Raw genomic sequence first — 54,897 nt, 5'->3', positions numbered from 1 at the left:
GTTCTGAGGGATTCGGGCGCGCGGCTGCCGTGTCACCGGTCATCCGTCGATATCTTCGGCCCACCGTCAAGAATTTCCGGGCAGTTGACAGGTGGGACCCGCCTTGAATCTCCGCATGATCGGGCTCGCGGCCGTCGTCGTGTTCACCGTCCTGCTGCCGCTGGCCGGCGCCTCCGCGGAGCCCGAGCCGCTGTCCGTACCCGACGACGCCAAGGCGGCTGCGGTGAACGTTCCGGGGAACGCTCAAAAGGACGTTCCCCCGAACGCTCAAAAGGACGTTCCCCCGAACGCTCAAAAGGACGTTCCCGGGAACGGTCAGGACGACGTTCCCGGGAACGCTCCGCAGTGCGGTCCCGAGCTCAGCTCTCCAGAAGGCATCGAGGGCCAGACCTGTGTGCTGACCGAGGACGGCAGTACCTGGGCGCGTACGTACTACCGCAACGCGACGGGGACGGAACTTCGATCCGTTCTCACCCTGATGGGCCCGGCCGGCCGGACCGTTCAGATGCATTGTCCGGTGAGTGCGCAGGACGAACCCGGGGTGTGTGAAACACCGCGTGAGCCGTCGCGCGGAAAAGCCGATGAATATTCGGCCGTCTCGGAGTTCGCCGCGGCGGGAGACGAGCCGTTGCTGCTGCGCTCCGGAAGCAACTCGGCGGTGCCCGCGCCCCGTTGACGGTCGGTGCGACGCGCGACGGAACCGGGATACAGAAAGACCCGGCCGCTGGCGACGGGGGATGCACCAGCGACCGGGCACTTAGAACGGTAACAAGAGATCTGCGGTTGGCAAATTCGATCTCCCTTATTCAGACAGGGATTTATCTGCTGAAACGAGGGTGTGACCGGAGTCACCGATCGGCCGACAGAAATTGTCACTGTCAGCTGAGCGTCACCTGGCGGTTGGTGAGACCGCCCCGCGCGCGGCGCTCCTCCGGCGTCAGCGGAGCGTCCGAGGCGAGGGCCACGGCCAGCCGCTCGGCGAGCTCCGCGGCGGCCTTCTCGATGTCCTCGGCCCTGGTCTCGCTCGGCAGGTCCCAGACCGGAACCATCAGCCCGTGCGCGCGGAAGGAGCCGACGAGCCGGGTGCCTTCGCCGAGCGAGGACGTACCGGCGGCGTGCAGCCGGGCGAGCGCGTCGAGGAGCTGGTCCTCGGCGTACGGCATGACCCAGCGCAGGTGGTTCTTGTCGGGTGTCTCGCACCAGTACGCGGCGTCGACACCGGTCAGCCTGACCGTGGGAATCGCGGCGGCGTTGGCGCGCTCCAGGGAGGCGCTCACCTCGGGTGTCGCGTTCTCCGCGTCGGGGACCCAGAACTCGAAGCCGGAGTGCACTTCGGGCTCGAAGGGCGCGCCGGCGTCGAGCAGGTCCTGCAGGCGCGGACCGTCCGCCGGGGCGCGCTCGGCCGCGACCGGCGTGCCGGGCTTCGCGGTCAGCGCGCGCCGCAAGGTGTCCGCGAGGTCGCGGCTCAGGTCGCCGGAGGGGGTGTCGTTCTGCAGGCCAAGCAGGACCGAGCCGTCGTCGCGGCGCAGGGCCGGCCAGGCCATCGGAAGTACGGTCGCCAGCGTGACGGAGGGGACGTCGTCCGGCAGCCCGTCCTTCAGTGTCAGCGGTACGGTCGCGGCGGGCACCAGCTCGCGCAGGGCGACCCAGTCGCATTCGCCGGGCAGGCCCTCGAAGGGGCGCTGGACCAGTTCGGTGACGGCGTGCGAGGCGGCGCGGCCGTGGCAGGCCTTGTAGCGACGGCCGGAACCGCACGGGCAGGGCTCGCGGGCCCCGACGACCGGCACCTCCCCGCCTGCGACCTGAGCCTGCGGCTTGGTTCCCCTTGCGGGCTGGGGGCGCTTCTTGGCCATGGCTTGGCTTCTCCCGTTCACGGCAGTGCTGTGTCGGGCGCGAGCCTAGCCGCTGAGCCGCCCGCGACCGGGACCGCCGGGCCCCGGAACCGGCCTGTCGGGGTCTGGGAGAGGCCGGTGAGCGGTTGGCCCGGGGTCGGCCCGGGGTCGGGGCCCCGGGGCAGTGAGAGGTCGATCCGGGATCGGTCAGGTCGTCGAAAGGTCGTCGAACGGGTCAGCGAAGTCGAGTCCGGGGACAGCGACGCGCGTAGCGAAGTCCTCGCGACGGTGCCCCTCCGTCACGTTGACCCACACTGTGACCTCGCCGGCCGCGCTGTCCCGTACGCCCCAGTCCTGTGCCAGGGCCGTAATGATGTTGAGCCCGCGGCCGCCGCGTGCGGTGACCGAGGGCGTGGCCGGAACAGGCCGGGTCGGACCGCCTCCGTCCGTCACTTCGACGGTCAGCCTGCCTGTCGGGTCGACGCGCCACGCGGCGCGGATGTCACCGTCACCGACCTCCGCCTGCCCCAGTGGCCTGCCATGACGGCAGGAGTTGCTGAGCAGTTCGGACAGGATCAGTACGGCATCGTCGATGACCGAATCGGACACGCCGTTGACGCGCAGTTCGTCGCGCATACGGCGTCTTGCTTCACCCACGCCCGCAGGGCCATGGGGTACGGCCATGCTCGACGACGTGGGCACTTCCCGTGCCACCACCAACGCCACCCCCGAGACCTCCTTCGCCCCACGCCACGGAGTGAATGCCCCAATGGCCTGGACCGGAAACCGGCCAAGCGCCGGTCAGTGACGCACTCGTAACGATCGAATACGGAACGAACGCGCCGGTGCACTCCCTGTAACCAGGGTTATGGGCGTCCCAATTGAGACAGGACCTGCTTAGGGCGGTTCGTGATGATTGCTTCCACGCCGAGGCGTTCGCAGAGCTCGACGTCCTCCGGCTCGTTCACCGTCCATACGTGGACACGGTGCCCCGCGCGGTGCAGCCGCGCGATGTAGCCGGGGTGGTTGCGGACGATCCGGATGCCGGGGCCCGCGATGTGTGAGCCCGCCGGGAGCCGCCCGTCGCGCAGGCGCGGGGAGACGAACTGCATCAGGTAGACGGTCGGGAGGGTGGGCGCCGCGGCCGCCACCCGGTGCAGTGAGCGCGCCGAGAAGCTCATGATGCGTACGGGCGAGGGCTCGTCGCTTGCGGGGGCGTCCAGGCCGAACCGCTTCAGCAGGTGGAGCAGTCGCTCCTCGACCTGGCCGGCCCAACGGGTGGGGTGCTTGGTCTCGATGGCCAGCTCGACGCGGCGCCCGGCGTCCGAGACCAGCTCCAGGAGGCGCTCCAGGGTCAGTACGGAGGTGAACTCGCCGGGGGCCTGGCCCCGGGCCGGGTCCCAGTCCGGGGATTCCGCGCTGTCGCGCCAGGAGCCGAAGTCGAGGGCGGCGAGGTCGGCCAGTTCGAGGGCGGAGACGGCGCCGCGGCCGTTCGAGGTGCGGTTCACCCGGCGGTCGTGGACGCACACGAGGTGCCCGTCCGCGGTGAGCCGTACATCGCACTCGAGGGCGTCCGCGCCGTCCTCGATCGCCTTCATGTACGCCGCCAGGGTGTGCTCGGGGGCGTCCTCGGAGGCGCCGCGGTGAGCGACGACTTGGATGGTGTGCTGCCGTGCGTGGGTCACGGCGTCATGGTGTCACCGCGGATGGGTAGGCGGGAAAACACGTCACAGGAGGCGGCCGATCGGCCCTTCTCGGCATGCGGCCGTTTTGACCGATGTAAAGGATGTTCCGTGGACGCACAGGAACCGCTTACGGTCCTCTGATGTGCGGTGAGAAAAGCTGACAGCGGACACTTGCACAGTGGTGACGTTGACCGAAACCGACGTGGGACCGAGGAGAAGAGAGCTGTGAGCACCGAGAACGAGGGCACTGCGGTTCCGGCCGCCCCTTCAGCACCTCCCGTGCCGGTGGCCGCTCCCGGGCCCGCCTCCGACTCCACGGGTACGAACGCTGCGGACCCGGGGCGCGAGCAGACGCCCCCGGCCCCCGAGCAGCCCGTACACAATCCCACCGCGCAGGGGCACACGCCCGAGCCGCAGCCGGGGTACATGCCCGTCGCGCAGCCGCACGCGGCCGTGCCCGGGCCCGGACCCGCCGCCGGGCCCGGTCCCGCCGGTCCCGGCGCCGGAGCCACGGCCGGGGCCGGATGGCCGCCGCCCCCGTCCGCGCACCCCACGTACGGCGGCGGTGGCAGCGGCGACAGCGGCGGCCCCGCGTGGGGCGCGCCCATACCGCCCGCTCCCCGCGGGAAGCGCACCGGCGGGCTGGTCGCCGGGGTGCTTGCCGCCGCGCTGGTCGCGGGGGGTGTCGGCGGCGGCATCGGGTACTGGGCCGCCGAGCGCAACGACAGCCCCACCGAATCGACCACCGTCTCCGCCTCCGGCAACGCGGAGGGCTTCAAGCGCGACCCGCGCACCGTCGCGGCGGTCGCGGGCAAGGCGCTGCCGAGCGTCGTCACCATCGAGGCGCAGGGCGGCGGCGGCGAGGGCGGCACGGGAACCGGCTTCGTGTACGACGAGGAAGGCCACATCGTCACCAACAACCACGTGGTGGCGTCCGCGGCGGACGGCGGCGACCTGTCCGTCACCTTCTCCAACGGCAAGAAGTACGACGCCGAGGTGGTCGGCCGCGCGGAGGGCTACGACATAGCCGTACTGAAGCTGAAGAGCGCCCCGGCCGGCCTGGCCCCGCTGCCCCTGGGCGACTCCGACAAGGTGGCCGTCGGGGACTCGACGATCGCCATCGGCGCGCCCTTCGGCCTGTCGAACACGGTGACCACCGGCATCATCAGCGCGAAGAACCGTCCGGTGGCCTCGGGCGACGGCCAGAACAGCAAGGCGTCGTACATGAGCGCCCTGCAGACCGACGCGTCGATCAACCCGGGCAACTCCGGCGGCCCGCTGCTCGACGCGCGCGGCGCCGTCATCGGCATCAACTCCGCCATCCAGTCGGCCGGCACGGGCGGCTTCGGCCAGTCCCAGGCGGGCTCCATCGGCCTGGGCTTCGCGATCCCGGTCAACCAGGCGAAGACGGTCGCCCAGCAGCTGATCAAGACCGGCGAGCCGGTCTACCCGGTGATCGGCGCCACGGTCTCCATGGACCCGAAGAGCGACGGCGGCGCCGTCATCGCGGACCGCGGCACGGGCGGCACGGCGGCGGTCCCGGCGGACAGCCCGGCGGGCAGGGCCGGTCTGAAGGCGGGCGATGTGATCACCAAGCTCGACGACCGGGTGATCGACAGCGGTCCGACGCTGATCAGCGAGATCTGGACCCACAAGCCCGGCGACAAGGTCACGCTCACGTACGAGCGCGACGGCAAGACCTCGACGGCCGAAGTCACCCTGGGCCAGCGCAAGGGCGACGACAGCTGACCGGTTAGGCTGTCCTCGCGCGACCGCGGGGCGGTGGCGCGAGGGTGGGTTGCCCGAGCGGCCTAAGGGAACGGTCTTGAAAACCGTCGTGGCAGCAATGTCACCGTGGGTTCAAATCCCACACCCACCGCCAGGTCACAGAACGTGCTGATCAGAAGGGGTGTCCCGATCGAGGGGCACCCCTTCGGCATGGGGCCTGTCTCACCCTGAACCGCCTGTGTGCCGCTTTGGATCATCGTGTGTGGACCAGACGTGGACCACGATCTACCAACAGATCAGCGGGCGACCGGGATGCAAACAGCACCGGCGTGGCGGAGTCCCTGGCACACTCTCCGCGTGATCCCACTCAACCTGGCAGCCTCGCAGGACAACATAGCCGCGCTCCCGGCTGCGGCCTTCGTCGCTGCTTGCGCTTTGGTCTTCACCGTGGCTTCGTTCTGGTGGCTCAATGCCCGGCGGGGGCATCTGAGGACCTGGGAGCCGCACTCGTTCGCCATCGTGGCGGACACGACCAAGGCGCGTATCCGGTTTCCGCTGGTGCTTCACAACACAGGGGCGAGGCCGATTGTGGTACTCAACCTACGTCTGTCATTTCCAGATGAGCCCTCCTCTGTACTGCCGTTGCCGTGGACGAGTACGAGGGATCGCTTGCGGCCGGAATCAGACGATGCCCTACGCCTCCCCGCCTGCTTCGCGGTCGCCGGACGGGGAGCCGACCAGCTGTTCATCGAGTTTGGGGCGCCCTTTCCCGGCTTCGTGCCGGAGGCCCGGAATTACAAGGTGAGGATCGAAGCGAAGCTGGGACATCGCCTACTCAGGCATCGACTGCTGAGGCGGGGAAAAGGGGGGTGGCAACACCTGGTCACCTTCCCCTTGCGTGCTGCTCACATCACGGAGCCCGGTAGGTATCTGGCCTACAGCAACGCTCCCCATGACCTCACGAAGCACGATGTACGTAAGGCTGATGAGGCTCTGGCAGGGCTGCTGAAGGAGCTTGAGGAGTATCAGCAGGGCCAAGGGAAGGGCGGGGAACCAGGCGCCTGACCCTGACAACATACAAGGGGCGCCCCGTGGCGGGGAGCCCCTTGCATGCATTGCGATCTACTGACTTGCCTCGTCGGAGGCTTCCAGCGCCCGCTCGATCTGCTGGTTCGCGTGATGCTGATTGCGGCGGATGGCCTTCGCGTAGAAGCGGAACAGCACGGCGATGCTGTGGCCGGCGCGGCGGGCGACCTCGGCCGGGGAGACGCCGGACTCCAGCCAGAGGGAGACACAGGCGGCACGGAGTCCGTAAGTGACCTCGGCCAGAGGCGTCTTGGCTTCCTGCTCTGTGAGGGCGGAGAGGCGAGCAGCCTTCCAGACGTCGCTGTACTCCTTGCTGAGCAGGCCGCCGCTCCGGACAGCCCGGAAGAGCCGTCCGTCCTCGGCCGTGCCGAACTCCTTGATGTGGTCACGGATCAGGCGGACGAGAACCGGGGGAATGGGCACCTCGCGGGTGGCCCGCCGGGCGCGCTTCTTGAGGCCGCGAGAGTCGTACGACTCGCCCGAGTCGGTCCAGCCGGAGCCGACACGCGCCGAGCTGGACGACAGGACGACTTGGCCCCAGCCCTCCTCGGGAAGGGTGAAGTCCGACGCCCGGAGGGTCACGGCCTCGCCCGGGCGGGTTGCTGCGTAGTAGATGCACCCGAAGAACGCCTTGAGGTGCCGTCCACGATCTCCCTGTGCTCCTACGGCATCGATCAGCTTCCTGGCGAGAGCCGGGCCGGGCACGTATCGGAAGTCGATCTCGTCGTCCGTCTCGGGCGGCGTCCAGTCCACCTTGGCCAGGGGCAACGACGGCAGACGTTCCAACTCGACGGCGTAGCGGAGGCAGTTGCTGAACACAGGCACCTTGCGGTTCACCGTGTTGTCCGCCGCGGCGGTGCCGTCCATCTTGCGGGCCAGTGTGTCCAGTGCGGACCGCACGACGGCTGGTGTGTTCAGGGCCGAGATGTCCACGGACTTGCGGTCGATCCAGTCGAGGGCAGCCACGATGTGAGCCGGTGGGTCTTCGGCGTTGGTCCGGGCGACGAGTTCGCCGTCCTGGTCGCGGACCAGGCGGAAGGCCCAGGAGTACAGGGCGGTGCGCAGGACCCGAGGAGCAGGGGCGCCGCGGTTGTCCTTGACCAGGCGCGGGGTGACCGTTGCGAGGGCATCCGCGATGCTCGCGCGGTGCTTGGCCGAGGCGTTCGGCCACTTCATCACCACGTACTCCCGGGCATGGGCATACCAAGTCGGGGACTGGGCCGCCAGCACCTCCGAGGCCGGCAGGCCGGTCTCGGTGTCGAACTGCTCGCGGTTGCGCAACGCGGTGAGCAGTTCGGAACGACGGCCGTCGGCTTGTGCCTTGAGTTTGTAGCTCTTGGAGAACGGCTGGGCACCGACCCGCCAGCGGAGCTGGTAGGCCGCAGCGCGGTTGGGCCGCTTGCGGATGCTCCAGATCTTCACATCGTACGTCAGCACGTCGGCACCTCGCAGCCGTCGAACCACGCGTCGAGGTCTGCGCGGCGGATGCGGATCTGTCCATTGGGGAGCTTCAGGTGGCGCGGGGCCTTGCCCCGGGCCCGGAGCCGGTAGAAGGCGGCCCGCGACATGCGGATCTCGGCAAGCGCTTCGGCCAGGGTCAGTGTCCGGCTGGCAGAGGTGGCTATCACTGCCACACCTCCCCTTCGGCGTGGACCCGTTCCTTGTCGGCGCGGGTTCGGTTGATGTCGTGGCGTGTCTGGTTGGCGAGGAGTTCTTCGCCGGGGCGGTAGCCGGAGGAGAGATAGGCCCAGGAGGACTCGGTGATGAGCACGGTGTCCGGGGCGGGCGTGGGGTGGCCGGCGCGGGTGCGGGCGGCTTCGGCCTGGGCGAGACGCCAGGCGCGGCGTACGTCGCGCAGAGCGCCGAGGGTGGTGGAGTAGGCGCGGGATTTGGTGGAGAAGTGGCCGCGGAAGCCGAGCATGTGGGCCCACTTGCAGAGCTTGAGGTCCGCGAACTCGGGCAGGCCGCCGAGGTCCCAGGCGGTGCGGATCATCTGCCGGACGTGCTGGTGGACGGGCAGGTCCCGCAGGGGTTCGGCCTGACGGGTGCCTTCGCAGTCGGGGCACAGGTCCCGGATACGGCCGCCGACCGTGCCACGGCCGGAGCAGGTCCGGCAGACCAACGAACGGTCAACCGTCCCGGAGTCCTCGGCGCTCTTGGTGGCGTACTTGGCGATGTAGCCCGCTACGGCCTTGTCGGTGAGTTCGCCGTCGCCGAGCGCGGCGATCTCATCCCCCTTGAACTTCTTGCCCCAGCGGATTTCGTGGTCCCCCACGGTGTCGGAGACCACGGTCAGGTTGGTGCGCTTCAGCGCGGGCTTGATGGCGAGGAGGAGGTGGTCTGCGGTGGCCCAGGTCGGCGGGGGGCTGGTGTGACCGTCTGGGCCGTCGAAGCGGATGACGGCGTGGAAGTGGACCAGGCCGCGCTGCTGGTACTCGGCGACCTTCGCGAAGGAGATCCGCAGGGCCGCGTTCATGTCCTTCTGCGTGATGCCGAAGTCGGCGGCGAGGGTGCGGCGGAGGTTGAGGGTGAAGCGTGCCCAAAGAGCGCTCGCGTGGGCGTTCCACAGCACGGCGCCGGTGTAGTCGTAGGTCTTGGGGCTGCCCGGGGCATGGCTGGTCAGGCCCATGGGGCCGGGAGTGGGGAGGTGCCGGGAGGCCGGCGGGAGGGTCAGGCCGTCAGGGCCGCGTGTGCGGCGGTGGCCAGGGGGAGGCTGACGCCGAGGCGGGCTTTGAGTTCCGGCGCGGTGATCGGCTGGCCGTGTGCGGCACGGTGTGTGTCGGCGATCTCGCGGGCGGCATCCAGCAGGGCCGGGGCCACCTTGACTGCCGGTTGCGGCACAGCGACAGGAGCCGGAGCGGGGGCCGGGGGCGCCGCAGGTTCGGGCACGACAACCGGTTCAGGAGCAGTTTCCGGGGTGGGAGCGGCTTCGGTTTCTGCCGGGGCGCCCTCCGGCACGAGTTCCGGGTTCGGCTCGGGGGTGGCCACGGGAGCCGGGGCCAGGGGCGGGGCCGGTACAACGACGGGGGCCGGGGTGGTGACCGCGTGGAAGTGGCGCAGGAGCGCGGGGCCGACGGCGCCCCAGCCGAGGAGGAGCAGCGGGGCCACGGCGTCGACGCACGCGCGGCCGTAGTGCCCGGCGATGACGGGTTCGGCGATGTTGAGGGCGAGGGTGAAGAAGCCGGAGGTGTGCATCAGCCGGTTCGCGCCCTTGAGGTCGTCGGCGGCCACGCCACGCAGGGACAGGTACCGCAGGGCGACCAGGAGACCGAGGACGGACAGGTCCACCATCGGGGCGATCAGGGGTGCGATCGGGTCGGGGATGCCCAGGCGCAGGGCCAGATTCCAGACGTTGCCGAAGGAGAACACGAAGGCCAGCAGGGCGATGACCGCCATGACCACGGTCACGGTGCGCTGAGTGATCCGGTCTTCTGACATGAGGGATTTCACCTCCTTCCGTGGGTGAAGTCGGGGCCGGGGACGGTGGCTCAGTTCCAGGGAGCGAGGCCGGCTATGCGGGCGGCGTTCGGGCCAAGGTAGGTCTGAAGAACCCGGCGCTCGTTGGTGTTGGCGATGCGGTACGCGGCGATACCGATCCGCCCCGCCCGGTCGAGGTCTCCGACGGTGATCGCCTTGCGCATGTGTCGGATGTAGATCCGCATGGCGGGGCGCATGTCAGGCCGCCATGGACGGGGGCTCGGGGTCGTCCTTGGTGAGGTCCACGACCGTCCGTCCGGTGAGCTTCTCCAGGAGCCGGGCGGGGTGGCGCACCAGGCGGGCGGTGGCTTCGGCGACGCGGGCGGCGTCCTCGTCGGCGACGTAGGGGGTGCGGATGCGGACGAACCCGGGGCGGCCGTGCTGGGACATGACCGCGACACCGACGTAGGCGGGGTCCTGGAGGTTGACCGGGCTGGCGTCGGGCCACTCGCGGATGTCGTCGCCGAGCGCGGCCACGGCGGCGTCAGCGGTCTTCTGTGCGAAGGACAGCCCGACCGGGCACACGTCCCGGATGAACGTGGGAATCGCGTCTCCGGTGGTCTTCTGCGTGGTCAGCAGGGTCAGGAAGCCGACCGAGCGTCCCTTCTTTACCAGGTCCTCCACCAGGCGGGCGTTCTCCGCCGCGAACGCGGCCAGCCGCTTCGTGGCCTGGTCGGAGCCCTTGTGGTCACGGAAGTAGGTGTGGGCCTCGTCGATGACGACGACGATCAGCGGCCAGTCCGCCGAGGGGCCGACGTGCCACATGTTCTTCACGCCCAGCACGCTGCGGATGGACGCGGATCGGCCACGGCGCAGCTCGACCAGTTCCTTCAGCTTCTTGTTCGCCTCCTCCAGGTCGTCCCCGCAGAACTCGAACGCCCGCTGTACGAGGTCGGCGTAGTCGCCCTCGTAGGCGTGGGAGACCTTCCCGTCGAAGAAGACGAACTGAACGGCTGGCGAAGGCGCCCAGTCACACACCAGCCGGTTCACGCACGAGGTCTTCCCGAAGCCCGGCAGGCCGCCCATGGCCACTCCGGGAACCTCTTTGAGGGGCACGAAGACGGGCATGCCGAACTCGTCCACGCCCAGGTCCCACTTCGCGTACTCCTCCGGCGGACGGCCGGTGGGCACGTGAGCGGTCGGCGTGATCAGCGGGTCCACCCGCACCCCGCGCAGCATGACCTGTCCGGGCTTGTCACCTGGCAGCACGGACACACGGGTCATGCGCCAGGCATCCGCCAGGTAGGGGGCGGCCTTCTGAAACTCGGCCAGACCCACCTTCGGCAGGCAGTTCGCCCACGCCCTCACTCCGAAGGCGTCAGGGGTGACCTTCAGGGCCGGGACCAGGACCCGGGGCTTGGGCTGCTTGCCGTCCGTGTTGGCGGCAACCCTGGTGCCCGCCGGACGGGAGCGGGCAGGAAAAACCGTCCTGACTTCCCGTCGCACGGGCGGAAGAGTCGCAGGGCCGCACCGCCACCCGGGAAGCCGCCGGCCACTGTGACCAGCGCGGACCACCATCGATCCCCACCCGCCTCACCTCCGCTTCCCAGGCCGCAGCCCTCCGGTAATCCTCCGGGGAATCCGTGAATTCCGAATCCCCGCCAGCCGCCCGAGGGGCATCCGGACTCTCACTTGCTACAGGTACCGAAAAGCCTGAGCGTGTGACAGCCGTCCATGTGACCCCCATCACAGCCCCTTCTCTTGATGCGCGGACTTTCCGACTGCGGCAATGATCCGGAGAATCCCCGGTTTCCCTAACCGGCGATCGTCGGCTATGTTTCGCCGCCCGCGATCCCGGAACGCCTATAGAGGTGTCGCGATCGGCTCGCGTGTGACCCCACGCGCATGTGACTTGGATCGCGTCTCTCGTTTTCTGTGTGCATAGCCCCCGGAACTTCCGGCGCGAGCCGCACGCAATCAGCGAAAGCGGACACCCCCTCAGAACGCGCATCCCCGCACCCCTTTCCGTCGGCCCCGCACCCGGCTGCACGCCTGTGGACAACTTCCAGCAGGAACATCGGACAACAGGGAGCCTGTGGATAGATTTCAGAGATCCCGTAAACAGACCGGTATGAAATAGCCAGATCGCTAGGAGAACGGATCGAAGCATGACAAAGCAGCCCACCGCCTACCGGCCGAAGCAGCCGAAGGGGTGAGCTGTCCAAAGTTTCTTTACTGGATCAAGGCGGCCCGCTGACGCGGGCCGCGCGGCGCGGCGGCCCCAGGCCGCCGCTGGCTCCATGTCTCCGCCACCGCCCGCGACGGCCCGCCCGCTCGCGCCGCAAAAGCCCGAGGAACGGGCAGCCATACCCGCGAAGAACCCCGCCAGCCAACCCACGGCGAGCACGGCCAGCAGGAGCGGGGCGCATGCCAAGTCCGCACAGTTCACCGCGGATTGCCGTTCAACCAGATGTGGCCGGGGCGGCCGGCCTCCACGGCTTTACCCACCTGTTCGGCCCGGGGCCCGCGTCGGGCAAGTCCAGGGGGCCACTCGTTCAAATTCCGGGCAGGGGCAAAGCCTGCCCGAGTTGCCGGGCCAGCGTACGGCCCCCTGAACATGCCCGACCCCAACCCGAACAGGACACCGGCCAAAGCCGTTCCGGCCGACCGCGATTCTCGGATGCGGCTATCGCCACAAAGGTCAAAGAAGGGGTTGGAGTTGATGGGAAGGCCCCGGCGCCAGGGGGAGGCGTCGGGGCCCGGAGGAGAGGTGGAGGTCAGACAGATGCCGAGGTTGGCGGGCGGACCCCGGTCAGCTCCTCCGCGCGCTGCCGCAGGAGCGGGGCCAGCTCGCCGTACCAGCCGCGGCCGACGGCCTGGAGCATTTCGGCGAGGGCGATCTGTTCGCCGAGTCGGCCGGCGGGGGTGTCGAGGACGTGGGCGAACTCGGCGCGGATGCGGTCGGCGACGGTGGGGACGCGGAGGCTGTTGACGTAGAGCATCGCCGGGTCGTAGCCGACGGGGACGGCGCCCCAGCGTTCCCAGTCCAGGATCACGAGCGGGTCGTGGGTGAGGTTGGCCCACTGGAGGTCAGCGTGCCCGGTGACCCGTTCGGTGATGGTCGGCGCGGGGATGCCCAGGAACTCGGGGAAGACGGGGTCGGCCCAGGACTGACGGATGGTCTCGCGGGGTGGTTCGGCGGTGCTGAGGGCCTCCAGGCTCTCCCGCAGGGTCGTCCACCAGGAGTCCGGCAGGCTCGGATCCCGGGTGAGGTCGGGCGTTTCCGGCGAGATGACGGGCTGGGCGATGTAGTCGATCAGCTCCGCCTCGAAGACGTACTCGCCGCCGTCCCAGCGGTACAACTCGTGGAGGTGCGGGCGGGACACCTTGTCGGACACGCGTTCCTCGGCAAGCGCGATCCCCTCGTTCCGAGTGGCGGGGGTCTTGGCTGCCTCGCCGCAGTGGACGCGGAGCCAGTAACCGCCCTCGGTGCGGCTGCCGATGGTGCGGCCCAGCCATCCCCACGCAGGCGCCCCCGTCGTCGTGGTGGACAGGCGAGCCGCGGCGTGGGCCAGGGCGTCCCCCATACGTGCCCTGGTGGTCTCATCCTTGGGCGAGTACATCGGTGACCTTCCTGAGGTGGCCCGGATCGAGCGGGGCGGCAATGGTGGCCTTTGCGGCGGCCCAATGAGGGGCGGTGCCAGCAGACAGCAGTACCACGTCCAGGCTCGGACAGGAGGCCGCAGCGAGGAGACAGGCCGTGGGCGGCGAGGCGCCCGGTCGGATGAACTCGGCGAGTTCAGGCGTGACCAGGCCGGGCAGCTCTCCGCCGTGCAGGGGCGAGGAGCCGAAGGTGATCAGCCCCGCTGCACGGGCTAGGACGAGGGGGCCCCGGCCGTCGAGGGCGAGGGCGATCGGCCTTGCCATGACGAGGCTGACCGGCTGCTGGATGGCCCGCAGGTGATGTTCACCCGATCCAGCGGCCTCGATGGCCAGGCCCAGGAGTTCGGACACGGAGAAGGCGTCGTGTAGGAACCCCGACCAGGTGGCCACGCCGTACCCGCCGATCCTGCCCGCGCCGGCGAACTCCTCTAGGACAGCGAACACCTTACGGAGCGCCGGGTGAAGCTCCGTAGGGCGGTGGCCGGCGCGCTCCGGGTTGTGGACGAACACGAGGTCGATCCGGCCGAGCGCCGCCAGGGACCTTTCCGTCTGCCAGCGGACGAAGGCGGGGTCGAGGCTGTGCCCGGCCCGAACCTGGGCAGAGGTGAGGACTCCGGCCCGGAGGGCAGCCGCGCCTTCCTCCGGGGTGAAGAAGCCTGTCTTCGTCGCCACCATGGCGCGCGGGTGGTCGGCGATGACGGGGCCGAGCGCCTGGTGGGCACCGACGTAGTTGGGGGCGGTGTCGATCCACACCAGCCCATCGGCGCACGCGGTGCGGGCCGCCTGTTCGACGGCGCGCACGCGGTACGTCCCCAGTCCGAGGGAAGCGGTCACCTGGAGCCCCCGACCACGGCGACGGCTTGACCGGTGACCAAGGCGGTGACGATCTCCGCCGCCTGCCCGAGGGTGAGTTCGGATTCGGCGGCCAGGTCCGCGAGGGTGATCGGCCTTCCGGTTGCCAGGAGGCGCAGCGCCTGGGCGACGGGGAGTGCGAAGGTCCACTCGCTCCCGGCGCCGGCGAACGTCACCGCCTGGTCGTCCTCGTCGACGCGGGCGCGGGGAACGGTGAGCTGCACGGTGATTCCCGGCTCGGCCGGAACGGCGGCGAGGTGCGGGAGGGAAAGGCGCGGACGTCCGGGGTGCGTGGTGTCCAGCGACCTCTCCCAGCGGCCCAAGACCCCCGGGTCCTCCAGTGCAGCCAGCACCTCCTTCCGCACGGCGGCCAGGTAGTCTGCGCGTTCCTCGGACGTGCCGAAACGGGGCACGTCGGCGCGGACGTTCGTGCTTACCCGAAGGTCGTCGCACAGCCAGCCGAGGAACTCGGCCCCAGTCTGTGTGGCGAGACCGAAGGTGAGGTGGAGCGAGGCGCGGCCCTGGTCGGCGCTGACAGAGTGCCACCAGCCACGCGGCAGATAGAGAAGGTCACCCGGGTTCAGGATGATGTCGGCGAGCGGCTCGCCCGTCGGAGCCTCGGGGGCTTCGACATCACGCCAGGCGGGGGACCGGCGGGTGGGCCCGTAGATCTTCCATCGCTTGGCCCCTTCGAGCTGGAGCACCACCACGTCGTGGTCGTCCCAGTGGGTGCCGAACCCTTCCTCGGCGGTCCACGAGGCGTACGCGTTGACCTGGACAGGGGTGCGGAAGAACCGTTCGAGGCCGGCGGCGGCTTCCCGGACGGGCGGGTGGATCTGGTCGATCGCGTCGATGACGAGGGACGCGCCTTCGGCGAGCCGGGCGTGGAACTCGGCAGGCTGGGGCTGGTACCAGGACACCCCGCGACGGTTCGTGCGGAGGATGGAGTACGCCGTGGCGGGGACTGCTTCGCCAGCGCGGGAGAGCCGCATACGGGGCGGTTCGAGCCGGTGCGCGGCCACGATCTCGTTGAGGTCGCCCCAGGTCAGCGGCGACGGGGAGGTGGTGCCGTTGGAACGGATCACTTTGTGGGCGCGGAAACACGTCTGGGCGAGGAAGGCATCCCCGCCCAGACGCTGCGCCCACGATGCGGAATCAATCACCGTGGGTCTCCTCGGTTGATCAGGTGTCGTTCATGTCCGACTTGCCGCCGGTGTTGTCCGAGGCTTCCTCGGCACGCGAGCGGGCCGCGGTGATGCGACGGACACCGATCAGCAGATCGCTGTTCTGCTCGGTGGGAGCGTTCTCGTTCATCACGTACTCCTTCCTGACCTTGGGGGTCCCACCGGGGCTCCGGCGGGATCTTGCGGGTGGTGCATCCGCCCCGGGGCGTGCTCAGGAAAAGCGAGGCGGAGATCTGTGGGTCAGCGGCCGGGATCCCCAGCGAGGGCCAGGGCGACTACCAGGACGCTGACGACGGCGACATAGAGGAGGACGGCGAGCTGCTGGCGCCAGCCCCACGGTGCGCGGTCGTTCAGCCCCGCTCCAGGTTGGTGGGGTCTTCCACGACCCACTCCACCCCACCGCCCTCCGGCCGGGCGAAGATCGCGTTCTGGGTAACCACGCGGGTCTTCGGGTCTTCGAACTCGCCGATGAACTGCACGATGCCGGTGCGGCCTTTCAGCGGGTCGTGAACGCGAGTGCCTTCACTGATCCAGCCGGGGATGGCCCGGCGCTGACAAACGCGGCTCTGAGGGGACATGGCACCTCTCCTCGGTATCGGGCGAGCACTGCACTCCGGGGAAGCAGCGGGCCGCAGGTGCGACGTGGGTACGGTCCTCCGACCCGCTGCGAGGGGGAGGCCGCCTTTCCGGGCGGCTGTGACCAGTCAACTGCCGTAAGCGTTTGGGCGGATGGGCCAGGCGGCATGGCTATTCCAGGGACATGGCCAGGATTTATGGCCAGGCTGAAGTCCACGTTCGGGGACGGCTGAAGGGCGGCGATGATGACCAAGCAAGAGGGCGACGGCGTGGAGCCGATCGGACTCCTGCTGCGGCGGCTGCGCATGGCGAGCGGGCGGACGCAGGAGGAGTTGGCGGCAGATCTCTCGGCGCGCCGGGGGTACCCGCTGGAGCAGGGGGCGGTGTCGCGTTGGGAGACCCACGAGCGGCTTCCGGATCCGGCTTCACGGACGCTGCTTTCGGCGGAGTTCGGGGTGCCGGAGGAGGAGTTGCGCCGTGCTGTCGCCCTCGCGCGGCGCATTCGCCGTCAGGAGAAGCAGCAGACCGAGCAGGAGAACAATGTGGACCGCCGCGGATTCATCACGGCCTCGGCCGGCGCCGGGATCGCCGTCATACAGCCGTTGTCCCTGCTGTCGTCGGGGCGAAGGATCGGTGCGGACGTGCCAGGACAGTTGAGCCAGCGGACAGCCCGGCTGCGCCGTCTGGACGACTTCGTGGGCGGCGGTGACACCTACCAGATGTACGTCCGGGAGCTGGAGGCCACGACTCGGCTGGCCGACGAAGGCGTCTACACCGAGGCGACGGGGTGCGACCTGCGGGGGATCATTGCTGAGCAGGCTCAGCTCGCGGGGTGGGCGGCCTACGACGCCGGGCGCTACGAGGAGGCCCGCGGCCACTACATGACTGCCTTAGCCGCCTCGCGGGCCGCCGAGGACACCGCGCTGGAAGGCAACTCGCTTGCCTTCCTGGCGTACTTGGAGTGGGCCGTGGGCGGAGGCTCGGGCGTCAAGTTCGCGATAGCCGCGTACGAGGTGCTCGGCGCGAGCACGGCGCCCGTGGTGCGGGCTCTCCTGGCGGACCGGCTGGCGTGGCAGCACGCGACATCCGGAAACGCCCGCGAGGCGGACTACGCCTTGGGCGTCGCAGAGGAAGCGATCCACGAGCACGACGCCGAGCCGGGCCCGGACTGGGCGTATTGGGTGGACCGTGACGAGATCGCCATCATGACGGGGCGGTGCTGGGCGGAGCTGCACCGGCCGCTGCGGGCGATCCCAGCGCTGGAGGACGCCCTGAGCCGGTACGACGACACCCGGGCCCGGGACAAAGCGCTCTACCTGTCATGGCTGGCGTCGGCCTACCTGGACGCGGGAGAGATCGAGCACGCGACCGCGATCACCGGCCGGGTGCTGGACCTCTCCGAGGGGCTCGCGTCGATCAGGCCGATGGAGCGGGCGCGCATGATGGTCAAGCGGCTGGAGCCGCACCGGTCCCTCGCGCCGGTCGGCGCGCTGCTGGAGCGGGCCAAGAGCTAACGCGTGGCGCGGGTGATCCACTCCAGGTACTCGGCGCGGCCGGCATCGATGCCGAACGCGATGACCTCCGGAGAGTCGTACGGGTGCCCTTCCACCAGGTGCGCCTCCAGAGCCTCGCGCCGGTCGCCCGTCGTACGGAACGTCACCTGATACTCGGTGCCCTCGGAGACTTCGCCGAGGTGCCGGTACGTCGTCTCGATGGGACCGGTCACCTGCCCGGAGGCCGCCAGGTTCGCTTCCACCGCCGAGCGCGACAGCTTCCGCGCGGCGTCCTGGTTGTCCACGGTCGTGATCACGATCAAGAAGTTAGCCATGAGGGCAACGTACCCGCCGCATGGCAGCATTGGTCTGGATGCGTCGAAGCAGGGGCAGGAGCTCTACGAGCAGCTTCCGCCGCATCGCAAGGTGTCGGGCATGGTGCCTTCGAGGCCCGCCCGGGGCCAGTGGACCAGGTGTGGACCGCCAGCAGCGGCGAGGGGCCCCGAGGGCGGGGAACAAGCAGGTCAGGCACGACACAGACACTTCCCGCAGCACCCTCTTGAAAACCGTCGTGGCAGCGATGTCACCGTGGGTTCAAATCCCACACCCACCGCGCAGCTCAACGTAGGTACAGGTCAGAAGGGGTGTCTCCGAGTCGGAGACACCCCTTCCGCGTGCCGGCAGCGGCTTCCGGGAGCTCCTGGTCGCGGCGATCCACAGCAGTACGTCCCCCAGCTGTGGCCCGGCGAGGCCGAACGCGAGCGGGGCCATCTCGGGCTGCCCGACGTCAAGGGCCGCCGGGAGCGCACCCACGGCCGCACGCGTTGAGGCGGGCGGCGGAGGCGATGGTGGCGTGGGCTTCGCGTTCGGTGAGGCCCGTGTGGACCGCCGCGTCCGTCAGTGCGTTCGCGAGGGAGTCGCCGATGCCGTTCTCGTACGCGCGGCAAGCGGCCCAGAAGAGGCGGGTGTTGCGCTGGCCTTCGTGTGCCGCCAGTACGAACTGGACCAGGCCGTGGCCGCTTCCGTGCCCGCCCGCCGGGTGGTGCGCCGGGGCGTGAGGGCGTGCGGGGGGCGTGAGGAGGCGGAGCAGCGCGCTGGGGCAGGGGGCCGGCGGGAGGTGGCCGGTGCCGGGCGCGGTGCGGTAGGTGCCGTGGGTGGTGACGGAGCCGGGGCCGACCAGGTAGCCGCCGGTGCCCCTGATGTCGATGCCGGGGGCGAGGCGGCCGGCGGAGTTCGGGACGACGACGTCGGGCGGGCCGGTCAGCCAGATGTGGCGGCCGCCGCTTGGAGTGAGGACGACGACCGTGTCCGGGATGGTGAAGAGGTGCCGGAGTGCCAGGTGCCGTAGGGCCGCGGTGGCGTCGGTGAGGGTGGCGCCGTCTGTCGCGGTGTTCGTCGGCGGTTTCGTGTCCAGGTCTATGCCGATCAGGTGGTGTGGGGGGCGGCCGCATGCGATCCCGTAACCCGTCGCCCAGGGGGCGGCGCCGAAGAGGGCACGGACGGTGGCGGGGGCGGTGGTGGCGTCGTGTACGCCGTGCCCGGGGCGTCCGCATTCGCCCCGGCACAGGAACGGCTCGGGGGCGTCACGGTGCGGGGACCGCAGGGCGGGGAGTTTGGTGCGGGACAGGGGAATGACGGGGAGCCCGCGCTCGGCAGCGGAGAGAGCGTGTGCGAGGGCCAAGGTGGCGGCGCGCCGGTCGGAGGTGGCCATGGCTCTATTTTCGTACGAGTGTTCGAGGAAGGGAAGGGGGGTGGATTGGCCGAAAATGCGCAGGAACGCTTTTTCCCTTGCGGCAGCTGGGTTGCCGTGGTGTGGACGGATGAGCTGGGGTTTTGGGGGCGTGAAGGTGTTTATCAACATGTCCTCACGCCTGAGGGGGAATACGGGCCTCCGGGTGGGTTCGCCGGGGATTCGGTGGGCAATTCTGATCTCGCGACGTCGTGACCATCGCTGAGGCAGTCGGCCAACTGCCCCGGAACAAGCCGTACTTAGCGTTCCTGGAGGAATTTGCATGGCAAGCATCCGTACCGCCCGTGTCATCGCAGCCGTTGCCGCCCTGCCCCTCGCGGCCGCCCTCTTCTCGGGTGTCGCCCTTGCGGACAACGGTTCCTTCGCGAATGACGGGTCGAACGCGACTGTGGCCACGGTCGGCGGAAGCGGTGTCGGTGGCCACAACCTCGGCAACTCGACCACCACGCAGCAGGTGGCGACGGGTGCCGGCGCGTCGAATCAGAACAACACGGCGAGCGTGAGCGGATCCGGCTTCACGGCGATCGACCAGTCCGACGAGAGCGTGGCCGTGAACTTCGCGCAGCTCTGGTGAGCCGCGGCCCGGCCGGGGTCTGTGTTGCGGGGTGTGAATGACTGCCTGCGCGACGGCGCTTGTCGCCGTCGCGCAGGCCGTTCCCGTTTCGGGGCGTGCTGTTGCCTTGACAGTGTGCGTCGATCTGACGGACAGTCAGAAACCATCAGACTGTGACGCCGCCTGCCGTCGGAGGACGCTGCCGTGCACCTTGCCCCCACCGTGCGCCAGCGGCAGCTGCGCGCCGAACTCCGCTCGTACTTCCGCGAGGTGATGGAGGGAACAGATCCGCACGACGGCGCCGGGCAGCGCGCGTTGCTGCGGCGGATCGGCCGCGACGGGATGCTCGGGCTCGGCTGGCCCGTCGAGTACGGCGGCCAGGGGCGCGGCGCCGACGAGCAGTTTGTCTTCTTCGACGAGGCGTACCGGGCGGGCGCCCCCGTCTCGATGGTCACGCTCAATACGGTCGGGCCGACCCTGATGAAGTACGGGACGCCCGAGCAGAAGGACTTCTTCCTTCCCCGGATTCTGCGCGGCGAGATCGTCTTCGCGATCGGCTACACCGAGCCGTCGGCCGGTACCGACCTCGCCTCGCTCCGTACACGCGCGGTACGCGAGGGCGACGAATGGATCGTCGACGGCCAGAAGATCTTCACCAGCAACGCCCAGAACGCCGACTGGATCTGGCTCGCCTGCCGTACGGACCCGGATGCGCCGAAGCACAAGGGCATCTCGATCGTGCTCGTGCCGACGGACGCGCCGGGCTTCTCGTGGACGCCGATCGAGACCGTCGGCGGGCTGACCACCACTGCGACGTACTACGACGGCATCCGGGTGCCTGCCGGGAATTTGGTGGGCGAGGAGAACGGTGGGTGGGGACTGATCACCAATCAGCTCAACCACGAGCGGGTGGCGCTCGCCGCGATCGGCATGCAGGCCGAGGACTGCTACGAGCAGGTGCTGGCGTACGCCGTGACTCCCGGCCCGGAGACGGGCGAGCGGCCCGCGGACCGGCCGTGGGTACGGGCGCGGCTGGCCGAGGCGCACGCCAGGCTGGCGGCGGTGCGGCTGCTGAACTGGCGGCTGGTCGGCGATGTGGGGGCGGGGGCGCTCGCGCCGGGTGATGCAAGTGGCGTGAAATTTATGGGAACCGAATCGGCCGTTGCGGTGTATCGAATGTGTCAGGAAGTTGCGGGCGAGGCGGGAATGGTGCGCTCCGGTTCTGTGGGGGTCTGGGGAGACGGGGAGCTGGAGCGGATGAACAGGGCGGCGCAGATCAATACCTTCGGGGGCGGGGTGAGCGAGGTGCAGCGGGAGATCGTGGCGACGATGCGGCTCGGGATGCCGAGGGGGCGGCGGGGATGAGTGCGGGTGTGGGCTCGGATGTGGACTCGGATGTGGGCGCGGACGGGGATCTGTACGGGCTGCTGAAGGCGTTCGAGGGACGGGCGGCGGTCGTTGACGGGGTCGGCAAGGACCCCGTCAACGAGCCGATGATCAGGCACTGGTGCGAGGCGATGGGGGACGGCGCAGTGGCGTACTCCGGCCCCGGTGCGATCGCCCCGCCGACGATGCTCCAGGCCTGGACAATGGGCGGCCTGTCCGGGCATACGGGCGATACGGGCAGGTCGGCAGCGTACGACGAACTCCTCACGCTCTTGGACGGCTCGGGGTACACCTCGGTGGTCGCTACCGAATGCGAGCAGGAGTACGTGCGGGATCTGCGGCCCGGAGACCGGATCACCTTCGACGCGGTGATCGAGTCGGTGTCGGAGCGCAAGACGACGAAGCTGGGGACCGGGTACTTCGTCACTACGCGGATGGACGTCCGTGCGGACGGGGAGCCGGCGGGGACGCACCGCTTCCGCATCCTCAAGTACGCGCCGGCCGCGGGGAAGAGCGAAGCGCGGGGTCAGGAAGCGCGAGGGCGGGAAGCGCGCGGACGTGAGGGGCGAAGTGAGCGGCCGCGGCCTGTCGTCAATCGCGACAACGCCGGGTTCTGGGACGGGGTGGCCCGGCACAAGCTCCTGATCCAGCGGTGCGGGGGCTGCGGGACGCTCCGGTTTCCCTGGCTGCCGGGATGCGGCGGCTGCGGGTCGCCGGAGTGGGACACGGTCGAGGCGAGCGGGGCCGGCACGGTTTTCTCGTACGTCGTCATGCACCATCCGCCGTTTCCGGCCTTCGACCCTCCGTATGCCGTCGGGCTGATCGAACTCGCGGAAGGCGTGCGGATGGTCAGCAACGTGGTCGGGGTGCCGTACGACAAGGTGCGGATCGGGATGCCTGTCCGGCTGGAATTCCTCCGGGTGGACGGGGAGTTGGAGCTGCCGGTCTTTCGGCCGGTTGGTAGCGGCGGAGGGGGTGAGGGCTGATGGATTTCACGCCCACGGACGAGCAGGGGGCGGCGCGGGACCTGGCCGCGCGGATCTTCGGGGACCTGTCGACGCACGACCGTCTGGCCGCGGCGGGCACGGGCACGGACAGCGAGGTTTGGAAGGCGCTGTGCGGGGCTGGGCTCATCGCCGCGGTCGGGGAAATCGGTCTGCTCGGGCTGGTGCTGCTGCTGGAGGAGCAGGGGCGTACGACGGCGCAGGTGCCGCTGGCTGTGACGTGTGTGTACGGGATGCTGGCTGTCGGCGCGCACGGTACCGAGGAGCAGCGGGCGCGGCTGTTGCCTGCGATTGGTGATGGCTCGGTGGTGGTGACAGGGGCGTTTCCCGCTACCGGGACGATACGAGCCGACGCCGGCTCATCTGCGTTCGCTTCCGGGGCGCTGAGCGGCACTGCGGGTGTGGTGCCGTGGCTGCGTGACGCCACGCATGTGCTGGTTCCGGATGAGGACCGGGGGCTATGGCTCGTGGCGACGGCGGATGCTGGCGTGATGGTTGAGGCGGTCGACACCACCGCGCCTTGGTCTGCGGGGCGGCTCACGTTGGACGCGGCTCCCGGGGAGCGGATCGGTGCGGGTGGGGGTGGCGCGGGCGGCGGAGGAGGGGCGCGGCGGGTCCTGCGGAGCGTTTCCCCTACCCGCCCCTTCCCGAACCGGGGCTCCGCCCCGGACGCCGGTCCTCAAACGCCGGACGGGCTGGATATGGCGGGGGGAGGACTGGCTGCGGCGCCGGATGGGGCGGATGGCTGCGGTGGGGCGTACGAGGGGGTGCTTGGGGTTGGGCGGGTTGCTTTTGCCGGGGTTCAGGCGGGGGTTTGTGCCGGGGCGGTTGCCCGTGCTGTGGCTCATACCTCGCAGCGCGAGCAGTTCGGGCGGCCGCTCTCGGCCAACCAGGGCGTGCTGCTGCGCGCCGCCGACGCGTACATGGACACCGAGGCGATACGGGTCACGGCATACGAGGCGGCCTGGCGTTACGACGAGGGCCTGCCCTTCGCCACCCACGCCCTCACCGCCGCCTGGTGGGCGTCGGAGGCCGGGCAGCGCGTGGTGCACGCCGGGCAGCATCTGCACGGCGGGACGGGCGCGGACCTGGACCACCCTGTCCACCGGCACTTCCTCTGGGGCCGGCAGCTCGACGCTTATCTGGGCGGTGCAAGCCAAGTGCTGGAGGAGCTGGGGCAGTTGCTGACTGGTGAGGAGGGGGCGGCGGTATGAAGGTCGGGCATGAATTGCCGCCGCTGGAGATTCCGATCACCCGCACGCTGATCGTCGCGGGCGCCGTGGCCTCCCGCGACTACCAGGACGTCCACCACGACGCCGAGGCCGCGCGGGCGAAGGGCTCGCCCGACATCTTCATGAACATCCTCACGACCAACGGGCTGGTCGGCAGGTACATCACCGACCACTTCGGTCCGGGCGCCAGGCTGCGCGCTGTGAAGATCCGCCTCGGGGTGCCCAATTATCCCGGCGACACCATGGTGCTGACCGGCACCGTCACCGCGCTCGGCGCGGACGGCACGGCCGAGGTTCGGGTCGTCGGCGCCAACCGGCTCGGCCATCACCTCACCGGCAAGGTGACCGTCAGAGTTCGGGAGAAGGACTCATGAGCGTTCGCAGCGCCGACACGCTCGGCGGGAAGGCCGCGATCGCCGGTATCGGGGCGACCGAGTTCTCCAAGGACTCCGGGCGCAGCGAGCTCAAGCTGGCTGTCGAGGCCGTACAGGCCGCCATCGAAGATGCCGGGCTGACCCCCGCCGACGTCGACGGCATGGTCACCTTCACGATGGACACCAGTCCCGAGATCACCGTCGCCCAGGCGGCCGGCATCGATGAGCTGTCGTTCTTCTCCCGTATCCACTACGGCGGCGGAGCGGCCTGCGCCACCGTCCAGCAGGCCGCACTCGCTGTGGCGAGCGGGGTGGCGGAAGTCGTCGTCTGCTACCGGGCGTTCAACGAACGCTCCGGCCGCCGCTTCGGTTCGGGCGTACAGCACCGCGAGCCGTCGGCAGAAGGCGCGGCGCTCGGCTGGAACCTGCCGTTCGGGCTGCTCACCCCCGCCTCCTGGGTCGCCATGGCCGCCCAGCGCTATCTGCATGTGTACGACCTGACGGCCGACGTCTTTGGTCACGTCGCCGTCACCGACCGCCGTCACGCCGCCCGCAACCCCGCCGCGTACTTCTACGAGAAACCCATCACCCTCGCCGACCACGCCGCCTCGCGCTGGATCGTCGAACCGCTGCGGCTCCTCGACTGTTGTCAGGAGACCGACGGTGGGCAGGCGGTCGTCGTTACGTCCGCCGAGCGGGCCCGGGACCTGCCGCACCCGCCCGCGGTGATCGTCGCCGCAGCGCAGGGGGCCGGGCGCGGACAGGAGCAGATGACGAGCTTCTATCGCGACGGGCCGGATGGTCTGAACGGGCTGCCCGAGATGGGTGTGGTCGCCCGGCAGTTGTGGCAGACCTCGGGGCTCCGGCCGGCCGATATCGATGTGGGCATCCTCTACGACCACTTCACACCGTTCGTGCTGATGCAGCTGGAGGAGTTCGGGTTCTGCGGGCCCGGCGAGGGCGGCGGCTTCGTGGCCGAGGACAGGCTGGCGCTGAACACGCACGGCGGCCAGCTCGGTGAGGCGTACCTGCACGGCATGAACGGCATCGCGGAGGCGGTCAGGCAGCTGCGCGGTACGTCGGTGAACCAGATACCGGGCGCGGCCACGTCACTGGTGACGGCGGGCACCGGTGTTCCCACGTCCGGGTTGATCCTGGGGGCGGATGGCTGAGGCCGGGGGCTGAGCGGTGGTCGGTTCGGGTGGGGGCACGTTCACTCTCCCCATGTACCTGCAAAAAATCTACGCGCAGAAGCTCCTCGGATACACAGTCGCCCTGGCCGGGCTGCTGGGCCTGCTGGTTGTGCCGCATCAGGTGGACGCCGCCGCCCGGTCGAGAGCACCGGCCGGCGGACCGGCCGCGGCCGCCGGCACCGTGAAGTTCCGCGGCCGCGCCTTCGACACCTGCCATACCCCCTCGCTCTCCACGATGCGGGCGTGGCGCTCCTCCCCGTACCGGGCCGTCGGCGTCTACTTCGCGGGCCGCGGCCGGCAATGCCAGAAGCAGCGTCACCTCAGCAAGCGGTGGGTGGCGGCCGTCGACCGGATGGGCTGGCGGGTGCTGCCGGTCTTCGTCGGTTCGCAGTCCCCCTGCGTGCAGGCCAAGAACAAGCGGCGCGTCAGGATGGGCCGCGCCCCCTGGCGCCAGGGCAAGAAGGAGGCGAGGCAGGCGGTCCGCGCGGCGAAGGCGCTCGGCATGCGCGCCGGCAGTGCGCTCTACCTCGACATGGAGGCGTACAACGAGGGGAACAGCCGCTGCGCCCGCACCACCCTCGACTTCATCCGCGGCTGGAACCGTGAAATGCGCAAGAACGCGTACCTCCCGGGCTTCTACAGCAGCGCGGAGTCCGGCGTGCGGCACATGGAGCGCGCCCGCAGGTCGGGGGTGACGGACCTGCCGTCGGCGATGTGGTTCGCCCGCTGGGACCGCAAGCCGTCGCTGTACGGCGAACGCGCCCTGTCCAAATGGGCCTGGACGCCGCACCGCCGCATCCACCAGTACGCCGGAAACGTCACGGAGAAGCACGGCGGCCGCCGCCTGACCATCGACCTGAACGCGGCGGACGCCCCGGTCGCACGGATCCGCCGCTGACCTGCCGCAACGCAGGAAGAGACGGCCCCGCCCCTGAGACGCGACCCCTATGAAGAGCCCTTCGGCCTCCACCCTCAGGAGGTGGGGCCGTCCCCACCCCTACAACCTGAGGCGGATCCGGTTTCGGGACTTGGGGCCGATCCGCCGCGCACGACGCGCTCCTAGCGTGGTCTTCATGACCACGCCTGTCTGCACCAGCGCATCCAAGGCGGCGACAAGGGCGGCGACGCCGACGCCCTACCCGTCGTTCTCCACGTACGTACGCGCCAGGGGACCCGTACTGCTGCGCACCGCCCGCTCGCTCACCGCCAATCCGTGCGACGCGGAGGACCTGCTGCAGACGGCGCTCACGAAGACGTACGTCGCCTGGGACCGGATCGAGGACCACCGCGCCCTCGACGGTTACGTACGCCGAGCCCTGCTCAACACCCGCACCTCGCAGTGGCGCAAGCGCAAGGTCGACGAGTACGCCACCGACGAGCTCCCCGAGCCCGCCTCCGCCTCCAGCACCGCCACGGCCACCGCCCTCGCCAACGACCCCGCCGAGCAGCAGGTGCTGCGCGACGCGATGTGGCGCGCGATCATGAAGCTGCCGGACCGGCAGCGCGCCATGGTCGTCCTGCGCTACTACGAGGACCTCAGCGAGGTCCAGACGGCCGAGGTCCTCGGCGTCTCCGTCGGTACGGTCAAGAGCGCCGTCTCGCGCGCCCTCGGCAAGCTCCGCGAGGACCCGGAGCTGGCCCCGGTCCGCTGACCTCTCCCCCGGCTCCCCCGACCGCATCCGATTCGTGCTCCCGGAAGTAGTGACATACCGCCTGGTACGTGCGCAGAATCAGGCCACCCTTATTACTGCCGCGTAGCGCCCACCGGGAGGACGCCGTGCTGAGCACCATGCAGGACGTACCACTGACCGTGACCCGCATCCTGAAGCACGGGATGACGATCCACGGTCGCTCACAGGTCACCACATGGACCGGTGAGGAGGAGCCACAGCGCCGCACCTTCGCCGAGACCGGCGAGCGCGCGACACGGCTCGCGAACGCTCTGCGCGACGAGCTCGGCGTCGACGGCGACCAGCGTATTGCGACCCTCATGTGGAACAACTGCGAGCATGTGGAGGCGTACCTCGCGATCCCTTCCATGGGCGCCGTACTCCACCCGCTCAACCTGCGCCTGCCCCCCGAGCAGCTGGTCTGGATCGTCAACCACGCCGCCGACCGGGTCGTCATCGCCAACGGCTCGCTGCTGCCACTGCTCGCGCCGCTCCTCCCGCACCTGAAGAGTGTCGAGCACGTGGTCGTCTCGGGCCCCGGAGACCGCTCGCTCCTCGACGGCTGCGCGCCGCGCGTGCACGAGTACGAGGACCTGATCGCGGACCGCCCCACCACGTACGACTGGCCCGAGCTGGACGAACGCGCCGCCGCGGCCATGTGTTACACCTCCGGCACCACCGGCGACCCCAAGGGCGTCGTCTACTCCCACCGCTCCATCTACCTGCACTCCATGCAGGTCAACATGGCCGAGTCGATGGGTCTGAACGACAAGGACACCACCCTCGTGGTCGTGCCCCAGTTTCACGTGATGGCGTGGGGTCTGCCGCACGCCACGTTCATGACCGGCATCAACATGCTCATGCCGGACCGCTTCCTCCAGCCGGCCCCGCTCGCCGAGATGATCGAGCGCGAGAAGCCGACGCACGCCGCCGCCGTCCCCACCATCTGGCAGGGCCTGCTCGCCGAGGTCACCGCCAACCCGCGTGACCTCTCCTCCATGGCGAGCGTCACCATCGGCGGCGCCGCCTGCCCGCCGGCCCTCATGGAGGCGTACGACAAGCTCGGTGTGCGGCTCTGCCACGCCTGGGGCATGACGGAGACCTCGCCGCTCGGCACCATGGCGCACCCGCCGGCCGGGCTCACCCCCGAGGAGGAGTGGCCGTACCGCATCACGCAGGGCCGCTTCCCGGCCGGTGTGGAGGCGCGCCTGATCGGACCGAACGGCGAAATCCTCGCCTGGGACGGCGAGTCGGCCGGTGAGCTGGAGGTACGGGGCAACTGGATCGCCGGCGCCTATTACGGCGGCGCGGCGGGTGAGGACTTCAGGCCCGCCGACAAGTTCAGCGAGGACGGCTGGCTCAAGACCGGCGACATCGGCGTCATCAGCCACGAAGGCTTCCTCACCCTCACCGACCGCGCGAAGGACGTCATCAAGTCGGGTGGGGAGTGGATCTCGAGCGTTGAACTGGAGAACGCCTTGATGGCCCACCCGGACGTCGCGGAAGCGGCCGTCGTCGCCGTACCGGACGACAGGTGGAGCGAGCGCCCGCTGGCCACGGTGGTGCTGAAGGAAGGCGCGACCGCGGACTACGAGGAGCTGCGGGCATTCCTCGCCGGCAAGATCGCGAAGTGGCAGCTGCCGGAGCGCTGGGCGATGATCCCGGCCGTGCCCAAGACGAGCGTGGGCAAGTTCGACAAGAAGGTGATCCGCAAGCAGTACGCGGACGGCGAGCTGGACGTCACGACGTTCTGACGCACCCGCACCCGCACCCGTGAACCACTGGAGGGGCCCCGCAACGGCGCGGGGCCCCTCCAGTCTTCAGTTCGTGCCTCAGTTCGTGCCGATCTTCGCGAGCAGGTCCACGATCCGGCCCTGCACCTCGACGCTCGTCGAGCGTTCCGCGAGGAAGAGCACCGTCTCCCCCGAGGCGAGCCGGTGCAGTTCGCCCTCGTCGAGTCCGGCCGAGGTGTAGACGACCAGCGGCGTGCGGTTCAACTGCCCGTTCGCGCGAAGCCAGTCGACGATTCCGGCGCGGCGGCGGCGTACCTGCATCAGGTCCATCACCACCAGGTTCGGCCGCATCTGCGTCGCCAGCGTGACCGCTTCGGTGTCCGTCCCGGCGCGCGCCACCTGCATGCCGCGCCGCTCCAGCGTCGCCGTCAGCGCGAGCGCGATCTCCTCGTGCTCCTCGATCAGCAGCACGCGCGACGGGTGCTGCTCGCTGTCGCGCGGCGCGAGCGCCTTCAGCAGTACGGCGGGATCCGCGCCGTACGCCGCCTCACGCGTCGCCTGCCCGAGCCCGGCCGTCACCAGGACGGGGACCTCGGCGGCGACGGCGGCCTGGCGCAGGGACTGGAGCGCCGTACGGGTGATGGGCCCTGTCAGCGGGTCGACGAACAGCGCCGCCGGGAACGCCGCTATCTGTGCGTCGACCTCCTCGCGGGAGTGCACGATCACCGGGCGGTAGCCGCGGTCGCTCAGCGCCTGCTGCGTGGAGACGTCCGGGGCGGGCCACACCAGCAGGCGGCGCGGGTTGTCGAGCGGCTCCGGGGGCAGCTCGTCGTCGACAGGCTGCGGCTGGGGCCGGTTGGCCACCTCCACGGCGCCGTTGGGGCCGTCCAGAGGCTCAGGGCCCTCCGAACCCTCGTCGGGTGCGCCTATGGCGTACGCACGGCCCTCACCCTGGGTCGACAGCCGCTGCTGGAGCGGGCCCTGGCCCGGGCCCTGGCCCTGGGGGTGCGGACGGGCCGCGGGCTCGGCGCTGTCCTGCGTCGCGGCGCCTTCGGCGGGCGTGGACTGCTCGGCCTCCGTGCGCGAGGCGGCGAGCTTACGGCGCCGTCCCGAACCCAGGGTCTGGTTCTGCTGCTGCTGGGCGATCTGCTGGGCGAACGGCATGCCCTGGCCGAGGGTACGGACGCTGAACGCGCGGCCTTGCGTGGAGTCGGCGGTCAGGGGCGCGGACGCCGGTGCGGGTGCTGCCTGTGCCTGCGAGGCCGTCTGGCCGGTAGCCGTTGCGGGGGCTTCGGCGGGGAGGGGCTGGGCGGGTGGCAACGGCTGCGCGGTGCGCGGCTGCTGCGGTCCGGTGCCGGGCGCGACGCCGTTCACGCCGTTCACGCCTTCCGCGCCGTCCGCGTGCTGCTCGGCGTCGTCCTCGCTCACCGCTCCCACCGCGAAGCCGGGAGCGGGCCAGGTCTGCGTCGTACCGGTCGTCGTCGCGGTGGCTCCGCCGGGGGCGGCCGACCAGCTCGGGGGCACGGATACGGCATCGCTGTCGTGAGTGTGGTTGCCGTCCGGAACGGGCTGCCCCGGCTGAACGTCGCCGCGCGCCCTGCGCCGCCCCGTCGGTGCCGGGGTCGGGTGCGGCTGCGGCTGCGGCGGAGTGTGGTCCGCGTCCGCAGTGGTGCGTACGGCGTCGTGGCGGCCCGGCAGCGAGGCGTCCGCCTCACCCGCCGTCGGTGGCACCCGGTCGGCGTCGGCCGGCGGCAGCGCGAAGGCGCTGCGGGGGGCCTCGGACCGCTCCTGCGCCGGTGGCGCGAGCGCCCGGCGCGCACGCCGCCCCGAAGCCTGCTGTTGTTGCTGGAGCTGCTGCTGTGGGGACTCGTTCGGGCCGGACGGTGCGGAAGGCAGGGCGGGCAGCGCGGGCGCGTTCTCGTGCGCCCCGTCCCCACCACGCCGTGCACGACGCCCTGTAGACCCAGGTACGTCGACGGGCACACCCTGCGGCGGCACGGTCTCCCCGAGCGCCGCGCGCCCGGTTCCGTGCGCCCCCTCGGAAGCCGTGACAACGGAGCCTTCCGAGACGGCACCCGAAGACCCGGGCGTCGCGGCGGCCGGCAGCGCGGCACGCAGTTCTACGGCGCCGCCACCTCCACCGCCCGTACGCCCGTTGCCGCCACCCTCGACGGGACTGGGCCGCCCGCGCCTGCGCCCCGTACCACCGGAGCCGGAAACAGCGCCGGAAACAGCGCCTGAAGCGGCGCCCGGGCCATCCCCGGAAGCCTGCGCCGGAATACGTTCCCGCGGCCCCGCCACCGTGCCCGCGGCGTCCGCCTCGCCACGCCGCGCCCTGCGCCGCCCGGTGGGCGCAGCCGACTCCTGGACCTCGGAGCCGGCAGGACCCGCAGCACCCGCAGCGCCCGCGCCGGTCGGAACCGGCCCGGCCGCCACGGCGGCCTGCTCGCCCTCCGCGCGCTTGCCGTCCAGCTCCAGGAAGGCGTCCGTGGACGACCGCCGTGCCCGCCGCCCGCCACCGTCCGCGGGCGCCGACTGCTGCGCCGGCACCGGAACCGGATCCGGAGCGGCCGCCTTGGTCTGCGCCGGGGCGACCGCCCCGGCGCCCGCGCCGAGCGGCACTTCCAGCACGTACGCGTTCCCGCCCACGCCGGGCACCTCGTGCGTCTGCAGTACGCCGCCGTGCGCCGCCACGATGCCGCGCACGATCGGCTCGTGCACCGGGTCTCCCCCGGCGTACGGCCCGCGCACCTCGATGCGTACGACCTCACCGCGCTGCGCCGCCGCGACCACGATCGTCGAGTCCGTGTAGCCGCCGCCGGGCGCCGCCGCCGGTGCCTTGCCCGTCGAGTCGATCCCGGCCACGTCGGCGACCAGATGCGCGAGAGCCGTCGCCAGCCGCCCCGCGTCCACCTCGGCCTCGATCGGCGGCGCGTGCACCGCGAACTGGGCCCGCCCGGGACCGATCAGCTCGATCGCGCCCTCGACACCGGCCGCCACGACACCGTCGAGCAGCACCTTGGCTTTCGTCAACTGCTCCGTGCCCGCCGCGAGCCGCTGGTAGCCCAGGACATTCTCGACAAGGGTGGTCATCCGGGCGTACCCGGCGGCCAGGTGGTGCAGGATCTGGTTCGCCTCGGGCCACAGCTGCCCGGCGGGGTCGGAGGCCAGCGTCCCCAGCTCGCCCCGCAGTTCCTCCAGGGGGCCGCGCAGCGACTCGCCCAGTACGGCGGTCAGCTGGGCGTGCCGCCCGGCCATCTCCTCGTACCGCTTGGTCTCGCGTTCGAGTACCTCTGTCTGCTTTTCGACCAGTTCGTCGTACGGCCGGCGGTCGGTGAAGGTCATCACGGCGCCGACGAGCTGCTCGCCGTCCCGTACCGGAGCGGTCGTGAGGTCGACGGCGACCGGCTTGCCGTTCTTCGCCCACAGGACCTGCCCGCGCACCCGGTGCTTGCGCCCGGACTTGAGGGTGTCCGCGAGGGGCGAGTCGTCGTACGGGAAGGGAGTGCCGTCGGCGCGCGTGTGGATCGCGAGGGGGTGCAGTTCCTTGCCGCCGAGGTCGCTGGCGCGGTAACCCAGTATCTGCGCGGCGGCCGGGTTGACCAGCACCACGCGCCCGTCGGTGTCCGTGCCGACGACACCTTCCGCGGCCGCCCGAAGGATCATCTCGGTCTGGCGCTGCGAACGGGCCAGCTCGGCCTCGGTGTCGACGGTCCCCGACAGATCGCGTACGACGAGCATCAGCAGCTCGTCGCCGGTGAAGCTGGGGCGGTCGGTGTGGGACGCGTAGGCGTCGCGGCCGTCCTCCAGATTCGCGCTGGTCACCTCGACCGGGAACTCCGTCCCGTCCGTGCGCCGCGCGATCATCCGGGTCGGCTTCGTACGCCCTTGATCGTCCTCGCCGTCGGCCCGGCGCATCGATCCCGGGATCAGCTTCGAGTCGAACGTCGGCAGGAGATCGAGCAGTCCGCGCCCGACGAGTCCCGTCCCTGGGGACTCGAACGTCTCCAGGGCGATGGTGTTGGCATTGACGACGGTGCCGTTGCAATTGACGAGCAACAGCCCGTCAGGAAGTGCGTCGAGTATCGCTGCGAGGCGAGCAGCGCCTCGGGATGGCCTGCTGCTCACGACGACGGTTCCTCCCTGAACTACTGCACCTTGCCGACAGCCGGCCTCATTTTGCCCCTCGGGCCGCAAGCTGTCACTGGAGGGAGTCTAAAGGCAGGCGATGGGCGCGCGACGGCGGATGAGGGGGAGCTCTCACCAAGGTTGTGTGGGCTTGCGGCCACATCGGACGGCGCGGCGTAGGCCCTGACCAGGCACGAGTGCCCGTCGGCGCCGCCGAGGGCGGAGCGGGAGCGGACGGTCAACGCACGCTGGGAAGCACCGGCACCATCTCGCGCCAGCGGGAGATTTCGCAGCCATTGCCCTGATTGAACGTCGCGTCGACGCTTCGCCCGTTCCAGGTACCGGTGATCCGCGCCGTGGCGGGCCCGCCGTGCTGGTGGGTGCACATCCGATCTTGCGGCACGGGGGCGAAGGGGTCGCCGCCCTCCCCGGCCAGCTCCTCGAGCCGGTCGCAGGCGGCCTGCGCCTGCGCGTGCGTGCCGCCCGTGGGTCCGCATCTCAGTTCGTACGTCCCATTGGCGGCGCGGTTGCCCGTCTGGGTCGTCGTCACGGTGAGCCGGTCCTGCCCGTCCTGGCCGTCCCGCGCGCCGCCCTGGAGTACCTCCTGGAGTACGTCCTGGAGCGGCGGGAGCGGGACGGGCGCCGCCGCGGCGGACGTGGCGGGGACGGCGGCGGACAGTGCGGCGAAGGACGCGGCGGCGGTGAGGGTGAGACGGCGCAGCATGGAGGCTCCTGAGGTTCAAGAGGGGGCAGGGGCGCCCCGCACTCTCTAACGCTCCGCAGCCCCGGGCGTTGCGCAACCGGAAGGACTTTGCCCTGGCCCCCACCTGCCTAGTACCGTGGGCTGCGATTGGTGGCACCACGCAAGGCTGTGTCATCATCTGCACGCACCCACTCGCGCAGGCGAGAGAGTGTGCTGGAGGCGTCGCCTAGTCCGGTCTATGGCGCCGCACTGCTAATGCGGTTTGGGTCTTAAAGCCCATCGAGGGTTCAAATCCCTCCGCCTCCGCGCATGATCACCGAAGCCCCGGTCCGAGGACCGGGGCTTCGGTCGTTCCGCAAGCTGTTTCGCGGCCGCCTGAAGGCCGTTTTCGCAGCTCAGCAGGGGTGCGGCTAATGGATTTCGCGTGACGGCGCAGGTCATGTAATGTTGTTCTCGCAACGCCGACGGGGCAGAAAAAACCCCCAACGCCAAGCACTCGTAGCTTAACGGATAGAGCATCTGACTACGGATCAGAAGGTTGCAGGTTCGAATCCTGCCGAGTGCACACAGCCAAGAGGCCCCCTGGAGAAATCCAGGGGGCCTCTTGCGTTGCCCGCGCGGGGCGACGTGGCGGCGAGGTGGGGCAGCCGGGCGGCACGAATGGCCGTGCGGAGATGCCCGGGCGGCCCGGTCCACTTAGCGTCGCCGTGTGGAAGCCGGGAAGACGCCGCCGCACCGAGACGATTGTGAGGGACCTCCATGGCAGTCGTGATGACCCTTGTCTGGCCCGAGATCACCCCGGAGTTGTACGACGCGGCCCGCGCCAGGGTGCGCTGGGAAGAAGAGCCTCCGGACGGGTTGGTGCTGCACACGGCCTGGTTCGCCGGCGACGGCTTCCACGTGCTCGACATCTGGGAGTCGGAGGATCTCTTCCCCGCGTTCGTCGCCGCCAGGATCGAGCCCGTGCTCAAGGGGGAGCTGGGTGTGAAGAGTGACCCCCAGGTGGAGTTCTTCCCTCTCCACAGGCGCTTTGTCGCCTCAGGTGTCAGCGGTGGAGCCTGACGTCCGGGCCGGGTGATCCGGACTCCCGTCAGTCGCCGTAGCGCCTGGCCGACTCCGCCTCCTGCGCGAGGCGACGCAGGGCCAGTAGCGCGGGTTCCAGCAACACGGTCAGCAGCAGAGCTCGTTCGGCCTGTTCCAGGGGGTCGGCGGTGTCGGCCAGTTGGTCGAGATCGAGGGTGGCCGTGCGCTCGGCGAGTGCCGCGTAGGGGACCAGGGACCGCCAGTCGTAGTCCACGCCGAGTGAGCGCAGGGTCGCCAGGGTCTCGGCGACGACGCTCTTGGCCGGGGCGTGCTCGGAGACTTCCCAGCCCATCTCCGCCAGCAGCGCGTCCGTGTCCGCTGTCCCCGGAGGGCGTTCGCGGGAACTTTCCCCGGTGCCTTCTGCGGCGTTTTCCCCGGTGTCTTCCCCGGCCAGGACAGGCGGCCTGGCGCCGAGCACGAGGCCGAGTACCTGGTGCGGGTCCGCTTCGTTCTCGGACACGGCCTTCAGCACTTCCCGCGTTTCGTCGATCGACAGCCCCCGTACGCCGATGAGAGCGCGGATCAGCCGCAGGCGGCGTACGTGTGGCTCGCCGTACTCCGCTTGGGTGGCGGACGTAGGCCGGCCGGGTGGCAGCAGACCTTCCCGTAGGTAGTGCTTGATCGTCGTGATCGGCACTCCGCTGCGGCGGCTCAGCTCGGAAATTCGCACCGGTTCTCTCTTTCGTCTGGCTATTAGAGAGTGTCACTCTCTAATATGGATAGTGTCACTACCTACCTACGAAGGCGAGAAGTGCCATGCCGACACTGCCTTGGGTCACGCCCAACGCCGCTCCGTCACACGCGCAGGCCTTCGTCATGGCCTCCCGCTTCGAGGTGCGCTCCCTGGGCGACGTGCCGCGGTTCCTCTGGAAGTCGCTCGCCGCGTGGCGGCAGGTGCGATCCGCGCCGGGGGCGTACGGGGCCTCGCTCATAGCCCAGCCGGTGAAGCGCGCCTTCTACACGCTCTCCGCGTGGGAGAGCCGGGACGCGCTCTACACGTACGCGAGGACCGAACCGCACCGCGGCATCATGACCGGGCTGCGCTCGACCATGAGCGCGTCGACGTTCACGTTCTGGGAAGTCCCGGCCGGGCAGCTGCCGATCGGCTGGGACGACGCGAAGCGCCGCCTCGCCGACGAACGGGCTCGGACTGACGAAGCCGCTGCCTGACGGCCGGCGGCGGCCGCTCGGCGGCCGCCGCCAGTTGTCAGAGGGGGCCGTTAGCCTGCGGGTATGGGCTGGCTGTGTGGTGGTTTGCGGTGGACGGCGGGGCGGCCGGCGCTTGCCTGGTACGGGAGCGGGAGCGGGGGGCGGTCTGGGGGTGTCGAGCGCGTCAGCGAGCTGATGTACGGGGGCGACGCCGCGTTCCGGGTGGCGGGCGTGGAGCGCCTGTGCGTCGGGGCGCGCCGGGGCGGGTGCCCGCTGCGCGCCGTCGTGCCGCGACGGAGCAGCGGGGGGCAGTGCCCCGAGTGTGCGCGGCTGGACCGGTCGCGGTCGGTGGCGGCGGACACGATGGCCGACGATCCCCGGCCGTACGCCGTCTACCTGGCCTGGTTCGGCCCCGGGATGGTCAAGGTCGGGATCACGGCGGACGAGCGCGGGTCCGCCCGGCTGCTGGAGCAGGGGGCGGTCGCGTTCACCTGGCTGGGGCGCGGGCCGCTGATGGCGGCCCGGCGGACCGAGGAACTGCTGCGGGCGGCGCTGGGGGTGCCGGACCGGATTCCGTACAAGGTGAAGAGGGCCCAGCGGGTCTCGTTGCCCGCGCGGGGTGAGCGGGCACGGGAGATCGCGGAGTTGCACCGGCGGGCCGGGGCGCTGGCGGGGTGGCCGGAGTCGCTGGAGCGGGCGCCGTTCGAGGCGGTGGACCACGCCGGGGTGTTCGGGCTCGAAGGGCTGCGGCCGATGACCGGTGTGGTGACCGAGCTGGCCCCGGGCGGGGTGGTCGCGGGGCGGCTGCTGGCCGCAGCCGGGCCCGATCTGCATCTGGGGACGGTGGACGGTGGGGTGGTGGTGCTCGATACGCGGCTGATGAGCGGGTGGGAGCTGGCCGGGGCCGGTGCTTCCGCCGCCGATTCTTCCGGGGCCGGCGCTTCTGGGATCGGCGCCCGGACTGGTTCCGGGACTGGCGTGACTGTGCCGGTGAAGAGCGTGAAGCCGGGGGTGCAAGGCGGACTTTTCTGACGCGAAGGTCAAGAGATGGATCCCCTTTGGATCCCTTGTGGCAATGGGGCTGGACCGGGGGACGTGGGTGTCGGAGGGTGATCGACATGGACATCAGACCTGTCGAGGCGCATCAACCGCCCTACTACACAGTGGTTTTCACGTCGGTGAGAAGGGAGGAGGGGGCCGACGGATACGGCGAGGCCGCCGTACGGATGGCCGAGCTCGTGAAGGACGTGCCCGGGTTCCTCGGGTACGAGTCGGCCCGGACGCCGGGCGGGCTCGGGATCACCGTCGGGTACTTCCGGGACGAGGAAGCGATCGGCGTCTGGCAGCGGAACGCGGAGCACCAGGCTGTGCAGAAGCAGGGCCGGGACGAGTGGTACGAGAACTACACCGTTCACGTCGCCAAGGTGGAGCGGAGCTACGGCTTTGAACGAGGCTGAAGACGTACGGCGGTTCTGGGAGCGGCTCGGGCTGCCGGGGCTCATCGACGTACACACGCATTTCATGCCGGATCAGGTGCTCAGGAAGGTGTGGGCGTACTTCGATGCCGTCGGGCCGCTGACCGGGATGGACTGGCCCATCACCTACCGGCACGAGGAAGAAGAACGGGTCGCGCTGCTGCGGGAGTTCGGGGTGCGGCACTTCACCTCGATGATCTACCCGCACAAGGCGGGGATGGCGGCCTGGCTCAATGGCTGGGCGGTCGATTTCGCCGCCCGGACTCCTGAGTGCCTGCATACGGCGACTCTCTTCCCGGAGGACGGGGTGGCGGCGTACGTGCGGCAGGCCGTGGAGAGCGGGGCGCGGGTCTTCAAGTCGCACCTCCAGGTCGGGGCGTACGACCCGAACGACGCGCTGCTCGACCCCGCGTGGGGGCTCCTGGCGGAGGCCGGCATTCCGGTGGTGATGCACTGTGGTTCGGGACCGGCGCCCGGTAAGCACACCGGGCCCGAGCCGGTCGGCCGGCTGCTGGCGCGCCATCCGCGGCTGAGGCTCGTGGTGGCGCACATGGGGATGCCGGAGTACGCCGATTTCCTTGAGCTGGCCGAGCGGTACGAGGAGGTCCGGCTGGACACCACCATGGCCTTCACCGACTTCTCCGAGCGCTTCACGCCCTTCCCCGAGGGGGAGCTGGGGAGGCTGGCGGACCTGGGCGACCGGGTTCTGCTGGGGACGGATTTTCCCAATATTCCGTATGGGTACGGGCATCAGCTGGAGGCCCTGGAGCGGCTCGGGCTGGGGGACGACTGGCTGCGGGCTGTTTGTTATGGGAACGCGGGGCGGCTCTTCGGGATGTGAGGGGGCGGGGGGCCGAGGCGGGGGCGTCCGGGTTTCTCAGGGGATTCACAGGAACGGGAAAGAGTGCTCTCAGGGGCGTCGCCCAGCCTGGCCCCATGCGTACCGAAATGCTGAGACCCGGCGGCGGGCCCGTGCGGGTGCTCGTCGTGGACGACGAGGCGCCGCTTGCCGAGCTGCTGTCGATGGCGCTCCGATACGAGGGGTGGGAGGTCCGCAGCGCAGGTGACGGCGCGGGCGCGGTCCGCTCCGCGCGCGACTTCCGGCCCGACGCGGTCGTACTGGACGTGATGCTGCCGGATATGGATGGCCTCGCTGTGCTTGGACGGCTGCGGTGCGAACTGCCTGACGTGCCTGTGCTCTTTCTGACGGCCAAGGACTCTGTGGAGGACCGGATCGCTGGGCTGACGGCGGGTGGTGACGACTACGTCACCAAGCCGTTCAGCCTGGAGGAAGTCGTGGCGCGGCTGCGCGGACTCATCCGGCGCTCGGGGACCGCCGCCGCGACCGTACGCAGCGAATCGCTGCTGGAGCTCGGGGACTTGACGCTGGACGAGGACAGCCACGAGGTGGTGCGCGGCGGCGAGGGAATTCACCTGACCGCGACCGAGTTCGAGCTGCTGCGCTTCCTGATGCGCAACCCGCGGCGCGTGCTCAGCAAGGCGCAGATCCTGGACCGGGTGTGGAGCTACGACTTCGGCGGGCAGGCGAACGTCGTCGAGCTTTACATCTCGTACCTGAGGAGGAAGATCGACGCCGGCCGTCCGCCGATGATCCACACCCGGCGTGGGGCGGGCTATCTGATCAAGCCGGGTGGGTGAGCGCCCGGTGGGTGCCATGGGGCAGCCCCCGGCGGGCGCGGGTGCGCCGGGTGCGCCGGGTGGTCAGCCGGGCGGTCAACAGGCCGTCCCCGGCGGCGCGATGCCCGGCGGTACCCCCGGAGCAGCGGCAGCCCGCGTAGGCGGCAACCGCGGCGGTGCGGCGGCATGGGCGGGTTGCTCAACGGCCAGAGCGTCAGCTCCAAGGCTGCGGCCACGATCGGCGCCGGCGCCGACGACTACACCTGGGCGGCGGCCGCTGTCGGCTCCCAGCACGCCGCGAGCTACCAACTGGCCACGCAGAAAACGGTGATGGCGATCGGCGGGTTCAACGGCAGCGACCCGTCCCCGACCCTGGCCGAGTTCAAGGCGTACGTACAGAAGGGCGAGATCCACTACTTCATCGGTGGCGGCAGCGGCGGCCCCGGCGGCGGCAACTCCGCGATCACCAGCTGGGTCGAGGCCGGCTTCGCCAAGGTCACCGTCGACGGGACGAGCCTCTACGACCTGACCGACCGAAAATAGTTATACGGCGTATAGGGCCTTCTTGTACGGTGTACGGGAGCGGTTTCGATCCGCCCCCGTCCGTCCCCGTACCCGTACCCGTACAAGGAGACCCACGCAATGACGGCGACGACCGCCGAGAACCGCCCCACCGCGCAAGGCCACCCGCAGCGCTGGCTGATCCTCGGTGTCATCTGCCTTGCCCAGCTCACCGTGCTGCTCGACAACACCGTCCTCAACGTCGCGATCCCCTCTCTCACCAAGGAACTGGACGCGTCCACCGCCGACATCCAGTGGATGATCAACGCGTACTCCCTGGTCCAGTCGGGCCTCCTCCTCACCGCCGGCAGCGCGGCCGACCGCTACGGCCGCAAAAAGATGCTGGTCGCGGGTCTCGCGCTCTTCGGTATCGGCTCGCTCGTCGCCGGACTCGCCCAGTCCAGCGCCCAGCTGATCGCCGCCCGCGCGGGCATGGGCATCGGCGGCGCGCTGCTGATCACCACCACCCTCGCCGTCGTCGTGCAGATCTTCGACGACACCGAGCGCGTGAAGGCCATCGGCCTCTGGTCGACGGTCAACTCCCTCGGCTTCGCGGTCGGCCCGCTGATCGGCGGGGTCATGCTCGACCACTTCTGGTGGGGAGCGATCTTCCTGGTCAACATCCCGGTCGCGCTGATCGGCCTCGTCGCCGTCGTCTCGCTCGTACCGGAGTCCAAGAGCAAGCAGGGCGACCGCCCCGACCTGCTCGGCGCGCTGCTCTCCACGATCGGCATGACGGCCGTCGTGTACGCGATCATTTCCGGCCCGGAGCACGGCTGGACCTCCACCCAGGTGCTGGTCTCGGCGGCGGCAGGTGTCAGCGTCCTCGGTGCCTTCGCGGTGTGGGAGCTGCGCATCCCGTACCCGATGCTGGACATGCACTTCTTCCGCAACCAGCGGTTCGTCGGAGCGGTCGCGGGAGCGATTCTGGTGGCGTTCGGGATGGGCGGCTCGCTGTTCCTTCTGACGCAGCACCTGCAGTTCGTTCTCGGGTACGGGCCTTTGGAGGCGGGGCTGCGGACGGCCCCCCTCGCACTCACCGTCGTAGCGCTCAATCTCACCGGGCTCGGTGCGCGGCTGCTGCCGAAGCTGGGTACGCCCGGAACCATCGCCTCCGGCATGACGCTGCTGTCGGCCGGCCTCGCCGCGATAGCGCTGCTCGGCAGCTCCGGGTACGGCGGGATGCTGCTCGGCCTGGTCGTGATGGGCGCGGGCATCTCGCTCGCCATGCCTGCCATGGCCAACGCCATCATGAGCGCCATCCCGCCGGAGAAGGCAGGCGTCGGAGCGGGCGTGAACGGCACGCTGGCCGAGTTCGGCAACGGCCTCGGCGTCGCCGTCCTGGGCGCGGTGCTGAACTCCCGCTTCGCCGCGCTCGTACCGGCCGCGGTCGGCGCGGCCTCGCTGCCGGCGGCGCTGGCGGCGGCGAACGACGCGGGCGAGCGGGCCCGTATCGCGGACGCCTTCGCCTCCGGCGTCGAAACCAGCCAACTGGTGGGCGCGGTCGCGGTGCTCGCGGGCGGACTGCTCGCCGCGGTGCTGCTGCGGCGGGCGGAGCGGGCAGACTCATCCGGAGCAGCAGCAGCGGCATAGCATCGGAGCGGGGGAGCGGACCGGAACATTCCGGTCCGTGGCCCGCCCCCGCCCCGCCGGGAGAACGAGGAGTGTGCGCCCATGGTGTCCGCGGCCGACCGCGTCAAGAATCCAGCTCGCAACAGCGTCTGGCTGGAGGAAAAGACATCACGCACCCGCAAGGCCGAACAGCCGGCCGGGCTCGACCGGGACCGGATCACGGCGGTGTCGGTGCGGCTGCTCGACGCCGAGGGGCTCGCGAAGTTCTCCATGCGCCGGCTCGCCGCCGAGCTGAACGTGACCGCCATGTCGGTCTACTGGTACGTCGATACCAAGGACGACCTGCTGGAACTGGCCCTGGACTCCGTCTTCAGCGAGATCACGCCTCCGGCGGAGACCGACGACTGGCACGACCGGCTGCGCGGACTGGCCACCAGCTACCGGGACTTGCTGGTCCGGCATGTCTGGGTGTCGCCGCTGATCGGTACGTTCCTGAACATCGGACCGCACTCGCTGGCGTTCTCGCGGGCGGCGCAGGACGTGATGCGCGCGACCGGGCTGCCGCCGCACGGGCAGATGGGGGGCCTGTCCGCGGTCTTCCAGTTCGTGTACGGATTCGGGACGATCGAGGGCCACTTCGTGCAGCGGTGCGCGTCGGCGGGCATGAGCCAGGACGAGTTCTTCCGGCAGGCGATGGGAACGTTCGCCAGCGCACCGGAGCTCCGTGAGACGTTCGAGAGCGCGAAGGATCTGATGGAGGCGCGGCGCGGCGACACGGTGGCGGAGATGCGGGAGCGGGACTTCGATTTCGCGCTGGAGACGCTGATCGCGGGCATTGAGGCGATGGTCAAACGCCGGACGGGCTGAGTTTTGCCCCCTGGGCAACATTCAGCCCCTCCGGCGATTGAGGAGCGGGGTCTGCGGCAGCGCCCCAGTTCGGGAAGGGGCGGGTCGGGGAAAGGCCCCGCGCAGCGCCTCGCCACCAGACACCGACGCCGGCCAGGGGCTACGCCTGCGGCAACCGCTCCCCCCGCACCGCCTGAACGTCCAGCTCAACCCGCAGCGTCGCCCCGATCGCCGAGATCCCCGCCTGCACGACCTGGTTGTAGTTCATGGCGAAGTCGTCCCGCCGCAGCTCCGCCGTCGCCCGGAACGCCGCCCGCACGCCACCCCAAGGGTCCGGCCCCGTCCCCAGGTAGCTGAGGTCCAGGTCGACCTCACGAGCGACGCCGTGCAGCGACAGCTCACCCCGCACAGTCCACCGGTCCGGCCCCGCCGGGACAATGCCCGTACTGCTGTACGTGATCTCGGGGTAGCGCTCCACATCCAGAAAGTCCGGCGACTTCAGGTGCCCGTCCCGCATCCCATTGCCCGTATCAATGCTCGCCGCACCGATCACCGCCTCCACCCGCGACTTCCCGAGATCCTCCGCGATCTCGATACGCCCGCCGAAGTCCAGGAACCGGCCGCGCACGCTGGAGATCCCCAGATGCTGGGCGACCGCCGCCACCGAGGAGTGCGCCGGATCCAGCGTCCAGATGCCCGGAGGCGGGAGTTCCACGCCGCCCTGGCGGGCCAGTACGACCGTGCCGGCCTGTGCCCGACCGCTCGCCGTGACGAACGCCGTCGACGCCGACGGGGCGTAACCGGCCGCCGTGACGATCACCGTGTAAGGACCGGGCGACAAGGGAGCATCGGTCCTTACCGAACCCTCCTCATCCGCAGCCGCCCGGATCACCTGCGTGCCCGTCATGTCGGTCACGGTCACCACCGCGTGCTGCACGGCCCAGCCGTCCCGGGTCCGTACCTGTGCGCGAAGTCCCATCCCGTTTTCTCTCCTTGCCAACGAATTACGAGGGCCCCGGGGCCGGGACCGACAGGCGTCCCCTGCCTGTCGGCCCCGGCCCCGGGGCCCGTTCCGCACCGGCCGCAAGACATGAGGGGCGCGCCTCCGCTAAGGACGCACCCCGCCGCGCGGACGGGGGCTCTGGATTACTCGCCCGGGTGGGCGAGTTCGATGTCGTGGCCGTCGATGCCCCGGCCCGCGACCGTGAGCGCTCCGGCCACCGGCGGGTAGCCGGTCGCGACGACCGTGTACTCGCCCGGGTCGAGGTCGGCGAAGGCGTACGCCCCGTCGTCCCCGGTGGTGGAGGTGGCGATGACGTTCCCGGCCGCGTCCATCAGCGTCACCCGGGCGTCGGCCAGCGGACGCCGGCCGGCGCCGCCGCGTACCGTGCCCTGGACCAGCGCACCGGCCTGGAGGGCGACCTCGATGCGGGTGACGCCCTGGCCGCCGATCTCCACCGGCAGCGCCATCGGCCGGAATCCGGCCGCGTTCACCGCGACGGTCACCGTGCCGGGGATCAGCTCGCCGAAGACGAACTCGCCCTGTGCGGCGGACTTGCCCGTGGCCAGCACATCGCCGCGTACGTCCGTCACGATCACCATCGCCTCCTCGACCGGCAGCCCGCCGTCTGCGGCGCGCACGGTCCCGGTGAGGCCGCTCGTACCGGACAGGAGGATGTCGTACGCGACGGGTTCGTCACCCAAGACCACCGTGGAGGCCTGCGGCTGGAAGCCGTCGGCCGAGGCGATCAGGACGTACGAACCGGCTGCTGGGGCGTCCAGCGCGTAACGGCCGTCCTGGGCGACCGCGCGGCCGAGCTGCCGCCCGGCGAGGGAGATCAGCGTGACCGCGGCCTGCGGCACGGCCGCTCCCTCGGCGGTACGGACCGTGCCGTGCAGGGTCTTGCCCGTCACGGGCGGGGCGGCGGCGACGGCCTCGGTGGCGGACACGGGCTGCGGCGTCTCGACAGCAGTCGGCGCCGCATCGTCGTTGGACGACTTCAGGGCGACCTCCTTCACGAACAGCACCAGCACGAGACCGATCAGCGCGATGGGCGCGGCGTACAGGAAGAGGTCGGCGACCCCGTCTCCGTACGCGCTCTCCATGACGGTCCTGATCGGCGCCGGCAGCGCGTCCATGTCCGGGATGCTGTTGCCGGAGGCCGCCGCGCCCGGCTTGATGTGGAGCGCGGCCAGGCCGTCCTCGACGTAATGCGTGATGCGGCTGGAGAGCACCGCGCCGAGCGCGGAGACGCCAACAGCGCCACCGAGGGAGCGGGTGAAGGTGACCAGTGAGCTGGCCGCGCCGAGCTCGGCGGGCTCCACCTGGTTCTGCGAGGCCAGGACCAGGTTCTGCATCATCATGCCGAGGCCGAGGCCGAGGACCGCCATGTAGACGGCGACCTGCCAGTACTCGGTGTCGTACTTGATGGTGCTGAGCAGGCCGAGGCCCGCGACCAGGCCGACGCCGCCGCCGACCAGGAAGCCCTTCCAGCGGCCGGTCTTGGTGATGATCTGGCCGGAGACCGTGGACGAGATGAAGAGGCCCGCGATCATCGGGATCGTCATGACGCCGGACATCGTCGGCGACTTGTCCCGGGCCAGCTGGAAGTACTGGCTGAGGAAGACGGTCGAGCCGAACATCGCGACACCGACGAAAAGGCTCGCGAACGACGTGAGCGCGATCGTGCGGTTACGGAAGAAGCGCAGGGGGATGAGCGGCTCCGAGGCCTTCGTCTCGACCAGGATGAAGATCAGGCCGAGCACGAGCGAGCCGCCGACCATGGCGTACGTCTGCCACGAGATCCAGTCGTAGTTGTCGCCCGCCAGGGTCACCCAGATCATCAGCAGGGAGACGGAGGCGGCCAGGAAGAAGGCGCCCAGCCAGTCGATCTTGACCTTGCGACGGACGACGGGGAGCTTGAGGGTCTTCTGGAGGAGGACCAGGGCGATGGCCGCGAACGGCACGCCGACGTAGAAGCACCAGCGCCAGCCCAGCCAGTCGGTGTCGGTGATGACACCGCCGAGCAGCGGCCCGCCGACCGTGGCGACGGCGAACGTCGCGCCGATGTAGCCGGCGTACCGGCCCCGCTCACGCGGCGGGATCATCGCGGCGATCACGATCTGCGAGAGCGCGACCAGACCGCCGGTACCGATGCCCTGGAGCACGCGGAAGGCGATGAGCGTCCCGGTGTTCTGCGAGATACCGGCCAGCGCCGAGCCGATGACGAAGATGACCAGGGCTATCTGGACCAGCAGCTTCTTGCTGAAGAGGTCTGCCAGCTTGCCCCAGAGGGGGGTGGTCACGGTCATGGACAGGAGGGCGGCGGTGACGACCCAGGTGTACGCGCTCTGGGTGCCGTCGAGGTCCCGGATGATCTCGGGGAGGGCGTTGGACACGATCGTCGACGACAGCATCGCGACGAACATGCCGAGCAGAAGACCGGTGAGGGCCTCCATGATCTGCCGGTGTGTCATCGGCGCGCCGCCGTCGGAGGGGGAGTGGTGGTGGGACCCCTGCTTGGCGTGGCCGCCCCGCACACCGGCTGGTGTGGTCGTAGCCATTGAATTCCTTTGCTTGCGCGTGCTTACGCGGGTGTTGCGGGCATTGCTGGTACTGCTACTGGTGCTTGTGTCGCGTCGTGCTCGAAGTGGTGCGGGGCCCGCGCCCGGCAGTCGCCGAAGCTGCTGCGCAGGCGGGCCAGCATCGTGTTGAGCTGTCCGACCTCGTCGTCGGACCAGTCGTCGAGGGCGCCGGCGAGCGTCTGGGTGTAGCGCTCGGAGAGTTCCTCCAGGAGCGCCCGGCCCGCCGGGTTGAGCCGCAGGATGCGTGAGCGCTTGTCGCACGGGTCGGGGGCCCGGTCGATCCAGCCGCGCTCCGCCACATGCGCCACGTGCCGGCTGGTTACCGACATGTCGACCGCGAGGAGCTCGGCGAGCCGGCTCATCCGCATCTCGCCGTGCCGGTCGAGGAGTGTGAGTACGGCGGCCGATCCGGCCGGGCAGTGCGCGGGCAGGACGCGTGCGAGATCGCGCTTCACGGCACCTATGGCACTGAGCTGCCGGGCCAGTTCCTCGAACTGACTCTGTGCGGCCATGGGTACCTCCGAACATCTTGTTGCTTAGGGCAACCATAGAAGTAGTTGGTTGCTCCAGGCAAGCTAATTCGGGCCTGTGGGAGTAAAGGAACCCAAAAGGCTCCGTGCGTGGCGGGTCAAGGACATCCGCACGGCCGGTAAAGCCGCAGATCACGTGCCTCGGAGGGTCCGGGGGTGTGCGGAGCGGGCCCACTTCGCTAGGGTCGTGCCCCATGGCACACAACCCCCACGCTCCGCAGGGCCCCGAGGGTCAGCACGACCCGGCGGGCAGCACCCAGATGTTCCGCGCCTTCGTAGACGACGGCGAACCGCAGCGGCAGCAGCCGGCCGCGGCCGCCGCGTCGGGCGGCCCCAAGACCGGCCTGATCATCGGCGTCGTAGCCGTCGTCGCGATCCTCGCGGCGGTCGCCTGGCTCGCGCTCGGCTGATCACGCCGTAACGGTCATTTCCAGTCGGCGGTGACGTCCTGGGTCTCGACACGCATACCCAGCGGCACCCGCCAGGCGTCCACGCACACGGTGTACGTCTTCTTCACGGCCGCGCCCGCGGCGATCGGCCCGGGCAGCGGCTGGGTCGATATCCTGGTGTCCCAGTCGATGCCGAGCGCGCCGATGATGTGCGTCGCGAAGGTCACGGTGCCCGAACGGACCGCTGATTCCCCGGCGTTGCGGAACGGCACGGTCACCTTCTCGCACCACCGCTTCTCGCCGGCGGCGAGCACAGGGTCACCGAGCTTGAGTACGGCGGGTCCCGCGGGCGGCTCAGGCGAACTCGGCGCCCCGGGCGATCCGGTCACCGGCGGCTTTGTCGACGTACCGCCATCGCTGCCGTTGTCGCCGCCGCCACCGCTGTTGCTCTCGTCGCCGTCGTCAGGCACGCCGGGTACTTCCGGTGCGTCCGTCGAGCCCGGGCTACCGCCCTCGCCGGACGGCTCCTCACCGCCGCCGGCCCCGGGTGTACCTCTGTCGCGGTCTTCGTCGCCGCCTTCCGGTGCCGAGGACGAGGGTGAGGACGGAGGCGGGGACCCGCGCCCGTCACCACTGTCGCCGTCACCACCAGCACGCGCACTGTCCCCGTCGAGCGGCACCAGCTCGACCTTGCCCTCCGGCGGTACGGCCCGTCCCGGCGCCCGCTCCGGCCCCGAGCCCGCCGCGCCGACCGCCACGTACCCGTCGTCGTCGCTCCCGCCGCCGCACGCGGCCAGCACCGCGCCCAGACACAGCACAACCGCCGCGGCGCTCATCGCAGCGCCTCGGCGGCCGTGTGTCAGACCATGACGTCGCATCGCGCCAGTGTGTCTGACGCACCGTCAATTAGAAAGGGTCCAGCAGCGGTTCAGCGTCAGTCCGCGATGAGGCCTTCCCTCAGCTGCGAAAGCGTGCGCGTCAGCAGGCGCGAGACGTGCATCTGGGAGATGCCGACCTCTTCACCGATCTGGGACTGGGTCATGTTCGCGAAGAACCGCAGCATGATGATCTGACGTTCGCGCGGCGGCAGTTTGGCCAGCAGCGGCTTCAGCGATTCGCGGTACTCGACGCCTTCCAGCGCCGTGTCCTCGTACCCGAGCCGGTCCGCCAGCGAACCCTCGCCGCCGTCGTCCTCGGGAGAGGGCGAGTCCAGTGAACTGGCCGTGTAGGCGTTGCCCACCGCCAGCCCGTCGACGACGTCCTCCTCCGACACCCCGAGCACCGCGGCGAGTTCGGGAACGGTCGGCGAACGGTCGAGCTTCTGCGCGAGGTCGTCGCTGGCCTTCGTCAGCGCGAGCCGCAGCTCCTGGAGGCGGCGCGGGACCCGTACCGACCAACTGGTGTCGCGGAAGAAGCGCTTGATCTCGCCCACGACCGTCGGCATCGCGAACGTCGGGAATTCCACGCCCCGTTCGCAGTCGAACCGGTCGATCGCCTTGATCAGGCCGATCGTGCCGACCTGGACGATGTCCTCCATCGGCTCGTTGCGGCTGCGGAACCGGGCCGCGGCGTAACGCACCAGAGGGAGGTTGAGCTCGATGAGCGTGTCCCGTACGTACGTACGGTCAGGGCTGTCCTTGTCCAGGGCGGCAAGCCGCAGGAAGAGTGAGCGGGACAGAGTGCGGGTGTCGATTGCTTCCGGCTGTGACACGACGAGCGGCGGCGGAGGAGCCGTCACCTGGTCGAGCACGGCGGGCACTTCCTTCGTGAGCACCTTCGAGCTGCCCTGATCTGCGGACATGCCGGCCCCCTTTCAAGCACTGAGGTCGCTGACGGTAGCGGCGGGCGCTCCCGTCGGAGGAAGCAGCCTCCACCTGAATACCGGCGGCGGAGCTGCGGCAAACGCGGTTCCAGCAGAATGTCACATGTCGGCAACACGCTGTAGCGCCAAGTCGACAAATCTGCGCAGGAAAAGGGGGGTGTGCGGCTTTTCGGCCATTCGGCGGGTACTACACGATCCGGTTACGCCTCGATTCGATTTGCGGATCGAAGGCGGGCGAAGCTTCTCGCCAGAAGTCTTGACACATGCATCTGCGAGACGCCCAGTTCGGCGCTGATCTGTGACTGCGTCAGGTTGTTGTAATACCGGAGCAGCAGGATCCGTTGTTCCCGCTCGGGCAGTTGTACGAGCAGGTGCCGCACGAGGTCGCGATGCTCGACGCCGGCCAGTGCCGGGTCCTCGTACCCGAGCCGGTCGAGCAGTCCCGGCAGCCCGTCACCTTCCTGGGCGGCCTCCAGCGAGGTCGCGTGGTACGAGCGTCCCGCCTCGATACAGGCCAGTACCTCGTCCTCGGAGATCCGCAGGCGCTCCGCGATCTCGGCGGTCGTGGGAGAGCGCCCGTGGGCCGTCGTGAGGTCCTCGGTGGCCCCACTGACCTGTACCCACAGCTCATGCAGCCGCCGGGGCACGTGGACGGTTCTGACGTTGTCGCGGAAGTACCGCTTGATCTCGCCCACGACGGTCGGCATCGCGAAGGTCGGGAACTGCACGCCGCGGTCCGGGTCGAACCGGTCGATCGCGTTGATCAGCCCGATCGTGCCGACCTGTACGACGTCCTCCATCGGCTCGTTGCGGCTGCGGAACCGGGCGGCGGCGTACCGCACCAGCGGCAGGTTCGCCTCGATGAGCGCTCCGCGCACGCGGTTGTGCTCGGGTGTCCCCGGGTCCAGCCCCTTCAGCTCCTCGAACAGCACCTGCGTGAGGGCCCTGGTGTCCGCGCCGCGGCTCTTCGGAGTGCCGCCGGCCGGGGGGTCGGGGGCGGTCTCGGGTGGGAGCGGCTGAAGCTGCTGGGGCGGAGCTTGAGGTGCTGTACTGGCCGGCACGGTCACGCCACCCCTCTTCTCGGTCAACCACGGTCAACTCATCCGTCAAAAGCGGTCATAGCATCACAAGACATGTGCACTGTGCGCAAGCACCGCATACCCCCGTGTTGAGGGGCAAGTTGGGGCGTACGCATGCAAAAACCCCACACCGGACCGGTGCGGGGCTTGCTGCCGCGGGGGCTCAGAACTCGTAGTCGGCGATCACCCACGTGGCGAATTCACGCCACTGTCCGGCGGCCGCCTGGTGGGCCGGGTGCTCGATGTACCGCTTCAGCGCATCGCGGTCCTGGACCGCCGAGTTGATGGCGAAGTCGTACGCGATGGGCCGGTCGGTGATGTTCCAGGCGCATTCCCAGAACTCCAGCTCGGGAACGACCCCGTCGAGCTCTTCGAAGGCCTTCACGCCGGCGAGGACGCGCGGCTCGTCCCGCTCGACACCCTCATTGAGCTTGAAGAGGACCAGATGGCGGATCAAGGGGCACTCCTTCGATGCTCGATCACTGGATCAGCTGGGTCATGAACTCGCCGACCCCCTGGGCGGCACTGGACACGCCTTCGAACCCTACCTGGACGAGAGCGGCCGCCCTGTCGGGGGAAGTGATGATCGTGTACAGCACGAAGACGACGACCATGTACAGCGCGATCTTCTTCGTTTGCACCATCTGTGCGGCCTCCCCTGCCGGTCCCGTGAGTCGCGTGAGTCTAACCGCACAACACGAAAGCCCCGACTCTGGGAGTCGGGGCTTTCGTTCTGAGCGGTAGCGGTGGGATTTGAACCCACGGAGGAGTTGCCCCCTCACACGCTTTCGAGGCGTGCTCCTTAGGCCGCTCGGACACGCTACCGAGAGAGAGCTTAGCCCACGCCGGGCCGTGCTCCGAAATCGGTTCTTCGGCGGCCCCTGCGGCGGTCCTTGCGGCGGTCCCTTCAGCGGTCCCTGAAGAAGGCCGTCAACTGCGCCGAGCACTCCCTTTCGAGTACGCCCTGGATGACCTCGGGCCGGTGGTTCAGCCTCCGGTCCCGTACGACGTCCCAGAGCGAACCCGCGGCGCCCGCCTTCTCGTCGAGCGCCCCGAAGACGACCCGGTCCACCCGCGACTGTACGAGCGCACCCGCGCACATCGTGCACGGCTCCAGGGTGACGACCAGCGTGCAGCCCGTCAGCCGCCACTCACCGAGCCCCAGCGCCGCCCTGCGGATGGCCAGCACCTCGGCGTGCGCCGTCGGGTCACCCGTCGCCTCACGCTCGTTGTGCCCCGCAGAGAGCAGCGAGCCGTCGGGGCCCAGCAGGACGGCGCCGACCGGCACGTCGCCGGCCTCCGCCGCCCGCGCCGCCTCGTCCAGGGCCAGGCGCATGGGCGCCCGCCACCGGTCCCGTACCGGATCGGGTTCCGGTGCTTCTTCTGTGACTGCCGGGCTCACTACTGGACGGTCTCCAGTACGTCGGCGGCGCCCAGCGCGTCGGCGATCTCGACAAGCGCGTCCGTGCTCAGCGCCAGCAGCTCCTTCTCGGGCAGGCCGAGGTCCGCCAGGATCCCTGTCTCCCCGAGCGGACCCGCCGGTACGACGCTGCCGCCGTCCGCCGTGATCTCCTCCTCGTCGCTCTCGTTGTTGAGTTCCTCGTCCGGTTCCCCGTCCTCCGTGCCGTCGAGGTCGACGAGGTCTTCCAGGGCATCCGGATCCTCGGGGTCCCGGCCGAGCAGTTCGTCGGTGAGCAGGATCTCCCCGTACGAGGAACGAGCGGCCGCGGCCGCGTCCGAGACATAGATACGAGGGTCCTCCTCGCCGTCCACCCGGACGAGGCCGAACCATGCGTCTTCCTGCTCGATGAAGACGATCACCGTGTCGTCGTCGACCGTGGCCTCGCGGGCCAGATCGGTCAGGTCGGACAGGGTTTCCACGTCGTCGAGCTCCGTGTCGCTCGCTTTCCACCCGTCTTCGGTGCGCGCGAGCAGTGCGGCGAAGTACACCGTGACTCTCCCACTGGTCTTGAGAAGTGCCGGTTGGAGTTCCTCCCGGCCGGAGGGTGTCGCTCAGGTTGTTGCTGAGGTTGGGGAGAAACCGTTTCGCAGCTCCGAGCCCCGCCCACTCGGAATCGTGGCAGAAACAATCGCTCCGCGAGAGGTCTTCCGCTCTTGCGGCGTGTACCAGTCCTGCGAGATAGCCCCTACCAGCGGAAGGTACGCATCCGCATGTGCTGCCGCATCCGGGCCGCCCGGGCCCGGCGTGGCTGTACCCGCTCGCGCAGGGCCTTCGCCTCGTGCAACTCGCGCAGGAACTGGGCGCGCCGCCGCCTGCGGTCGACCAGACCCATGTTTTCCTGCTGTTCCCGTTCCTGTTCCGCTTCCTGTTCCTGATCCTGCTCCTGGTCCCCGTCCGGCATCGGCCCACCACCCCAAGCCCGCGTCTGTCCCCCACCCCACCTTCCCTCCGGCCGGCGTGTTGATGCCAGCGCGGGCGGCCCGTGTGCCCGGCTACTGTTGACGGCATGCGGATCCACGTCGTCGACCACCCGTTGGTGGCGCACAAACTCACCACCCTGCGCGACAAGCGCACCGACTCCCCGACCTTCCGGCGCCTCGCCGACGAGCTGGTCACCCTGCTCGCGTACGAGGCCACCAGGGACGTGCGCACCGAACAGGTCGACATCCATACCCCCGTGACGTCGACGACGGGCGTGAAACTGTCCCACCCGCGCCCCCTCGTCGTACCGATCCTGCGGGCCGGTCTTGGCATGCTCGACGGCATGGTGCGGCTGCTGCCGACCGCCGAGGTGGGCTTCCTCGGCATGATCCGCAACGAGGACACGCTCCAGGCGGAGACCTACGCCACCCGGATGCCGGAGGACCTCTCCGGCCGCCAGGTGTACGTCCTCGACCCGATGCTGGCCACCGGCGGCACGCTGGTCGCGGCGATCCGTGAGCTGATCAAGCGTGGCGCGGACGATGTCACGGCGGTCGTGCTGCTCGCGGCGCCCGAGGGCGTCGAGCTCATGGAGCGTGAGCTGGCCGGCGCGCCGGTCACCGTGGTCACGGCCTCGGTCGACGAGCGGCTCAACGAGCACGGCTACATCGTGCCGGGCCTCGGCGACGCGGGTGACCGGATGTACGGGACCGCCGACTAGTTCTCAGCACTTCCCGGAGGGCGCGGGCGCGGGCCTGGCCAGAGCGGCCAGGGCCTTGTCCGCGTCCTTCTTCGTGGCCAGCGTCTTGAAGGCCGTGCCCAGGATCAGGTCCACGTCGGCGTCCTTGCGGGCGTCGGCCTTGTGTACGGCGCCCTTGAGCTGCGTACCCAGTACGGGCAGGACGCCGGAGACCGCCTTGGGCGCGCCCAGCAGTATGCCGGCGCCCTTGACCTTCTTGTCGTACTCCGGCGGCGCGTTGCCGACCTTGCCGATGGTGAAGCCGCGCTTCTTCAGCTCGTCGGCGGTTTCCTTGGCGAGACCGCCGCGCTTTGTCGCGTTGTAGACATTGACCTTGATCGTGCGCGGCTTCGGCAGGGCGGCGTTCCGCGCCGGTGCGGCGGGCGCGGCTTTCGCCTTCGTCTTCTCGCAGCCCTGCCCGCGTCCGGTGGCCGAGGTCTTCTTCCCGCCGCCACCCGTGAAGACATCGATGAGCTGCAGTGTCCCCCAGCCGGCCAGGCCCAGGGCCACGATGGAGGCCACCACCGCGAGGATGGTCCTGCGCCGGTTCCGGGGGCGTCGCATGCGCGGGTACTTGTCGCCCGTAATGCGGTACTTTCCGCCCATGCCGGGGGGTGTCAGCATGCTCATGGGCGCAGCGTAGTGCGCCTCGGTGACGATGCCTACTAAATGATCAACGACATCGGGTCAGGCCAACCCATAAGGCGCAATGGGACGTCCGTTCGGGCGTTAAACCGTCCCTTGCGCTCTCACATGTTGTCGAGTTCGAGGACGCGCGCGTGCAGCACCTGGCGCTGCTGGAGCGCGGCGCGGACCGCGCGGTGCAGCCCGTCCTCCAGGTAGAGGTCGCCCTGCCACTTCACGACGTGGGCGAAGAGGTCGCCGTAGAACGTCGAGTCCTCGGCCAGCAGTGTCTCGAGATCCAGCTGACCCTTGGTGGTCACGAGCTGATCGAGGCGGACCGGGCGCGGCGCGACATCCGCCCACTGCCGGGTGCTTTCCCGGCCGTGGTCGGGATACGGCCGGCCGTTTCCGATGCGCTTGAAGATCACACGGAAAGCCTACCGGGCGAGCGGGTCCGGGCGCAGCCATGAGGGCGGGGTGCAAAGGTCTTATTCGGCGCCAGAACGGGAGTAAACCGCGAGCGGAGGCGGCTCCTCCGGTGGTGCGGGGGGTTCAGGCGGCCCGTTCGCGCTGATCGCGGGGGCTTTCCCTCATTGGGAGTACGCCCCGAGGAGCGGTTGACCTGGAGCGGCCGGAGCGCGGGCGCCTGCGGCGGGCTTTCCCCGACCCGCCCCTTCCTGAACTGGGGGCAAGCCCCCAGCCCCCAGACAACAGACGCCCTGCGGGCGTGTCCTCAGACGCCGGACGGGCTGGATTCGGCCGCACTATCCAGCCCCTCCGGCGTCTGAGGAGCGCAGTGGCCTACTTCGCCGGGGGTTTCTTCTTTGCCGCTGCCTTCGTCTGTTGCTTGAACGCCCGTACCTTCGCCAGCGACTCCGGGCCCGTGATGTCCGCCGCAGACCGGAACGAGCCCTCGTCGCCGTACGAGCCCGCCGCCTCCCGCCACCCCTCCGGGCATACGCCCAGCTGCTTGCCCAGCAGGGCCAGGAAGATCTGGGACTTCTGCTTCCCGAAGCCCGGCAGCGCGTTCAGCCGGGCCAGCAGTTCCTTGCCGGTGGCGACGTCGCGCCAGAGCGCCGTCGCGTCGCCGTCGTACTCGTCGACCAGGTACTGGCACAGCTGCTGCACCCGCTTGGCCATCGACCCGGGGTAGCGGTGCACGGCCGGCTTGGCCGACAGGAGCTCGGCGAAGGCCTCCGGGTCGTACGCGGCGATCTCGTGCGCGTCGAGGTCGTCGGCGCCCAGCCGCTGGGCGATCGTGTACGGGCCCGCGAACGCCCACTCCATGGGGACCTGCTGGTCGAGCAGCATGCCGATCAGGTCGGCTAGCGGGCTGCGGCCGAGCAGTTCGTCGGCCTCCGGTTGCTGGGCGAGGCGGATTTCGGGACTTATCCCTCGATGATCACGCACACACGCCGGCTTCGCACACCTCACCGCCCACCATCTCCAGCCGCGTCCCCGCGAAAGACCTCCGCATCCGCCGGTCGTGCGTGACGATCACCAGCGCGCCCGCATAACCCGCCAGGGCCGCCTCCAGCTCCTCGACCAGCGCCGGCGCGAGGTGGTTCGTCGGCTCGTCGAGGAGCAGCAGGTCCACGGGGGACGTGACCAGGCGCGCCAGTTCGAGCTTGCGGCGGCCGCCGGTGGACAGGGCGCGTACAGGCTTCGCCAGGTCGGCCTCGCGGAACAGGCCGAGGGAGAGCAGTTCGTCGGTCCCTTCCACACCGCCGAAGGAATCCAGGACCGTACGGCCGTCGTCGCGATCCCCCGTACGGAAGCTGTCCTGGCGCAGGAAGCCGGTCCGGGGCGGGCGGGTGACCGTACCGCCGTCGGGGGCCAGGTCGCCCGCCAGGACCTGGAGCAGGGTGGACTTGCCGGCGCCATTGGGGCCGGTGACGAGCACCCGCTCGCCAGGTGCGACACGCAGGGAGTCGATGCGCAGGCGTCCTGCCACTTGTACGCCGTCCAGTTCCGCTCCCGCCGCCTCGCCCTCGATACGCGCCGTGAACCGCAGGGGCCGCGGTGGCGGAGGCACCGGGCGCTCGGTCAGCCGGTGCAGCTGCTCGCGCGCGCTGCGGATGCGGCTCATCGCGCCGTGCGCGCGGGACCTGGCGCGGAAGGCTCCTGCGCCGCTGAAGGCGGCCGGGGCCTTGCGCGGGATGGCGGAAAGCAGCACGGTG

Annotated in this window: 56 protein-coding genes, 4 tRNA genes and 2 pseudogenes (1 of these 62 cut by a window edge); 27 read left to right on the top strand and 35 right to left on the bottom strand. The window is 70.1% G+C overall.

Features of this window, described 5'->3' with window-relative positions; translation table 11 throughout:
* The first annotated feature begins 115 nt into the window (after positions 1-115).
* Positions 116-676 (top strand): hypothetical protein, encoded by a 561-nt coding sequence (locus J7E89_RS16325; protein ID WP_251060615.1) that lies wholly within the window; start codon positions 116-118, stop codon positions 674-676.
* A 202-nt stretch (positions 677-878) separates the two neighbouring features.
* On the opposite strand, the gene J7E89_RS16320 is transcribed toward J7E89_RS16325, so the two are convergent.
* The 3 genes from J7E89_RS16320 to J7E89_RS16310 all read right to left on the bottom strand — a co-directional run bounded on the left by J7E89_RS16320 (position 879) and on the right by J7E89_RS16310 (position 3,517).
* On the bottom strand, positions 879-1,853 hold the full coding sequence (locus J7E89_RS16320; protein WP_214974177.1) for a DUF5926 family protein: 975 nt from the start codon (positions 1,851-1,853) through the stop codon (positions 879-881).
* 186 nt (positions 1,854-2,039) lie between these two features.
* The gene (locus J7E89_RS16315; protein ID WP_214974303.1) at positions 2,040-2,603 is read right to left on the bottom strand and encodes an ATP-binding protein; all 564 of its coding nucleotides are present in this window, start codon (positions 2,601-2,603) and stop codon (positions 2,040-2,042) included.
* A 95-nt stretch (positions 2,604-2,698) separates the two neighbouring features.
* Positions 2,699-3,517 carry a glycerophosphodiester phosphodiesterase gene (locus J7E89_RS16310; protein ID WP_214974176.1) on the bottom strand — a complete coding sequence of 273 codons (819 nt, stop codon included), beginning with the start codon at positions 3,515-3,517 and terminating at the stop codon, positions 2,699-2,701.
* Between the two features lie 225 nt (positions 3,518-3,742).
* Between J7E89_RS16310 and J7E89_RS16305 the strand changes: the two genes are divergently transcribed.
* The 3 genes from J7E89_RS16305 (at position 3,743) to J7E89_RS16295 (ending at position 6,310) form a co-directional block, all read left to right on the top strand.
* Entirely contained in the window at positions 3,743-5,266 is a 1,524-nt protein-coding gene (locus tag J7E89_RS16305; RefSeq protein WP_214974175.1) for a S1C family serine protease, read from the top strand.
* A gap of 43 nt (positions 5,267-5,309) precedes the next feature.
* Positions 5,310-5,399 (top strand) — tRNA-Ser (locus J7E89_RS16300).
* A 203-nt stretch (positions 5,400-5,602) separates the two neighbouring features.
* Complete coding sequence (locus tag J7E89_RS16295; protein WP_214974172.1) at positions 5,603-6,310, top strand: hypothetical protein; 708 nt, start codon at positions 5,603-5,605, stop codon at positions 6,308-6,310.
* 57 nt (positions 6,311-6,367) lie between these two features.
* Here the strand turns inward: J7E89_RS16295 and J7E89_RS16290 are convergent, their stop codons facing one another.
* The 11 genes and pseudogenes from J7E89_RS16290 to J7E89_RS16245 form a co-directional block, all read right to left on the bottom strand.
* On the bottom strand, positions 6,368-7,768 hold the full coding sequence (locus tag J7E89_RS16290; RefSeq protein WP_214974170.1) for a site-specific integrase: 1,401 nt from the start codon (positions 7,766-7,768) through the stop codon (positions 6,368-6,370).
* Entirely contained in the window at positions 7,762-7,959 is a 198-nt protein-coding gene (locus J7E89_RS16285; protein ID WP_308315500.1) for a helix-turn-helix domain-containing protein, read from the bottom strand. The genes J7E89_RS16290 and J7E89_RS16285 overlap by 7 nt, the downstream gene beginning before the upstream one ends.
* Positions 7,956-9,089: pseudogene (locus J7E89_RS16280) on the bottom strand (replication initiator); the annotation flags it as partial. The gene J7E89_RS16285 and the pseudogene J7E89_RS16280, both read right to left, overlap by 4 nt.
* A complete protein-coding gene (locus J7E89_RS16275) occupies positions 9,002-9,769 on the bottom strand; it encodes a DUF2637 domain-containing protein (protein WP_214974168.1) in 768 nt (255 codons plus the stop codon). The gene J7E89_RS16275 and the pseudogene J7E89_RS16280, both read right to left, overlap by 88 nt.
* Positions 9,770-9,819: 50 nt before the next feature.
* Complete coding sequence (locus tag J7E89_RS16270; RefSeq protein WP_214974167.1) at positions 9,820-10,005, bottom strand: hypothetical protein; 186 nt, start codon at positions 10,003-10,005, stop codon at positions 9,820-9,822.
* A gap of 1 nt (position 10,006) precedes the next feature.
* Positions 10,007-11,254 (bottom strand): FtsK/SpoIIIE domain-containing protein, encoded by a 1,248-nt coding sequence (locus J7E89_RS16265; RefSeq protein WP_308315499.1) that lies wholly within the window; start codon positions 11,252-11,254, stop codon positions 10,007-10,009.
* A gap of 1,271 nt (positions 11,255-12,525) precedes the next feature.
* Positions 12,526-13,371 carry a hypothetical protein gene (locus tag J7E89_RS16260; RefSeq protein ID WP_214974165.1) on the bottom strand — a complete coding sequence of 282 codons (846 nt, stop codon included), beginning with the start codon at positions 13,369-13,371 and terminating at the stop codon, positions 12,526-12,528.
* Positions 13,352-14,245, bottom strand: a complete 894-nt coding sequence (locus J7E89_RS16255) for an aldo/keto reductase (protein ID WP_214974164.1) — start codon at positions 14,243-14,245, stop codon at positions 13,352-13,354. Before J7E89_RS16255 ends, J7E89_RS16260 begins: the two co-directional genes overlap by 20 nt.
* Positions 14,242-15,426, bottom strand: a complete 1,185-nt coding sequence (locus J7E89_RS16250; RefSeq protein WP_214974163.1) for a JmjC domain-containing protein — start codon at positions 15,424-15,426, stop codon at positions 14,242-14,244. Before J7E89_RS16250 ends, J7E89_RS16255 begins: the two co-directional genes overlap by 4 nt.
* A 19-nt stretch (positions 15,427-15,445) precedes the next feature.
* Complete coding sequence (locus J7E89_RS41825) at positions 15,446-15,577, bottom strand: hypothetical protein (RefSeq protein WP_285439247.1); 132 nt, start codon at positions 15,575-15,577, stop codon at positions 15,446-15,448.
* 220 nt (positions 15,578-15,797) lie between these two features.
* Positions 15,798-16,025: a hypothetical protein gene (locus J7E89_RS16245; RefSeq protein WP_214974162.1), complete on the bottom strand. Its 228-nt coding sequence runs from the start codon at positions 16,023-16,025 to the stop codon at positions 15,798-15,800.
* Positions 16,026-16,265: 240 nt separating this feature from the next.
* Here J7E89_RS16245 and J7E89_RS16240 point away from each other — a divergent pair, with 240 nt between their 5' ends.
* Positions 16,266-17,537 carry a helix-turn-helix domain-containing protein gene (locus tag J7E89_RS16240; RefSeq protein WP_214974161.1) on the top strand — a complete coding sequence of 424 codons (1,272 nt, stop codon included), beginning with the start codon at positions 16,266-16,268 and terminating at the stop codon, positions 17,535-17,537.
* On the opposite strand, the gene cutA is transcribed toward J7E89_RS16240, so the two are convergent.
* Both cutA and J7E89_RS16230 read right to left on the bottom strand, forming a co-directional pair.
* Positions 17,534-17,851: a divalent-cation tolerance protein CutA gene (cutA, locus tag J7E89_RS16235; protein WP_214974159.1), complete on the bottom strand. Its 318-nt coding sequence runs from the start codon at positions 17,849-17,851 to the stop codon at positions 17,534-17,536. The genes J7E89_RS16240 and cutA overlap by 4 nt on opposite strands.
* A gap of 452 nt (positions 17,852-18,303) precedes the next feature.
* Complete coding sequence (locus J7E89_RS16230; protein WP_214974158.1) at positions 18,304-19,227, bottom strand: bifunctional DNA primase/polymerase; 924 nt, start codon at positions 19,225-19,227, stop codon at positions 18,304-18,306.
* Positions 19,228-19,528: 301 nt separating this feature from the next.
* On the opposite strand from J7E89_RS16230, the gene J7E89_RS16225 reads away from it, so the two are divergent.
* From J7E89_RS16225 to J7E89_RS16185, 9 genes are all read left to right on the top strand, one after another.
* On the top strand, positions 19,529-19,840 hold the full coding sequence (locus J7E89_RS16225) for a hypothetical protein (protein WP_214974157.1): 312 nt from the start codon (positions 19,529-19,531) through the stop codon (positions 19,838-19,840).
* Positions 19,841-20,023: 183 nt separating this feature from the next.
* A complete protein-coding gene (locus J7E89_RS16220; protein ID WP_214974156.1) occupies positions 20,024-21,184 on the top strand; it encodes an acyl-CoA dehydrogenase family protein in 1,161 nt (386 codons plus the stop codon).
* The gene (locus J7E89_RS16215; protein ID WP_214974155.1) at positions 21,181-22,191 is read left to right on the top strand and encodes a bifunctional MaoC family dehydratase N-terminal/OB-fold nucleic acid binding domain-containing protein; all 1,011 of its coding nucleotides are present in this window, start codon (positions 21,181-21,183) and stop codon (positions 22,189-22,191) included. The genes J7E89_RS16220 and J7E89_RS16215 overlap by 4 nt, the downstream gene beginning before the upstream one ends.
* The gene (locus J7E89_RS16210) at positions 22,191-23,423 is read left to right on the top strand and encodes an acyl-CoA dehydrogenase family protein (RefSeq protein ID WP_214974154.1); all 1,233 of its coding nucleotides are present in this window, start codon (positions 22,191-22,193) and stop codon (positions 23,421-23,423) included. Before J7E89_RS16215 ends, J7E89_RS16210 begins: the two co-directional genes overlap by 1 nt.
* Positions 23,420-23,815: a MaoC family dehydratase gene (locus J7E89_RS16205; protein ID WP_214974152.1), complete on the top strand. Its 396-nt coding sequence runs from the start codon at positions 23,420-23,422 to the stop codon at positions 23,813-23,815. Before J7E89_RS16210 ends, J7E89_RS16205 begins: the two co-directional genes overlap by 4 nt.
* Positions 23,812-24,987, top strand: a complete 1,176-nt coding sequence (locus J7E89_RS16200; protein WP_214974150.1) for a lipid-transfer protein — start codon at positions 23,812-23,814, stop codon at positions 24,985-24,987. Before J7E89_RS16205 ends, J7E89_RS16200 begins: the two co-directional genes overlap by 4 nt.
* Before the next feature lie 52 nt (positions 24,988-25,039).
* The gene (locus J7E89_RS16195; RefSeq protein ID WP_214974148.1) at positions 25,040-25,906 is read left to right on the top strand and encodes a DUF1906 domain-containing protein; all 867 of its coding nucleotides are present in this window, start codon (positions 25,040-25,042) and stop codon (positions 25,904-25,906) included.
* Positions 25,907-26,081: 175 nt separating this feature from the next.
* Complete coding sequence (locus J7E89_RS16190; protein ID WP_214974146.1) at positions 26,082-26,660, top strand: SigE family RNA polymerase sigma factor; 579 nt, start codon at positions 26,082-26,084, stop codon at positions 26,658-26,660.
* Between the two features lie 125 nt (positions 26,661-26,785).
* The gene (locus J7E89_RS16185) at positions 26,786-28,432 is read left to right on the top strand and encodes a long-chain fatty acid--CoA ligase (protein ID WP_214974144.1); all 1,647 of its coding nucleotides are present in this window, start codon (positions 26,786-26,788) and stop codon (positions 28,430-28,432) included.
* A gap of 78 nt (positions 28,433-28,510) precedes the next feature.
* Here the strand turns inward: J7E89_RS16185 and J7E89_RS16180 are convergent, their stop codons facing one another.
* Positions 28,511-32,539, bottom strand: a complete 4,029-nt coding sequence (locus tag J7E89_RS16180) for a PAS domain-containing protein (RefSeq protein ID WP_214974142.1) — start codon at positions 32,537-32,539, stop codon at positions 28,511-28,513.
* A gap of 238 nt (positions 32,540-32,777) precedes the next feature.
* The gene (locus tag J7E89_RS16175) at positions 32,778-33,263 is read right to left on the bottom strand and encodes an SSI family serine proteinase inhibitor (protein ID WP_214974140.1); all 486 of its coding nucleotides are present in this window, start codon (positions 33,261-33,263) and stop codon (positions 32,778-32,780) included.
* Positions 33,264-33,457: 194 nt separating this feature from the next.
* On the opposite strand from J7E89_RS16175, the gene J7E89_RS16170 reads away from it, so the two are divergent.
* The 3 genes from J7E89_RS16170 (at position 33,458) to J7E89_RS16160 (ending at position 34,304) form a co-directional block, all read left to right on the top strand.
* Positions 33,458-33,548: transfer RNA gene (locus tag J7E89_RS16170), tRNA-Ser, on the top strand.
* A 186-nt stretch (positions 33,549-33,734) separates the two neighbouring features.
* Positions 33,735-33,807: transfer RNA gene (locus J7E89_RS16165), tRNA-Arg, on the top strand.
* A gap of 194 nt (positions 33,808-34,001) precedes the next feature.
* The gene (locus J7E89_RS16160; RefSeq protein ID WP_214974138.1) at positions 34,002-34,304 is read left to right on the top strand and encodes a hypothetical protein; all 303 of its coding nucleotides are present in this window, start codon (positions 34,002-34,004) and stop codon (positions 34,302-34,304) included.
* 28 nt (positions 34,305-34,332) lie between these two features.
* Here the strand turns inward: J7E89_RS16160 and J7E89_RS16155 are convergent, their stop codons facing one another.
* On the bottom strand, positions 34,333-34,995 hold the full coding sequence (locus tag J7E89_RS16155; RefSeq protein ID WP_214974137.1) for a MerR family transcriptional regulator: 663 nt from the start codon (positions 34,993-34,995) through the stop codon (positions 34,333-34,335).
* Between the two features lie 86 nt (positions 34,996-35,081).
* On the opposite strand from J7E89_RS16155, the gene J7E89_RS16150 reads away from it, so the two are divergent.
* The 8 genes from J7E89_RS16150 to J7E89_RS16115 all read left to right on the top strand — a co-directional run bounded on the left by J7E89_RS16150 (position 35,082) and on the right by J7E89_RS16115 (position 41,587).
* Positions 35,082-35,495 carry a DUF3291 domain-containing protein gene (locus J7E89_RS16150; protein WP_214974136.1) on the top strand — a complete coding sequence of 138 codons (414 nt, stop codon included), beginning with the start codon at positions 35,082-35,084 and terminating at the stop codon, positions 35,493-35,495.
* A gap of 63 nt (positions 35,496-35,558) precedes the next feature.
* A complete protein-coding gene (locus J7E89_RS16145) occupies positions 35,559-36,506 on the top strand; it encodes a DUF2797 domain-containing protein (RefSeq protein ID WP_214974135.1) in 948 nt (315 codons plus the stop codon).
* Between the two features lie 86 nt (positions 36,507-36,592).
* Positions 36,593-36,931, top strand: coding sequence for an antibiotic biosynthesis monooxygenase (locus J7E89_RS16140; RefSeq protein WP_214974134.1), 339 nt, complete (start codon positions 36,593-36,595; stop codon positions 36,929-36,931).
* On the top strand, positions 36,918-37,790 hold the full coding sequence (locus J7E89_RS16135) for an amidohydrolase family protein (protein WP_214974133.1): 873 nt from the start codon (positions 36,918-36,920) through the stop codon (positions 37,788-37,790). Before J7E89_RS16140 ends, J7E89_RS16135 begins: the two co-directional genes overlap by 14 nt.
* A gap of 95 nt (positions 37,791-37,885) precedes the next feature.
* Positions 37,886-38,608: a response regulator transcription factor gene (locus J7E89_RS16130; RefSeq protein WP_285439246.1), complete on the top strand. Its 723-nt coding sequence runs from the start codon at positions 37,886-37,888 to the stop codon at positions 38,606-38,608.
* A 165-nt stretch (positions 38,609-38,773) separates the two neighbouring features.
* A complete protein-coding gene (locus J7E89_RS16125) occupies positions 38,774-39,130 on the top strand; it encodes a hypothetical protein (RefSeq protein WP_374196825.1) in 357 nt (118 codons plus the stop codon).
* Positions 39,131-39,229: 99 nt separating this feature from the next.
* Complete coding sequence (locus J7E89_RS16120; protein ID WP_214974132.1) at positions 39,230-40,741, top strand: MFS transporter; 1,512 nt, start codon at positions 39,230-39,232, stop codon at positions 40,739-40,741.
* 81 nt (positions 40,742-40,822) lie between these two features.
* Positions 40,823-41,587 (top strand): TetR/AcrR family transcriptional regulator, encoded by a 765-nt coding sequence (locus J7E89_RS16115; RefSeq protein ID WP_214974130.1) that lies wholly within the window; start codon positions 40,823-40,825, stop codon positions 41,585-41,587.
* Between the two features lie 139 nt (positions 41,588-41,726).
* On the opposite strand, the gene J7E89_RS16110 is transcribed toward J7E89_RS16115, so the two are convergent.
* From J7E89_RS16110 to J7E89_RS16100, 3 genes are all read right to left on the bottom strand, one after another.
* Entirely contained in the window at positions 41,727-42,545 is an 819-nt protein-coding gene (locus J7E89_RS16110) for a YceI family protein (RefSeq protein ID WP_214974129.1), read from the bottom strand.
* Between the two features lie 167 nt (positions 42,546-42,712).
* Entirely contained in the window at positions 42,713-45,130 is a 2,418-nt protein-coding gene (locus J7E89_RS16105; RefSeq protein ID WP_214974128.1) for an MFS transporter, read from the bottom strand.
* Positions 45,131-45,153: 23 nt separating this feature from the next.
* Positions 45,154-45,663, bottom strand: coding sequence for a MarR family winged helix-turn-helix transcriptional regulator (locus J7E89_RS16100; RefSeq protein ID WP_214974127.1), 510 nt, complete (start codon positions 45,661-45,663; stop codon positions 45,154-45,156).
* Between the two features lie 212 nt (positions 45,664-45,875).
* Between J7E89_RS16100 and J7E89_RS16095 the strand changes: the two genes are divergently transcribed.
* Complete coding sequence (locus tag J7E89_RS16095; protein WP_214974126.1) at positions 45,876-46,091, top strand: hypothetical protein; 216 nt, start codon at positions 45,876-45,878, stop codon at positions 46,089-46,091.
* Between the two features lie 14 nt (positions 46,092-46,105).
* Here J7E89_RS16095 and J7E89_RS16090 read toward each other — a convergent pair whose 3' ends face one another.
* From J7E89_RS16090 to J7E89_RS16050, 9 genes are all read right to left on the bottom strand, one after another.
* Entirely contained in the window at positions 46,106-46,906 is an 801-nt protein-coding gene (locus J7E89_RS16090; protein WP_251060614.1) for a hypothetical protein, read from the bottom strand.
* A gap of 98 nt (positions 46,907-47,004) precedes the next feature.
* Complete coding sequence (locus tag J7E89_RS16085) at positions 47,005-47,871, bottom strand: RNA polymerase sigma factor SigF (protein WP_214974123.1); 867 nt, start codon at positions 47,869-47,871, stop codon at positions 47,005-47,007.
* Between the two features lie 221 nt (positions 47,872-48,092).
* Positions 48,093-48,953: an RNA polymerase sigma factor SigF gene (locus J7E89_RS16080; protein ID WP_214974297.1), complete on the bottom strand. Its 861-nt coding sequence runs from the start codon at positions 48,951-48,953 to the stop codon at positions 48,093-48,095.
* Positions 48,954-49,134: 181 nt separating this feature from the next.
* Positions 49,135-49,428: a Dabb family protein gene (locus J7E89_RS16075; protein WP_214974122.1), complete on the bottom strand. Its 294-nt coding sequence runs from the start codon at positions 49,426-49,428 to the stop codon at positions 49,135-49,137.
* Between the two features lie 22 nt (positions 49,429-49,450).
* Positions 49,451-49,615, bottom strand: coding sequence for a hypothetical protein (locus J7E89_RS16070; RefSeq protein WP_214974120.1), 165 nt, complete (start codon positions 49,613-49,615; stop codon positions 49,451-49,453).
* A 94-nt stretch (positions 49,616-49,709) separates the two neighbouring features.
* A tRNA-Ser gene (locus tag J7E89_RS16065) sits at positions 49,710-49,796 on the bottom strand.
* 82 nt (positions 49,797-49,878) lie between these two features.
* Positions 49,879-50,307 carry a tRNA adenosine(34) deaminase TadA gene (tadA, locus tag J7E89_RS16060; protein ID WP_214974295.1) on the bottom strand — a complete coding sequence of 143 codons (429 nt, stop codon included), beginning with the start codon at positions 50,305-50,307 and terminating at the stop codon, positions 49,879-49,881.
* Between the two features lie 65 nt (positions 50,308-50,372).
* Positions 50,373-50,921: a hypothetical protein gene (locus tag J7E89_RS16055; RefSeq protein ID WP_214974118.1), complete on the bottom strand. Its 549-nt coding sequence runs from the start codon at positions 50,919-50,921 to the stop codon at positions 50,373-50,375.
* Positions 50,922-51,118: 197 nt separating this feature from the next.
* Positions 51,119-51,334: a hypothetical protein gene (locus tag J7E89_RS16050; protein ID WP_214974116.1), complete on the bottom strand. Its 216-nt coding sequence runs from the start codon at positions 51,332-51,334 to the stop codon at positions 51,119-51,121.
* A 105-nt stretch (positions 51,335-51,439) separates the two neighbouring features.
* On the opposite strand from J7E89_RS16050, the gene upp reads away from it, so the two are divergent.
* On the top strand, positions 51,440-52,075 hold the full coding sequence (gene upp / locus J7E89_RS16045; protein WP_214974114.1) for a uracil phosphoribosyltransferase: 636 nt from the start codon (positions 51,440-51,442) through the stop codon (positions 52,073-52,075).
* A 3-nt stretch (positions 52,076-52,078) separates the two neighbouring features.
* On the opposite strand, the gene J7E89_RS16040 is transcribed toward upp, so the two are convergent.
* From J7E89_RS16040 to abc-f, 4 genes and pseudogenes are all read right to left on the bottom strand, one after another.
* A complete protein-coding gene (locus J7E89_RS16040; RefSeq protein ID WP_214974112.1) occupies positions 52,079-52,723 on the bottom strand; it encodes a LytR C-terminal domain-containing protein in 645 nt (214 codons plus the stop codon).
* 119 nt (positions 52,724-52,842) lie between these two features.
* Entirely contained in the window at positions 52,843-53,145 is a 303-nt protein-coding gene (locus tag J7E89_RS16035) for a type II toxin-antitoxin system VapB family antitoxin (RefSeq protein ID WP_028815047.1), read from the bottom strand.
* Positions 53,146-53,518: 373 nt separating this feature from the next.
* A complete protein-coding gene (locus tag J7E89_RS16030) occupies positions 53,519-54,109 on the bottom strand; it encodes an HhH-GPD-type base excision DNA repair protein (RefSeq protein ID WP_214974293.1) in 591 nt (196 codons plus the stop codon).
* Between the two features lie 10 nt (positions 54,110-54,119).
* Positions 54,120-54,897, bottom strand: a pseudogene (abc-f, locus tag J7E89_RS16025) (ribosomal protection-like ABC-F family protein); it runs 846 nt beyond the window's last position.

This window comes from Streptomyces sp. ISL-100 (assembly GCF_018614615.1).
Lineage (GTDB): Bacteria > Actinomycetota > Actinomycetes > Streptomycetales > Streptomycetaceae > Streptomyces.
The sequence above is the reverse complement of the archived record's forward strand: the minus strand, read 5'-3'. Positions and strand labels throughout refer to the sequence as shown.

What these genes read in the sequence shown, in the direction of transcription:
- J7E89_RS16275 (WP_214974168.1), bottom strand. Translation starts at nt 9,769, where the DNA reads ATGTCAGAAGACCGGATCACTCAGCGCACCGTGACCGTGGTCATGGCG.
- J7E89_RS16230 (WP_214974158.1), bottom strand. Translation starts at nt 19,227, where the DNA reads ATGGCCACCTCCGACCGGCGCGCCGCCACCTTGGCCCTCGCACACGCT.
- J7E89_RS16090 (WP_251060614.1), bottom strand. Translation starts at nt 46,906, where the DNA reads ATGAGCGCCGCGGCGGTTGTGCTGTGTCTGGGCGCGGTGCTGGCCGCG.
- J7E89_RS16070 (WP_214974120.1), bottom strand. Translation starts at nt 49,615, where the DNA reads ATGGTGCAAACGAAGAAGATCGCGCTGTACATGGTCGTCGTCTTCGTG.
- J7E89_RS16210 (WP_214974154.1), top strand. Translation starts at nt 22,191, where the DNA reads ATGGATTTCACGCCCACGGACGAGCAGGGGGCGGCGCGGGACCTGGCC.
- J7E89_RS16105 (WP_214974128.1), bottom strand. Translation starts at nt 45,130, where the DNA reads ATGGCTACGACCACACCAGCCGGTGTGCGGGGCGGCCACGCCAAGCAG.
- J7E89_RS16100 (WP_214974127.1), bottom strand. Translation starts at nt 45,663, where the DNA reads ATGGCCGCACAGAGTCAGTTCGAGGAACTGGCCCGGCAGCTCAGTGCC.
- J7E89_RS16120 (WP_214974132.1), top strand. Translation starts at nt 39,230, where the DNA reads ATGACGGCGACGACCGCCGAGAACCGCCCCACCGCGCAAGGCCACCCG.
- J7E89_RS41825 (WP_285439247.1), bottom strand. Translation starts at nt 15,577, where the DNA reads ATGAACGAGAACGCTCCCACCGAGCAGAACAGCGATCTGCTGATCGGT.
- J7E89_RS16260 (WP_214974165.1), bottom strand. Translation starts at nt 13,371, where the DNA reads ATGTACTCGCCCAAGGATGAGACCACCAGGGCACGTATGGGGGACGCC.
- J7E89_RS16110 (WP_214974129.1), bottom strand. Translation starts at nt 42,545, where the DNA reads ATGGGACTTCGCGCACAGGTACGGACCCGGGACGGCTGGGCCGTGCAG.
- J7E89_RS16175 (WP_214974140.1), bottom strand. Translation starts at nt 33,263, where the DNA reads ATGCTGCGCCGTCTCACCCTCACCGCCGCCGCGTCCTTCGCCGCACTG.
- J7E89_RS16205 (WP_214974152.1), top strand. Translation starts at nt 23,420, where the DNA reads ATGAAGGTCGGGCATGAATTGCCGCCGCTGGAGATTCCGATCACCCGC.
- J7E89_RS16050 (WP_214974116.1), bottom strand. Translation starts at nt 51,334, where the DNA reads ATGCCGGACGGGGACCAGGAGCAGGATCAGGAACAGGAAGCGGAACAG.
- J7E89_RS16115 (WP_214974130.1), top strand. Translation starts at nt 40,823, where the DNA reads ATGGTGTCCGCGGCCGACCGCGTCAAGAATCCAGCTCGCAACAGCGTC.
- J7E89_RS16245 (WP_214974162.1), bottom strand. Translation starts at nt 16,025, where the DNA reads ATGTCCCCTCAGAGCCGCGTTTGTCAGCGCCGGGCCATCCCCGGCTGG.
- J7E89_RS16270 (WP_214974167.1), bottom strand. Translation starts at nt 10,005, where the DNA reads ATGCGCCCCGCCATGCGGATCTACATCCGACACATGCGCAAGGCGATC.
- J7E89_RS16150 (WP_214974136.1), top strand. Translation starts at nt 35,082, where the DNA reads ATGCCGACACTGCCTTGGGTCACGCCCAACGCCGCTCCGTCACACGCG.
- J7E89_RS16240 (WP_214974161.1), top strand. Translation starts at nt 16,266, where the DNA reads ATGATGACCAAGCAAGAGGGCGACGGCGTGGAGCCGATCGGACTCCTG.
- J7E89_RS16325 (WP_251060615.1), top strand. Translation starts at nt 116, where the DNA reads ATGATCGGGCTCGCGGCCGTCGTCGTGTTCACCGTCCTGCTGCCGCTG.
- J7E89_RS16225 (WP_214974157.1), top strand. Translation starts at nt 19,529, where the DNA reads ATGGCAAGCATCCGTACCGCCCGTGTCATCGCAGCCGTTGCCGCCCTG.
- J7E89_RS16095 (WP_214974126.1), top strand. Translation starts at nt 45,876, where the DNA reads ATGGCACACAACCCCCACGCTCCGCAGGGCCCCGAGGGTCAGCACGAC.
- J7E89_RS16215 (WP_214974155.1), top strand. Translation starts at nt 21,181, where the DNA reads ATGAGTGCGGGTGTGGGCTCGGATGTGGACTCGGATGTGGGCGCGGAC.
- J7E89_RS16160 (WP_214974138.1), top strand. Translation starts at nt 34,002, where the DNA reads ATGGCAGTCGTGATGACCCTTGTCTGGCCCGAGATCACCCCGGAGTTG.
- J7E89_RS16130 (WP_285439246.1), top strand. Translation starts at nt 37,886, where the DNA reads ATGCGTACCGAAATGCTGAGACCCGGCGGCGGGCCCGTGCGGGTGCTC.
- J7E89_RS16085 (WP_214974123.1), bottom strand. Translation starts at nt 47,871, where the DNA reads ATGTCCGCAGATCAGGGCAGCTCGAAGGTGCTCACGAAGGAAGTGCCC.
- J7E89_RS16195 (WP_214974148.1), top strand. Translation starts at nt 25,040, where the DNA reads ATGTACCTGCAAAAAATCTACGCGCAGAAGCTCCTCGGATACACAGTC.
- J7E89_RS16145 (WP_214974135.1), top strand. Translation starts at nt 35,559, where the DNA reads ATGGGCTGGCTGTGTGGTGGTTTGCGGTGGACGGCGGGGCGGCCGGCG.
- J7E89_RS16200 (WP_214974150.1), top strand. Translation starts at nt 23,812, where the DNA reads ATGAGCGTTCGCAGCGCCGACACGCTCGGCGGGAAGGCCGCGATCGCC.
- upp (WP_214974114.1), top strand. Translation starts at nt 51,440, where the DNA reads ATGCGGATCCACGTCGTCGACCACCCGTTGGTGGCGCACAAACTCACC.
- J7E89_RS16040 (WP_214974112.1), bottom strand. Translation starts at nt 52,723, where the DNA reads ATGAGCATGCTGACACCCCCCGGCATGGGCGGAAAGTACCGCATTACG.
- J7E89_RS16190 (WP_214974146.1), top strand. Translation starts at nt 26,082, where the DNA reads ATGACCACGCCTGTCTGCACCAGCGCATCCAAGGCGGCGACAAGGGCG.
- J7E89_RS16125 (WP_374196825.1), top strand. Translation starts at nt 38,774, where the DNA reads ATGGGCGGGTTGCTCAACGGCCAGAGCGTCAGCTCCAAGGCTGCGGCC.
- J7E89_RS16320 (WP_214974177.1), bottom strand. Translation starts at nt 1,853, where the DNA reads ATGGCCAAGAAGCGCCCCCAGCCCGCAAGGGGAACCAAGCCGCAGGCT.
- J7E89_RS16140 (WP_214974134.1), top strand. Translation starts at nt 36,593, where the DNA reads ATGGACATCAGACCTGTCGAGGCGCATCAACCGCCCTACTACACAGTG.
- tadA (WP_214974295.1), bottom strand. Translation starts at nt 50,307, where the DNA reads ATGCGCCTGGCCCTGGACGAGGCGGCGCGGGCGGCGGAGGCCGGCGAC.
- cutA (WP_214974159.1), bottom strand. Translation starts at nt 17,851, where the DNA reads ATGGCTAACTTCTTGATCGTGATCACGACCGTGGACAACCAGGACGCC.